The 55,662-nt window shown below is 62.0% G+C and carries 58 protein-coding genes and 1 tRNA gene (2 of these 59 running past the window's edge); 40 read left to right on the top strand and 19 right to left on the bottom strand.

From position 1 onward, the window contains the following. The 13 genes in view from fliN to EGJ68_RS18155 are tightly spaced (at most 46 nt apart) and all read left to right on the top strand, a layout consistent with a single transcriptional unit that may run on beyond the window. Positions 1-219 carry the 3' portion of a flagellar motor switch protein FliN gene (fliN, locus tag EGJ68_RS12915; RefSeq protein WP_123034989.1) on the top strand. 132 nt of this gene lie to the left of the window's left edge, so only the last 219 of its 351 coding nucleotides appear in the window; its start codon lies beyond the left edge, outside the window; its stop codon occupies positions 217-219. Beyond that, positions 216-569: a flagellar biosynthetic protein FliO gene (fliO, locus tag EGJ68_RS12910; RefSeq protein ID WP_123034988.1), complete on the top strand. Its 354-nt coding sequence runs from the start codon at positions 216-218 to the stop codon at positions 567-569. Before fliN ends, fliO begins: the two co-directional genes overlap by 4 nt. Continuing rightward, positions 566-1,327 (top strand): flagellar type III secretion system pore protein FliP, encoded by a 762-nt coding sequence (fliP, locus tag EGJ68_RS12905; RefSeq protein ID WP_123034987.1) that lies wholly within the window; start codon positions 566-568, stop codon positions 1,325-1,327. Before fliO ends, fliP begins: the two co-directional genes overlap by 4 nt. Positions 1,328-1,335: 8 nt before the next feature. Then, on the top strand, positions 1,336-1,605 hold the full coding sequence (gene fliQ, locus EGJ68_RS12900; RefSeq protein WP_027948782.1) for a flagellar biosynthesis protein FliQ: 270 nt from the start codon (positions 1,336-1,338) through the stop codon (positions 1,603-1,605). Further along, complete coding sequence (fliR, locus tag EGJ68_RS12895; RefSeq protein WP_123034986.1) at positions 1,602-2,378, top strand: flagellar biosynthetic protein FliR; 777 nt, start codon at positions 1,602-1,604, stop codon at positions 2,376-2,378. Before fliQ ends, fliR begins: the two co-directional genes overlap by 4 nt. Further along, a complete protein-coding gene (gene flhB / locus EGJ68_RS12890; protein WP_123034985.1) occupies positions 2,378-3,535 on the top strand; it encodes a flagellar biosynthesis protein FlhB in 1,158 nt (385 codons plus the stop codon). The genes fliR and flhB overlap by 1 nt, the downstream gene beginning before the upstream one ends. Next, entirely contained in the window at positions 3,525-5,639 is a 2,115-nt protein-coding gene (flhA, locus tag EGJ68_RS12885) for a flagellar biosynthesis protein FlhA (RefSeq protein ID WP_123034984.1), read from the top strand. The genes flhB and flhA overlap by 11 nt, the downstream gene beginning before the upstream one ends. Continuing rightward, complete coding sequence (gene flhF / locus EGJ68_RS12880) at positions 5,639-6,772, top strand: flagellar biosynthesis protein FlhF (RefSeq protein ID WP_123034983.1); 1,134 nt, start codon at positions 5,639-5,641, stop codon at positions 6,770-6,772. Before flhA ends, flhF begins: the two co-directional genes overlap by 1 nt. A 22-nt stretch (positions 6,773-6,794) precedes the next feature. Further along, on the top strand, positions 6,795-7,619 hold the full coding sequence (locus tag EGJ68_RS12875; protein WP_123034982.1) for a MinD/ParA family protein: 825 nt from the start codon (positions 6,795-6,797) through the stop codon (positions 7,617-7,619). 9 nt (positions 7,620-7,628) lie between these two features. Then, positions 7,629-8,336 (top strand): RNA polymerase sigma factor FliA, encoded by a 708-nt coding sequence (locus EGJ68_RS12870; RefSeq protein WP_123034981.1) that lies wholly within the window; start codon positions 7,629-7,631, stop codon positions 8,334-8,336. 46 nt (positions 8,337-8,382) lie between these two features. Next, positions 8,383-9,117, top strand: a complete 735-nt coding sequence (locus tag EGJ68_RS12865; RefSeq protein ID WP_035526387.1) for a flagellar motor protein — start codon at positions 8,383-8,385, stop codon at positions 9,115-9,117. Positions 9,118-9,120: 3 nt separating this feature from the next. Beyond that, entirely contained in the window at positions 9,121-9,924 is an 804-nt protein-coding gene (gene motD, locus EGJ68_RS12860; RefSeq protein ID WP_123034980.1) for a flagellar motor protein MotD, read from the top strand. A gap of 28 nt (positions 9,925-9,952) precedes the next feature. Next, entirely contained in the window at positions 9,953-10,132 is a 180-nt protein-coding gene (locus EGJ68_RS18155) for a hypothetical protein (protein ID WP_158283652.1), read from the top strand. Here EGJ68_RS18155 and EGJ68_RS12855 read toward each other — a convergent pair whose 3' ends face one another. The 3 genes from EGJ68_RS12855 to pomA are packed head-to-tail and all read right to left on the bottom strand — an operon-like array spanning position 10,133 to position 12,426. Next, positions 10,133-10,696, bottom strand: a complete 564-nt coding sequence (locus tag EGJ68_RS12855; protein ID WP_123034979.1) for a PilZ domain-containing protein — start codon at positions 10,694-10,696, stop codon at positions 10,133-10,135. Positions 10,697-10,729: 33 nt separating this feature from the next. Continuing rightward, the gene (locus tag EGJ68_RS12850; RefSeq protein WP_123034978.1) at positions 10,730-11,665 is read right to left on the bottom strand and encodes a flagellar motor protein MotB; all 936 of its coding nucleotides are present in this window, start codon (positions 11,663-11,665) and stop codon (positions 10,730-10,732) included. Beyond that, positions 11,662-12,426: a flagellar motor protein PomA gene (gene pomA, locus EGJ68_RS12845; RefSeq protein WP_123034977.1), complete on the bottom strand. Its 765-nt coding sequence runs from the start codon at positions 12,424-12,426 to the stop codon at positions 11,662-11,664. The genes EGJ68_RS12850 and pomA overlap by 4 nt, the downstream gene beginning before the upstream one ends. Before the next feature lie 175 nt (positions 12,427-12,601). On the opposite strand from pomA, the gene fliK reads away from it, so the two are divergent. Genes fliK through EGJ68_RS12830 form a run of 3 tightly spaced genes read left to right on the top strand, consistent with a single transcriptional unit; the run spans position 12,602 to position 15,542 of the window. Beyond that, positions 12,602-13,720 carry a flagellar hook-length control protein FliK gene (gene fliK, locus EGJ68_RS12840; RefSeq protein WP_123034976.1) on the top strand — a complete coding sequence of 373 codons (1,119 nt, stop codon included), beginning with the start codon at positions 12,602-12,604 and terminating at the stop codon, positions 13,718-13,720. Continuing rightward, positions 13,717-14,001, top strand: coding sequence for an EscU/YscU/HrcU family type III secretion system export apparatus switch protein (locus EGJ68_RS12835; protein WP_123034975.1), 285 nt, complete (start codon positions 13,717-13,719; stop codon positions 13,999-14,001). Before fliK ends, EGJ68_RS12835 begins: the two co-directional genes overlap by 4 nt. Positions 14,002-14,027: 26 nt before the next feature. Then, positions 14,028-15,542, top strand: a complete 1,515-nt coding sequence (locus EGJ68_RS12830) for a GGDEF domain-containing protein (RefSeq protein WP_123034974.1) — start codon at positions 14,028-14,030, stop codon at positions 15,540-15,542. An 89-nt stretch (positions 15,543-15,631) separates the two neighbouring features. Here the strand turns inward: EGJ68_RS12830 and EGJ68_RS12825 are convergent, their stop codons facing one another. Continuing rightward, positions 15,632-16,066, bottom strand: coding sequence for a nitroreductase family deazaflavin-dependent oxidoreductase (locus EGJ68_RS12825; RefSeq protein WP_123034973.1), 435 nt, complete (start codon positions 16,064-16,066; stop codon positions 15,632-15,634). Between the two features lie 101 nt (positions 16,067-16,167). Between EGJ68_RS12825 and EGJ68_RS12820 the strand changes: the two genes are divergently transcribed. Continuing rightward, on the top strand, positions 16,168-16,896 hold the full coding sequence (locus EGJ68_RS12820) for an NYN domain-containing protein (protein WP_123034972.1): 729 nt from the start codon (positions 16,168-16,170) through the stop codon (positions 16,894-16,896). Between the two features lie 56 nt (positions 16,897-16,952). Next, positions 16,953-17,222 (top strand): hypothetical protein, encoded by a 270-nt coding sequence (locus tag EGJ68_RS12815; RefSeq protein ID WP_123034971.1) that lies wholly within the window; start codon positions 16,953-16,955, stop codon positions 17,220-17,222. Positions 17,223-17,240: 18 nt separating this feature from the next. Here EGJ68_RS12815 and EGJ68_RS12810 read toward each other — a convergent pair whose 3' ends face one another. The 4 genes from EGJ68_RS12810 to EGJ68_RS12795 all read right to left on the bottom strand — a co-directional run bounded on the left by EGJ68_RS12810 (position 17,241) and on the right by EGJ68_RS12795 (position 21,585). Further along, complete coding sequence (locus EGJ68_RS12810; protein ID WP_123034970.1) at positions 17,241-18,479, bottom strand: aromatic ring-hydroxylating oxygenase subunit alpha; 1,239 nt, start codon at positions 18,477-18,479, stop codon at positions 17,241-17,243. 212 nt (positions 18,480-18,691) lie between these two features. Next, a complete protein-coding gene (locus EGJ68_RS12805) occupies positions 18,692-18,904 on the bottom strand; it encodes an RNA-binding S4 domain-containing protein (protein WP_123034969.1) in 213 nt (70 codons plus the stop codon). A 51-nt stretch (positions 18,905-18,955) separates the two neighbouring features. Further along, positions 18,956-20,563, bottom strand: coding sequence for an ABC-F family ATPase (locus tag EGJ68_RS12800; RefSeq protein WP_123034968.1), 1,608 nt, complete (start codon positions 20,561-20,563; stop codon positions 18,956-18,958). 134 nt (positions 20,564-20,697) lie between these two features. Beyond that, positions 20,698-21,585, bottom strand: a complete 888-nt coding sequence (locus EGJ68_RS12795) for an alpha/beta hydrolase (RefSeq protein WP_123034967.1) — start codon at positions 21,583-21,585, stop codon at positions 20,698-20,700. A 100-nt stretch (positions 21,586-21,685) separates the two neighbouring features. On the opposite strand from EGJ68_RS12795, the gene EGJ68_RS12790 reads away from it, so the two are divergent. The 3 genes from EGJ68_RS12790 to EGJ68_RS12780 are packed head-to-tail and all read left to right on the top strand — an operon-like array spanning position 21,686 to position 23,642. Beyond that, the gene (locus EGJ68_RS12790; protein WP_123034966.1) at positions 21,686-22,669 is read left to right on the top strand and encodes an LLM class flavin-dependent oxidoreductase; all 984 of its coding nucleotides are present in this window, start codon (positions 21,686-21,688) and stop codon (positions 22,667-22,669) included. Positions 22,670-22,695: 26 nt separating this feature from the next. After that, complete coding sequence (locus EGJ68_RS12785; RefSeq protein ID WP_123034965.1) at positions 22,696-23,052, top strand: YbaN family protein; 357 nt, start codon at positions 22,696-22,698, stop codon at positions 23,050-23,052. Beyond that, positions 23,049-23,642 carry a YqaA family protein gene (locus EGJ68_RS12780; RefSeq protein ID WP_123034964.1) on the top strand — a complete coding sequence of 198 codons (594 nt, stop codon included), beginning with the start codon at positions 23,049-23,051 and terminating at the stop codon, positions 23,640-23,642. The genes EGJ68_RS12785 and EGJ68_RS12780 overlap by 4 nt, the downstream gene beginning before the upstream one ends. Before the next feature lie 64 nt (positions 23,643-23,706). On the opposite strand, the gene gcvP is transcribed toward EGJ68_RS12780, so the two are convergent. Further along, positions 23,707-26,598: an aminomethyl-transferring glycine dehydrogenase gene (gene gcvP, locus EGJ68_RS12775; RefSeq protein ID WP_123034963.1), complete on the bottom strand. Its 2,892-nt coding sequence runs from the start codon at positions 26,596-26,598 to the stop codon at positions 23,707-23,709. 147 nt (positions 26,599-26,745) lie between these two features. On the opposite strand from gcvP, the gene EGJ68_RS12770 reads away from it, so the two are divergent. After that, positions 26,746-27,963: a serine hydrolase domain-containing protein gene (locus tag EGJ68_RS12770; protein ID WP_123034962.1), complete on the top strand. Its 1,218-nt coding sequence runs from the start codon at positions 26,746-26,748 to the stop codon at positions 27,961-27,963. 61 nt (positions 27,964-28,024) lie between these two features. Then, positions 28,025-30,196 (top strand): hypothetical protein, encoded by a 2,172-nt coding sequence (locus EGJ68_RS12765; protein WP_123034961.1) that lies wholly within the window; start codon positions 28,025-28,027, stop codon positions 30,194-30,196. Positions 30,197-30,228: 32 nt separating this feature from the next. Here EGJ68_RS12765 and greB read toward each other — a convergent pair whose 3' ends face one another. Then, complete coding sequence (gene greB, locus EGJ68_RS12760) at positions 30,229-30,747, bottom strand: transcription elongation factor GreB (protein ID WP_123034960.1); 519 nt, start codon at positions 30,745-30,747, stop codon at positions 30,229-30,231. Between the two features lie 71 nt (positions 30,748-30,818). Between greB and EGJ68_RS12755 the strand changes: the two genes are divergently transcribed. From EGJ68_RS12755 to EGJ68_RS12720, 8 genes are all read left to right on the top strand, one after another. Continuing rightward, positions 30,819-31,631, top strand: coding sequence for a M23 family metallopeptidase (locus tag EGJ68_RS12755; RefSeq protein WP_123034959.1), 813 nt, complete (start codon positions 30,819-30,821; stop codon positions 31,629-31,631). A 92-nt stretch (positions 31,632-31,723) separates the two neighbouring features. Further along, positions 31,724-31,909, top strand: a complete 186-nt coding sequence (locus EGJ68_RS12750) for a Trm112 family protein (protein WP_123034958.1) — start codon at positions 31,724-31,726, stop codon at positions 31,907-31,909. A gap of 3 nt (positions 31,910-31,912) precedes the next feature. Then, positions 31,913-32,266 carry a histidine triad nucleotide-binding protein gene (locus EGJ68_RS12745; protein WP_123034957.1) on the top strand — a complete coding sequence of 118 codons (354 nt, stop codon included), beginning with the start codon at positions 31,913-31,915 and terminating at the stop codon, positions 32,264-32,266. After that, a complete protein-coding gene (gene alaS / locus EGJ68_RS12740) occupies positions 32,263-34,872 on the top strand; it encodes an alanine--tRNA ligase (RefSeq protein ID WP_123034956.1) in 2,610 nt (869 codons plus the stop codon). Before EGJ68_RS12745 ends, alaS begins: the two co-directional genes overlap by 4 nt. A gap of 1 nt (position 34,873) precedes the next feature. Next, a complete protein-coding gene (locus EGJ68_RS12735) occupies positions 34,874-36,115 on the top strand; it encodes an aspartate kinase (protein WP_123034955.1) in 1,242 nt (413 codons plus the stop codon). 109 nt (positions 36,116-36,224) lie between these two features. After that, positions 36,225-36,425 carry a carbon storage regulator CsrA gene (gene csrA, locus EGJ68_RS12730; RefSeq protein WP_123034954.1) on the top strand — a complete coding sequence of 67 codons (201 nt, stop codon included), beginning with the start codon at positions 36,225-36,227 and terminating at the stop codon, positions 36,423-36,425. Between the two features lie 39 nt (positions 36,426-36,464). Next, entirely contained in the window at positions 36,465-38,840 is a 2,376-nt protein-coding gene (locus EGJ68_RS12725; protein WP_123034953.1) for an acylase, read from the top strand. A gap of 109 nt (positions 38,841-38,949) precedes the next feature. Beyond that, a tRNA-Ser gene (locus tag EGJ68_RS12720) sits at positions 38,950-39,039 on the top strand. A gap of 87 nt (positions 39,040-39,126) precedes the next feature. Here EGJ68_RS12720 and EGJ68_RS12715 read toward each other — a convergent pair. The 9 genes from EGJ68_RS12715 to EGJ68_RS12675 all read right to left on the bottom strand — a co-directional run bounded on the left by EGJ68_RS12715 (position 39,127) and on the right by EGJ68_RS12675 (position 47,662). After that, the gene (locus EGJ68_RS12715; protein ID WP_123034952.1) at positions 39,127-40,002 is read right to left on the bottom strand and encodes a BKACE family enzyme; all 876 of its coding nucleotides are present in this window, start codon (positions 40,000-40,002) and stop codon (positions 39,127-39,129) included. 321 nt (positions 40,003-40,323) lie between these two features. Next, entirely contained in the window at positions 40,324-41,343 is a 1,020-nt protein-coding gene (locus EGJ68_RS12710; RefSeq protein ID WP_123034951.1) for a sodium:calcium antiporter, read from the bottom strand. After that, positions 41,328-41,792 carry a YaiI/YqxD family protein gene (locus EGJ68_RS12705; RefSeq protein ID WP_123034950.1) on the bottom strand — a complete coding sequence of 155 codons (465 nt, stop codon included), beginning with the start codon at positions 41,790-41,792 and terminating at the stop codon, positions 41,328-41,330. The genes EGJ68_RS12710 and EGJ68_RS12705 overlap by 16 nt, the downstream gene beginning before the upstream one ends. Beyond that, positions 41,789-42,565: an exodeoxyribonuclease III gene (locus EGJ68_RS12700; RefSeq protein ID WP_123034949.1), complete on the bottom strand. Its 777-nt coding sequence runs from the start codon at positions 42,563-42,565 to the stop codon at positions 41,789-41,791. The genes EGJ68_RS12705 and EGJ68_RS12700 overlap by 4 nt, the downstream gene beginning before the upstream one ends. 29 nt (positions 42,566-42,594) lie before the next feature. Continuing rightward, the gene (locus EGJ68_RS12695) at positions 42,595-42,957 is read right to left on the bottom strand and encodes a hypothetical protein (protein WP_123034948.1); all 363 of its coding nucleotides are present in this window, start codon (positions 42,955-42,957) and stop codon (positions 42,595-42,597) included. A 350-nt stretch (positions 42,958-43,307) separates the two neighbouring features. Continuing rightward, complete coding sequence (locus EGJ68_RS12690) at positions 43,308-43,937, bottom strand: hypothetical protein (RefSeq protein WP_123034947.1); 630 nt, start codon at positions 43,935-43,937, stop codon at positions 43,308-43,310. A gap of 303 nt (positions 43,938-44,240) precedes the next feature. Next, positions 44,241-45,086: an SDR family NAD(P)-dependent oxidoreductase gene (locus tag EGJ68_RS12685; RefSeq protein WP_123034946.1), complete on the bottom strand. Its 846-nt coding sequence runs from the start codon at positions 45,084-45,086 to the stop codon at positions 44,241-44,243. Positions 45,087-45,112: 26 nt separating this feature from the next. After that, on the bottom strand, positions 45,113-45,910 hold the full coding sequence (locus EGJ68_RS12680) for an enoyl-CoA hydratase/isomerase family protein (RefSeq protein ID WP_123034945.1): 798 nt from the start codon (positions 45,908-45,910) through the stop codon (positions 45,113-45,115). A gap of 48 nt (positions 45,911-45,958) precedes the next feature. Continuing rightward, positions 45,959-47,662 carry a class I adenylate-forming enzyme family protein gene (locus EGJ68_RS12675; protein ID WP_158283651.1) on the bottom strand — a complete coding sequence of 568 codons (1,704 nt, stop codon included), beginning with the start codon at positions 47,660-47,662 and terminating at the stop codon, positions 45,959-45,961. A 251-nt stretch (positions 47,663-47,913) separates the two neighbouring features. Between EGJ68_RS12675 and EGJ68_RS12670 the strand changes: the two genes are divergently transcribed. From EGJ68_RS12670 to EGJ68_RS12630, 9 genes are all read left to right on the top strand, one after another. Beyond that, positions 47,914-48,429, top strand: a complete 516-nt coding sequence (locus tag EGJ68_RS12670; protein WP_123034943.1) for an alkaline phosphatase family protein — start codon at positions 47,914-47,916, stop codon at positions 48,427-48,429. Then, positions 48,426-48,929, top strand: coding sequence for a MaoC/PaaZ C-terminal domain-containing protein (locus EGJ68_RS18515; protein ID WP_123034942.1), 504 nt, complete (start codon positions 48,426-48,428; stop codon positions 48,927-48,929). Before EGJ68_RS12670 ends, EGJ68_RS18515 begins: the two co-directional genes overlap by 4 nt. A 190-nt stretch (positions 48,930-49,119) precedes the next feature. After that, a complete protein-coding gene (locus EGJ68_RS12660) occupies positions 49,120-50,280 on the top strand; it encodes an acyl-CoA dehydrogenase family protein (RefSeq protein ID WP_158283650.1) in 1,161 nt (386 codons plus the stop codon). Positions 50,281-50,339: 59 nt separating this feature from the next. Next, positions 50,340-51,137, top strand: coding sequence for an enoyl-CoA hydratase/isomerase family protein (locus EGJ68_RS12655; RefSeq protein ID WP_123034940.1), 798 nt, complete (start codon positions 50,340-50,342; stop codon positions 51,135-51,137). A gap of 16 nt (positions 51,138-51,153) precedes the next feature. Beyond that, positions 51,154-51,894: an enoyl-CoA hydratase-related protein gene (locus tag EGJ68_RS12650; RefSeq protein ID WP_158283649.1), complete on the top strand. Its 741-nt coding sequence runs from the start codon at positions 51,154-51,156 to the stop codon at positions 51,892-51,894. 43 nt (positions 51,895-51,937) lie between these two features. After that, a complete protein-coding gene (locus EGJ68_RS12645; RefSeq protein WP_123034938.1) occupies positions 51,938-52,405 on the top strand; it encodes a MaoC family dehydratase in 468 nt (155 codons plus the stop codon). A 63-nt stretch (positions 52,406-52,468) separates the two neighbouring features. After that, the gene (locus EGJ68_RS12640; RefSeq protein ID WP_123034937.1) at positions 52,469-52,906 is read left to right on the top strand and encodes a Zn-ribbon domain-containing OB-fold protein; all 438 of its coding nucleotides are present in this window, start codon (positions 52,469-52,471) and stop codon (positions 52,904-52,906) included. A gap of 105 nt (positions 52,907-53,011) precedes the next feature. Further along, a complete protein-coding gene (locus tag EGJ68_RS12635) occupies positions 53,012-53,977 on the top strand; it encodes a VOC family protein (RefSeq protein ID WP_123034936.1) in 966 nt (321 codons plus the stop codon). 26 nt (positions 53,978-54,003) lie between these two features. After that, a protein-coding gene (locus EGJ68_RS12630) for an indolepyruvate ferredoxin oxidoreductase family protein (protein ID WP_123034935.1) crosses the window boundary here: on the top strand, positions 54,004-55,662 show its 5' end (the start). It continues 1,887 nt past the right edge of the window; only the first 1,659 of its 3,546 coding nucleotides appear in the window; its start codon is at positions 54,004-54,006; the stop codon falls past the right edge of the window.

Genomic DNA, 55,662 nt, shown 5'->3' with positions numbered 1-55,662 from the left:
TCGGTGGAAATAGGGCGCACGCGGATGTCCATCAAGGACCTGCTGGCGTTGAACCAGGGGGCGCTGGTGGAACTGGACCGCGAGGTCAATGCACCACTGGACCTGATGGTAAACGGCACACTGATCGCGCGTGGCGAGGTGGTAGAACTCGAAGGACGCTTCGGCCTGCGCCTGATTGACGTGGTCAGCCCCTCTGAACGATTGAAGAAAGTCCGGTGAAAAGTCCGGAACTGTTCAGCGCAGGTTATCTGGTGCAGGTGCTCGGCTCACTGCTGTTGGTGTTTTGCTGCATCCTCGGCATGCTTTACCTGATGCGCCGCTTCAGCCGCGGCGGCAGCGGTAACAACGCGCGGCTGGCGGTGCTGGCCAGCGCCAGTGTGGGCAGCCGCGAGCGTGTGGTGCTGTTGCGCGCCGGCGAGGAACAGATTCTGCTCGGGGTCGCCCCCGGCAGTGTGAGAACACTGCATGTATTTGCAGAGCCGGTGATCGTCGAAGCCGCCAGCACCCCCCAGCGCCCCGACTTCGCCACCATCCTCAATAGCGTCAACCCGCTCGGGCCACGCAAATGAGCGCGCCGCTGCGTGCCGCTTGCGCGGCGCTGGCCGTGTTGCTGGGCGTGCTGTTGCTGCCAGGCCTGGCGCAGGCCCAGGCGAGCATTCCGCTGGTGTCGGTCAACCCCACGCCGGGGGGTGGCAGCAACTACTCCATGAACATCCAGATCCTGCTGCTGATGACGGTGCTCACGCTGTTGCCGGCGGCGCTGATCACCATGACGTCTTTCACCCGGATTCTCATCGTGCTGGCCATTCTGCGTCAGGCGCTGGGCACGGCACAAACACCGTCCAACCAGATCATTCTCGGCCTCGCCCTGTTTCTCAGCCTGTTCATCATGGCGCCGGTATTCGATGTGGCCTACCAGAATGCCCTGTTGCCCTACATGAACGAGACCATCGACTTCGATCAGGCGCTGGCGGCGGCGCGGGGCCCGTTTCGCGAGTTCATGTTCGGCCAGACGCGTGAAAACGATCTGATGCTGTTTGCCGAGTTGGGGGGCTATGGGCCCTTCCAGACGCCGGAGGAAGTGCCGATGGTGGTGTTGTTGCCCTCGTTTCTCACCAGCGAACTGAAAACCGCCTTCCAGATCGGGTTTCTGCTGTTTGTGCCGTTTTTGATCATCGACCTGGTGGTGGCCTCCGTGCTGATGTCGATGGGTATGATGATGCTGTCGCCGATGCTGGTATCGCTGCCTTTTAAACTCATGCTGTTTGTGCTGATCGACGGCTGGACGCTGGTGGCGTCCACCCTGGTCAACAGCTTCGTGGTGTAGGAGGCGCTGTGTCCCCGGAAACAGTCCTGGATGTCGGCATGGATGCGTTGTGGCTGGCGGTGTTGTTGGCGGCGCCGCTGCTGTTGTCTGCCCTCGCGGTGGGCCTGTTGATTGGTATTTTCCAGGCGGCGACGCAAATTCAGGAAATGACCCTGAGCTTCATTCCCAAACTGATCGCGCTGGTGGTGGCGCTGTTTGTCGCCGGCCCCTGGATGCTGCAGGTGGCGATCACCTTTACCCAGCGTCTCTACACCGAGATTCCGGGGATGCTGGGATGAGTGGCCTGCCGCTCGATATCGATCAGGTACTGGCCGCCATGCAGCTCTACTACTGGCCGTTCCTGCGCGTGTCAGCACTGATGCTGGTGGCCCCCATATTCAGCGCGGCCAATGTCACCGTGCGCGTGCGCGTACTGCTGGCGGTTTTGATCGCCGCGCTGGTGGCACCGCTGATGCCGGTGGCGCCCGTGGCCGACCCGCTCAGCGGCGAGGGTATTCTGCTCGCCGCGCGGGAGGTGGCGATCGGTGCCGCCATGGGTTTCGTGATGCAAATGGTATTTGCGTCGGTGGTGGTAGCGGGGGAGACCCTGGCCATGAGCATGGGCCTGGGCTTTGCCATGTCGGTGGATCCGCAGAACGGTGTGCAGGTGCCGGTGGTCAGCCAGTTCAATACCATCCTCTCCATTCTGCTGTTCCTGGCGATCGACGGTCACCTGCTGTTGCTCTCGGCCTTCGGTGACAGTCTGGTGCTGCTGCCGCCGGGGCAGCCCGGGTTTGACCCGGGCACCTTTGCCAACCTGGCGGGGCTGGGTGGCGGTATTTTCGCCAGTGCCCTGGTGCTCGCGCTGCCGGCGCTGACCGCCGTGCTGATGACCAACATCGCGCTGGGCGTGATCACGCGCGCTGCGCCGCAGCTGAATATTTTCGCGGTGGGCTTCCCGGTGACCATTCTGGTCGGTTTCGTGTTCCTGTTGCTCGGTATGCCCGCGTTCATTGCGGCCATGCGCCGTTTTCTGGAAGCCGGCATTGAACAGACACTGATGGTGTTCTGATGGCAGACGAGCAGCAGTCCGGGCAGGAACGTACAGAAGAACCCACCGAGCGCCGCAAACAGGAAGCGCGGCGCAAGGGCCAGGTGCCGCGTTCCAAGGAGCTCAACACTACTGTTACGCTGCTCGCGGCTGCTGCGAGCCTGCTGACCCTCGGCCCGGCCATGGTGGACGGCATGTTCCAGTTGGCGTCGGAGGCGTTCTCGGCGGACCGGGAGCTGGTGTTCAATGCGGTGCATCTGCCGGTGCACTTCATGCACATGATGTCCTCGGCGCTGGTGTTGCTGGCACCTTTCCTGCTGGTGTCGCTGGTGGCTGCCTTTGCCGGGCCCCTGCTGATGGGGGGCTGGGCATTCTCCGCTGAGTCGATGAGTTTCAGCTTCGACAAGATCAACCCGGTGAAAGGGCTGGCGCGGGTGTTCTCGCTCAAGGGCCTGCTGGAACTGGCCAAGGCGCTGCTCAAGTTCCTGCTCATCCTGGCGGTGACCTTCGCCCTGTTCGGCCTGCTGCAGCGGGACATCCTGCAGCTCAGCAGCCTGGCGCCCGGTGCTGCCAGCCAGTCGACGGCTGCCCTGCTGGCCTGGAGCCTGTTGTTGCTCAGCGCTTCCATGGCGCTGATTGCGCTGTTTGACGTGCCCTTCGAGCTTTGGGACTTCCACCGCAAATTGCGCATGACGCGGCAGGAAGTACGCGACGAAATGAAAGAGACCGATGGCCGCCCCGAGATCAAGCAGCGCATCCGCACGTTGCAGCGGGAGGTCGCCCAACGGCGCATGATGTCGGATGTGCCCACGGCCGATGTGGTCATCACCAACCCCACCCATTACGCCGTCGCCATTGCCTACAGTGCCGAGGGCAGCGGCGCGCCGCGGGTGGTGGCCAAGGGGCGCGACCTGATCGCGCTGCACATTCGCAGCGTGGCCGGTGCGCACCAGGTGCCCATGTACGAAGCACCCCTGCTGGCGCGGGCACTGTATGCCTCCACGGACATCGGGGCGGAAATCCCCCGCGGGCTTTATCTGGCGGTGGCGCGCGTGCTGGCCTACCTGTTCCAGTTGCGTCGCGCGGGCCCCACCGATTACGTACCACGCCCCACGGCACTGGAAATTCCGCCGGAATATGAAGACCTGATGAACGAGGATGCCACCGATGGCGAATGAGAACGCCGCCGCAGTAGCGCCGGGCGCTCCGGGATTGTCCTGGCAGACTGTGCTGACCGGTGCCGGCACGCCGATCGTGCTGATGCTGATGCTGGTGATGATTGTATTGCCGCTGGCACCGCTGGTACTCGACCTGTTGTTCACCTTCAATATCGCTCTGGCAATTATTGTGCTGATGGCCGCGGTGTATTCCTCGCGACCGCTGGATTTCGCCTCTTTCCCCACGGTGCTGTTGATTGCAACCCTGTTGCGGTTGGGCCTGAACGTGGCATCCACCCGGGTGGTCCTGCTCGAGGGACACACCGGTACCGCCGCTGCGGGACGGGTGATCGAAGCCTTTGGTGAATTCGTGGTGGGCGGCAGTTACGCGGTGGGTCTGGTGCTGTTTACCATTCTCGTGGTCATCAACTTCGTGGTGGTGACCAAGGGTGCAGGGCGCATTTCAGAAGTCACCGCGCGCTTTACCCTGGACGCCATGCCCGGCAAGCAGATGGCGATTGATGCTGACCTGAATGCCGGCCTGATCAGTCAGGACGAGGCCCTGCGCCGTCGCGAGGAAGTGTCGCAGGAGGCTGATTTCTACGGGGCCATGGACGGTGCCAGCAAGTTCGTGCGCGGCGATGCCATCGCCGGCATTCTCATTCTGCTGATCAACGTGCTTGGCGGCATCACCATCGGCATGCTGCAGCACAACCTGAGCGCCACGGATGCGGCGCAGAACTATACCCTGCTGACTATTGGCGATGGCTTGGTGGCACAAATTCCCTCCATGCTGCTCTCCACGGCGGCGGCGATCATCGTCACCCGCGTGTCCAGCGCCCAGGACATGGGGGCCGAGGTGACACTGCAGCTCACCTCCAACCCGCGCATTCTGTTTGTGGCCGCGGGTATTATCGGCCTCATCGGTTTCGTGCCGGGCATGCCCGGCGTGGTTTTCGTGCCGATCGCCGCGTTGCTGGGGGTCATGGGCTACCTGCGCTGGCAGTCACAGCAGGTGGGCGCGGTGGAGCCGGAGCCGGTGCGGCCCGAGCGCAGCCCGGAAAATACCGAACTGAGCTGGGATGACGTGGCCGAGGTGGATGAAATCGGCCTGGAGGTGGGCTACCGGCTGATTTCCCTGGTTGATCGCAACCAGGGTGGTGATTTGCTCAGTCGCATCAAGGGCGTGCGCAAGAAGCTGTCTCAGGAGCTGGGTTTCCTGGTGCATTCCGTCCACATACGCGACAACCTCGACCTCTCCCCCAATGCCTACCGCATCAGCCTGCACGATGTGGTGGTCGGCGAGGGCGAAGTGTTTCCCGGCCGTGAACTGGCGATCAACCCGGGGCAGACCTTTGGCGACCTCGAGGGTGTGGCGACGCGTGACCCGACATTCGGCCTGGATGCCGTGTGGATCGATCCGGGCCAGCGCGGCGACGCCCAGACCAAGGGCTATACCGTGGTGGACAGCAGCACCGTTATCGCCACCCACCTGAGCCAGCTGCTGAAGAACCACGCACGTGAACTGATCGGCCAGGACGGCGTGCAGCAGCTGCTGGACAAACTCGCGCGCTCCTCGCCCAAGCTGGTGGAAAACCTGGTACCCAGTGCCATGTCGCTGGGCGATGTGACGCGGGTATTGCAGAACCTGCTGGAGGAGGGGATTCCGGTGCGCGATATGCGCACAATCGCCGAAGCTTTGGCGGATCAGTCGGGCAAGGGTCAGGATTCTGACGCTTTGACCGCCAAAGTCCGCATTGCCCTGGGGGCCTCCATCTTCCAGAACATCAATGGCACCGCGGATGAGATGTCGGTGATGGCGTTGGACTCGAAACTGGAACAGATCTTGCTGGGTTCAATCCATCAAGGGGCGGGCGGGCTTGAACCGTCACTGCTGGACAGTGTGATTCGCCAGGTGCTGGAGGCCTCTGCGAAGCTGGAGGCCGAGGGCAAGAATCCCGTGCTGCTGGTGGCGGGCAATATCCGCCTGTTTCTGTCGCGACTGCTGCGCGGACGCATGGCGAATTTCTACATACTGGCCTACGACGAGATACCGTCGACCAAGACGATCAAGGTGGTTGCCACCATCGGCGGTAGTGCCGGTGCCCTACAGGGAGCGAAGTGATGAACATACGACGATTCAATGCCCGGGACAGCCGCAGCGCGTTGGCGCTGGTGCGCGAAGCGCTCGGCGCGGAGGCCGTTATCCTGAGCAACCGTCGCGTTGCCGATGGTGTTGAAGTGGTCGCGGCCTGCAACCTGGAAGCGGTGGAACAGGCCGCGGCCGTGAGCGAACAGCCCGCCGCGGTGGTGGCGCCACCGGTAGAGAACGAACTCGGCATGCTGCAGCTGCAGAACGAGCTGGCCAACCTGCGCTCCCTGCTGGAAACCGAGCTGCAGCAGCGCAACTGGCGCGACAGCGCCGCCAAGGCACCGATTCGCGCCACGCTCAATCAGCGGCTGGCGCGCATGGGTTTCTCCCGCGCGCTCAGCGAGGGCATTACCGATGCCCTGCCGGCCAGCGGTGGGCTGGAGGCGCTCTGGCAGCGCACTCTGGCCGCACTCGAGGCGCGCCTGCTCACCCTGCCGGATGGCTTGCCCGGCGGCACCCGGGTGGTAGCCTGCGTGGGCACCACCGGCGTGGGGAAAACCTCCACCATCGCCAAGCTGGCGGGCCGCGCTGCGCTCAGTCACGGCCGCGAGCAGGTGGGCCTGATTACCATGGACCAGTATCGGATAGGCGGCCAAGAGCAGCTGGCAACCTTCGCGACACTGCTGGATGTGCCGCTGCAGAGCGTTAGCGACGGCCCCGAGCTGTATGCCGCGCTGCGCGACTTCCGCAATCGTCGCCACATTTTTGTCGACACCGCCGGCATGGGCCAGCGCGACCCCCGCCTGCTGAAGCAGATTGAGCTGCTGCGTGACAGCCCCGTCCCGGTGACGGTGCTGGGCGTGCTGTCAGCCTCTGTCGGTGTGGCGCCCACACGCGAGCTGGTGCATTCACTTGGAAGGCAGGGCTTGAGCGGTGCTATCATCACCAAGCTGGACGAGGCAGCGGGTGTGGGTGGTACTCTGGATACCCTGATTCGCGCGCAGTTGCCGGTAGCGTATACCAGCAGCGGGCAACGCGTGCCGGATGACCTGCAGCCAGCCAGGGCTGGAGAGCTGATCGCGCTGGCAGCAGATTGGCTGCGACAGCGGCGGCGAGCGGATGCGGTGCCGTCCTCACGGGCTGGCATGACAGCCATGGCAAGTTGAATGAACAACAGGAAAACCTGACATGGGCGAACAGGCCCCCACGAACGTTATTGCAGTAACCAGTGGTAAAGGGGGGGTGGGCAAGACCAACGTCTCCGTGAACCTTGCTGCAGCGCTCGCCCGGCAGGGACAGTCAGTCCTGTTATTCGACGCCGACCTGAGCCTGGCCAATGTCGATGTTGCGCTGGGCCTGCGCCCCAAGTGGGACATCAGCCATGTGCTGTCCGGCGAGAAAACGCTGCAGGAAATTCTTCTCCCCGGGCCCGGCGGCATTACCGTGGTGCCCGCGAGCTCCGGCGTGGCGCGCATGGCCAACCTGGCCCCAGCCGAGCAGGCGGGGCTGGTGCAGGCCTTCAGTGAGCTGGAACAACCGGTGGATACACTGATCGTGGACACCGGCGCCGGCATCGACCCCACCGTGCTGACCTTCACCAGCGCCTGTCAGCGCGTGATTGTGGTGGTGTGCGACGAACCCACCTCGCTGACCGACGCCTACGCCCTGATCAAGGTGCTCAACCGCGATTGCGGCGTCAAGCGCTTCGACATCCTGGCCAACATGATGGACTCCGAATGGCAGGGCCGGCAGTTGCTGGCCAAGCTGTGCAATGCCACCGATACCTACCTTGACGTGAATGTGCGCTGGCTGGGCAGCGTGCCGCGCGATGATTTTCTGCGCAAGGCGGTACAGGCGCAGCGCGCGGTGGTGCTGGAGTACCCGCGCTCGTCTTCGGCGCGTGCCCTGCTGGAGATTGCCGCGCGCATCAGCGCGGAGCCGCCGCAGCCCATGGGTGGCGGGATGGCATTCTTCATTGAGCGTATGCTTGCCGCCAGGGGAAAAACAGGCTGACGCCGGCTCATGGATCGCACAGCCGCCTATCAACACGTAGCGCAGACCGGTGTCGATGCGCTTGTGCGCGAGTACCTGCCGCTGGTCAAGCAGATTGCCCTGCGCCTGGCGGCAAAACTCCCTGCCAGTATTGAGCTGGACGACCTGATGCAGGCGGGGTTGATCGGCCTGCTGCAGGCGCGTGAACAGCACGACCCGGAACAGGGGGCGAGTTTTGCCACTTACGCCGGCATACGCATCAAGGGTGCCATGCTCGATGAGTTACGCGGCAGCGACTGGCTGCCACGCAGTGTGCAGAGCAACCTGAGCCGGGTGGCGCAGGCCATCAACAGCGCGAGCCTGCGTGAAGGCAGGCCGGCCCGGGAGGCGGAAATCGCCGCGGAATTGTCCCTGTCGCTGGCCGAGTACCAGAGCCTGGCGGGGGAGCTGGCCTGTGCCCGCATGTGCCAGCTGGACGACGATGTCGCCCTGTGCGCCGGCGATGAACAGGTCGACCCCCTGCGCCAGGTGGGCGAGGCGGGTTTTCATGAGGCCTTGCAGCAGGCGGTGGCGCAACTTCCGGAAAAAGAACAACTGATGATGTCGCTGTATTATGGCGATGGCTTGAACCTGAAGGAAATCGGCCTCGTGCTCGGTGTTTCCGAGTCGCGGGTATCACAGTTGCACGGTCAGGCGGTAGCCCGCCTGCGTGTAACGCTGGAAGCGTGGAAAGAGTGAGGAGAAGCTAGTGGCTGGGAAGCCCGGTTCGCGCGTGTCCTTCGACATGCTTACCCTGCTGGGTGTTACCCTGGCGGTGGGCGTGATCGTGGTCGGCAACATGCTGGAGGGCGGCGAGGTTGGCGCCCTCATGCAGCTGACGGCGTTTATGATTGTCGCGGGGGGCACCTTGGGTGCGGTTATGGTGCAAACACCCCTGGCCGACTTCGCGCTGGCCTTGCAGCGCCTGCGCTGGATTGTATTTCCGCCGAAGTTCCCGCGCGAGGCGCTGATGGAGGAGGTGCTGGGCTGGAGCCGTACCGCGCGCCGCGACGGCCTGCTGGCGCTGGAAAAGCTCACTGCCGGTGGTACCGACGCTTTCGTCAACAAGGGCCTGGGTCTGTTGGTGGACGGCTTTGATCCGGACGTGATTCGCGGGGTGCTTGAGGTACAGGTGGACAACGCCCACGTGCGCGAGGCCCGTGCGGCGCGTGTATACGAAGCCATGGGCGGCTACTCGCCAACAATCGGTATTCTCGGCGCCGTGCTCGGTCTTATCCACGTCATGCAGAACCTGTCAGACCCGGAAGAGCTGGGTGCGGGCATTGCGGTCGCTTTTGTCGCCACTATCTACGGGGTGGGTTTTGCCAACCTGTTTTTCCTGCCGATTGCCAACAAACTGAAATCGATTGCAGCGGAGCAGCTGCAGTACCAGGAGATGGTGATCGACGGTATCGTCATGATTGCCGATGGCGACAACCCGCGCGCGATCAGCAGCAAGCTTGAAGGGTATTTGCAATAGCTTATGCGCCGCCGTCGTCCGCCCGAGATATCCGATAGCCAGGACCGCTGGCTGGTGTCGTATGCGGACTTCATCACCTTGCTGTTCGCGTTTTTCGTGGTGATGTACTCCCTGTCCACCGCCAATGAGGGCAGCTACCGGGTATTGTCCGACTCGATTGTCACGGCGTTTGGTGCCCCCCAGCGCTCATTGGACCCGATCCAGGTCGGCGAGCTGGTGCGCAGCTCGGTGCCGGCGGAACAGGTAGCGGCGAACCTGGCGCAGAACTCCATTTCCGTACCGCTGCGCGTGCCTTCCGGCACGGATGAGGCAGAGCAGGGCGGCGCCGACCTGAATGCCCTGGCGGGCACCCTGAGCGGCGAGGTGGAAAGCGAAGTTGCCTCCCAGCAAGTGCGTGTGGCCGTCGACGATGCCTGGGTGGAGCTGGAAATCGATTCAACGTTGCTGTTTCCCAGCGGTAGTGGCGTACTGTTGGCGCGTGCAGTGCCTGTGCTGAGCCGCATTGCCGGCGTACTGGCTCCCATTCCCAACCGCGTGCGCGTGGAGGGCTATACCGACAACGTGCCCATCCGCAATGACTTGTTTCCCTCGAACTGGGAGTTGTCTGCGGCGCGGGCGTCCTCGGTGGTGCGCCTGTTCGAAAGCAGCGGCATTGATCCCGCGCGCCTCTCTGCGGTAGCCTTTGGGGAGCAAAACCCGTCGGCCAGCAATGAAACAGAAGCCGGAAGAGCCGAAAACCGGCGCGTGGTATTGGTGGTGCTGGCGTTGAACACAGGCGTTAACGACGAGCGAACGCAGGCCCGCTAGCCCGGGACTGCCGCCCGAGCGAGGTCCCATGGTAGAGCCGGTGGACGACCGGGGGCTTACCCCCCTCACGCGGATACGCCCGGTCAAGCGTGACGACAAGCCACGCAAGCAACCCGCGCAACCCGCTGAAGAGGATGAGGCGCCAGCCGCACCAAAAACCGCCTCACGCGAGAAGCGTCTCGGCGGGAATATCGATGAGCGCGCCTAGTCAGTGATTATCGGCCAGTAACATGCCCTGCTTCTGCACCACGTGGCGGATGAGTTCTTCCTGCTGGTCGGTGTCCTCGCGAAATTCTACCCGCGTCCAATAGCCCTGGCCATTGGCAACTGGCTGCGGCGTCGCCACAACCTTTCCCAACAGATGCAGGGGGGCGTGTGATGGCAGCAGGCGGATATCGATCGTCACTGCCGTATTCTCCGGCAGCAGCTCGCGCGCTTCAAAGGCAATACCCGTGCCGCTCAAGTTGACACGCATATGCTGGTAGGACACCGGCCCCGTGCCGCTTTCTGCCTCCCCGGCCAGTGAGCCCAGAACAGACATCTTGCGATTGAGCAGGCCCAGCGCCCGGGCAACGTCCGGGTCGGTCGACCACACGCGATTGATAGTCTGGTTCAGCTCGCGGTCGATCTCGGCGAGTATGGCGCCTGCGGCGAGCTCCACTCCAACCCCCCGCGAATCTTCGTCCTCGCTGCCGGCGTCTACGCGGTAGTGCAGCAGGATTTCATCGTTTATCCGGTAGTACTTTCTGCGCTCAACGCTGGGTGTGGTCATGGTGTGTGGGTCCGCATGCAATAGTGATCCGGCTCAGCGCCCGGTGCCAGCGCCGAGAATATCGAGAATTTCCGGGTTGCCTTCGAGGATGCTGTCCAGGCCGGTCTCCGACGCGCTTTCAGCCCCCTGGCGGATAACCAGTTCCACGCGGCGGTTGAGTGCGCGCCCGGCGGGGTTGTCATTGAAGGTAAAGGGCCGCGTATCTGCGTAGCCGACCACCACAATACGCTCGTCCGAGAGCACGCCACCTTCCAGCAATTCATGGGTGACCGACAGCGCGCGGGTAGCTGACAGCTCCCAGTTGGAGCGGAACTGACCGCCGCTGATGGGCACGTCATCGGTGTGCCCCTCCACGGAAATCTTGCCGGGAATGGTCGCCAGCGCATCCCGCAGCCGCACCATGACCGGCAGGAAATCCTGGTTCAGTACGGCTGAGCCGGAGGGGAAGGAACCGTTTTCCCGAATGCGTACCACAATAGAGCGCTGGTTGGTTTCGATATCCACCTTGCCGGTATTGAGCTCTTCCTGCAGTATCTCGCGCAACTCGTCTGCGTCCTGTTGCGTCTCCAGCAGCAGGGATTCGATTTCCTGCTGCACGATCTCCCGCGCCTCCTCGTCGCTGAGTTCACGCGGCGGAGCGTCGGGGTTGCCCACTTCCAGGGAAGGCCTGGTGGTGTCTGCCGTGACCTGCTGGATGGTATCCACAGGGCTCGGGTCCGGTTTGCCGGGGCTGAACTCCTGGGCGATGATGCTGGTGCCTTTCGGGATGTCCTCCACCTTCACCTGTTGTTGCACACCGAAGGCGTTTTTCATCGAGCCGGCAATCTGTTTGTACTTCTGTACGTCCATCTCGGAGAACGACAGCAGCAGGACAAAGAAGCACATCAACAGGGACATGAGGTCGGCGAAGGTTGCCATCCACATGGGTGCGCCCGGCTTGGACTCTTCTTCTTCCTCGAAGTCGATCATGCCGCCTCGGCTTCCTTGTTGCGCTCCTTGGGCTCGAGGTAGGCTTTCAGCATGGATTCGATGATGCGCGGGTTCTGGCCTTCCTGAATGGCGAGCACGCCATCAATGCACATGGCCTTGATGCGTCCTTCCTGGGCCTTGCGCAGATCCAGTTTGTCGGCAATGGGAATGGCAACCATGTTGGCGAGCACCGCGCCGTAGAGGGTGGTGAGCAGGGCTACGGCCATGGCGGGGCCGATGGCCTTGGGGTCATCCATGGCGGAGAGCATTTGCACCAGGCCGATGAGTGTGCCGATCATACCCATCGCCGGGGCGACATCGCCGGTGGCGGAGAACACCTTGGAGCCCCATTTATGGCGATCGATGGTTTGCTGTAGATCTTTGCTCATCACAGCACTCACCACATCACGGTTATTGCCATCTATCAACATGCGCACGCCGTCGCGCAGGAATTCGTTGTTGATCTCTGCATTCTCCAGCGCCAGCATGCCCTCCTTGCGGGCGATCGTGGCCAGCTCAACCACTTGTGTGATGAGGTCTTCGGGTTCGTCCAGCTTGAACATGAAGGCGCGCGCTGCCACCTTGAAGGCGCCGAAGAACTGACCGAGAGTGAACTTCATCATCACCACGAGTGCGGTGCCACCGAGGACGATGAGGATGGAGGGAATGTTCATGAAGATGATCGGAGAGCCGCCGGTGATGATGGCCGCCATCACCACACCCATGGCGCCCACCAGTCCAAGCAGTGTTGCCAGATCCATAAAGCCGTATCTCCGAGGTCTTCAGGAGGCTAACCGCCTCAATGCTGTTTGTAACGTCAAGCTTGCAATGTGACAGGAGTATACAGACAACCTTCGTCGTACGTCAGCACCCTGCGATGCGGGCGGGTCGGCTTTCATGCTACATTCGGCGAATTCTTTACGGTAAGGCGATGTCGTGGAAGAAATCCAGCTGGCCCTGACCGCCGCGCGCACCGACCAGAAAAATTTTGGCCTGTGGCTGAAGAACTGGCAGGTGGGACAAACTCTCTCGGCGCTGGTTTCCGGGCAGCGTCCCACGGGAGAGTTGGTGCTGCGGGTCGGTGGACTGCAAATCACCGCAACAGCGGATATTCCAGTGCAACAGGGTGCGCGCCTGCTGCTTGAGGTGCGCCAGCTGCAGCCGCAGGCCGTGTTGCGTATTATCGGCAACCCCGGCAGCGCTGCGGCGGCGGAGCCCGGTGGCAATGTGCGCCTGCTGGGTGCGGCAGCGCCGGGGGTAGAGACGGTGAACGCTCTGGCGCGGGTGATCAGCCTGCTACAGCCTGCCGAAGGCGCCGTGCGTACCCTGCCTGCGGAGAGCCTGGCACTGGTGCGACAGGTGTTGCGAGGGGTGAGCAGTGCAAGCCAGTTGGTGAGCCCTGCCGGTGTGCGCGCTGCCGTTGCCACCTCTGGCACCTTCAGCGAGGTGCAGCTGATGCACACCGCGAGCAAACCTCCCGGCGCCGCACCGCCCCCCGCCGATATGAAAACCAGCCTTGCCCGCGTGCTGGCGCAGGTGGATGCACGTCTCGAACAGGTCAACGCCATTCCCACGCGCGCCGCGGATGCCGCCGCGCTGCTCGGGCTGCGCCAGGAGCTTGAAACCGCACTCACCGCCATCACCACGAATCAACTGGCGTCGTTGCCAGCCGACACAGGCAGCGCACGCAGCTGGGTGTTTAGCCTGCCTTTCCTGTGGCAGGATGAACCCAGGCAGCTGCAATTGCGGCTGGAGCGGGAGCCGCAGCAGGGCGAAGAGGCAGAGGGGCAGGAGCGCTGGCGGCTGCAGTTGAGTCTCGATTTACCGCGGCTTGGTGCGCTGGCGGTGGAGGCGCGGCTGGCACAGGGGCAGTTGGCGGTGGAGGTAATCAGTGAGCAGCCAGCGGTGCGTAGCCTGGTGCAGGCGAGCGGTGGACTGCTCGAGAAAGCGTTGGCGAACCGGGGGCTGACGCTCGCCGGGTTGGTCAGCCGCGCACCGAGCACAGTATCCGATGTATCCGATGCGCCGTCCTCTGCTCTGGACGTCCGCGCATGAGCAATACACGCGACAAGCTGCCACCGGAGCGCGCCGCCGCCTTGCGCTACACCGGCATCGGCGCGCCGACCGTTGTCGCGAGCGGCGAGGGCGTGGTCGCGGAGCGCATTCGCGCCCTGGCCACGGAGCACGATATTCCGTTTTACGAAAATCAGAAGCTGGTTGAGTTGCTCTGTCAGATACCACTAGGTGACGAAATACCAGAAAGCCTTTATATTGCAGTCGCTGAAATTCTCGCTTTTGTTTATTATCTGGACGTATCGCTCGACGAAAGCGCATAACGAGAAACGCCCGAACGGATACAAATATGCAGCGCACAGAAGCTCTCACACGTCTTACACTTCGCCTGGCTCGCATGGCCGAGGGCAACAGCGACACGATTGACGAAGCTCTGGCGCGGATCAGACGCCTGATTCACGACAATGCCGACGGGCGCGAGCTGGCTGCTGCGTCTGACCAGCTGGCCAAGGTGGTAATGGCGGTTACCGGCGACTCGCCTGATAACGGTGGCACCTTGCCGGCCTCACACGATCTCTCCGGTCTGTCCTCTATTATCAAGGCCATGCCGCTGCGCACAGAGGATCATCAACGGATGACCGATCTGGTGCGCAGGATCTCCGGCGAGACATCGCAGGGCGCGCGTCAGCATGCACTGGGCGAACTGCTGGCCTCCGCCACCGAAGCATTGAAAGAAGTGGCGGCACGGCAATCACGTTCCCAGGGCGGTGTGCGCGGCCTGTTCAAACGCCGCGCCAGTGACAGTGCCGATTACGATCATTTCCTCGAGTTGTTCACCAATCTTGTGCACCGGCTGGTGGATCACATCGACGTCATCAACGGCTCCCAGGTGCGCAGCAAGGCCCTGCGCGATGCGCTGCCGGATATCACGGTGGTGGATCAGGCACAGGCGCTGATGCGCGAAGTCACTCGCGAAATGGACAGTATCGACAGCCGCATTCGCCAGGAGCGCCTGCAAACCAGCGACTTTCTTGACACGTTGCGCGAGCGTCTCGGTGGCTTCGAAGAGCTGGTGGTTGACGTCACCCGCGGTGGTGAGCGCTCCGTGGAGCGGTCCGAATCGCTGCAAACGCAAGTTGCGGCCGACGTCGATGTGCTGGGCACAGCCAGCCGCAGTGGCGACCTGGAAACCATGCGCAAGGCCTTCGAGGAGACGCTGCAGAATATTTCGCAGCACATGGCGGAGCACGTGGAAGCGGAGCGCCAGCAGCACAGGGATGCGCAGGAAAAAGTCGATGCGCTGTCCGAGCAGCTGACACGGCTGGAAACCGAGGCCGAAGTGCTGCGCACGGAGATCCGCAACAAAACCGATCTGGCGATAAAGGATCAACTCACGGGTGTATACAATCGCAACGGCTTTGACGAGCGCGCGGCCGAATTGTTCGCGCGCTGGGAGCGCAATGCGGCGAAGCTCTCCATCGTGTTCGTCGACTGCAACAAGTTCAAACACATCAACGATACTTACGGCCACGCCGCGGGTGACCTCGTGTTGGTCAAGGTCGCGGACATATTGCAGTCCCGTGCTCGTGTGACCGATGTGGTGTGCCGATTTGGCGGTGACGAGTTCGTGATTCTTCTGCCGGATACGGGTATTGATGGCGCCGAGACCTACGCTGTCAGCGCATTCAATGAGGTGCTCGATGCCGGCTTCAATGACAACGGCAAACCACTGGATGTGTCGATTTCACTGGGTATCACCGCGATCAAGGAAGGTGACACGCTGGAAATCGCCTTGGCGCGCGCCGATGAAGCCATGTATGAAGCCAAGGGCAAAGAGGGCGTGCGCGTTGCCAGGAAGCCGTGAGCGCCTGATGGCCCAAACCACGCCGCCATGCGCTCCCGCTAGCGCTGCGGGGTGACGTAGTTCACCGCTCCCGCGGACCAGTGCTGCAATTATCGGGGTTCGGCAATGAACACAGGAATCCTGCGATCGGTCTTGGCCTGATAGTCGTCATAGGGCGGATAGGCGGCAACGCTGGCCGCCCACAACCGGGCGCGCTCATCCTCGTCGGTTACCTCCCGCACACGCATGTCGAACACCTCGGTTTTATCGCGTATCTGCACGTTGGGGTTGGCTCTCAAATTGGCCACCCAGGCCGGGTTCTGCGGTTGACCGCCCATAGAACCGATGAGCACATAGTTGCCATTCACGGCTACGCGCATCAGCGGAATCTTGCGAATACCGCCGCTCTTTTGCCCGGTGTGGGTGACGATGATGCAGGGCATCCCGGTGTCGAGCAGTGTGGTGCCCTCTGTGCCACCACTGCCTTCGTACAGCTCCACGTGTTCGCGCACCCAGTCGAGTTTTGGCGGGATATATTCTTGCATGTGCAACACTCCTGAAAGAGACTGTCCAACGTGGCTTCACAATACAGGTAAACCCCCAGGCGGTAAAAGCCACGCCTGGGCAGCGCATACAGGGAGCAGTCATGCAGGAAACCAAGAGAATCGCTCTGTTGATCGACTGCGACAATGTCAGTCATACCGCGATTGAGGGTGTACTGCAGGAGCTGGCAAAACACGGTACGGTGAATGTGCGCCATGCGCACGGCAACTGGAACAGTCCGTCGTTGTCGGGTTGGGCAGAGAAACTGCACCCACACGCCATTCGCCCCATGCAGCAATTTGCCTATACCAAAGGCAAAAACGCGACCGACTCTGCGATGATTATCGATGCCATGGACCTGCTCTACAGTGGCAATGTGAATGCCTTCGCCCTGATGACCAGCGACAGTGACTTTACGCCCCTCGTCCTGAGAATTCTCGAAAATGGTTTCCCCGTGTATGGTTTCGGTGAGAGGAAGACACCGATGCCTTTTGTGGACTCCTGTTCGCCTTTTATCTATATCGAGAACCTGCTCGCCGCTGGCGACGACAAGACCGAAAGCGACAAGGTTCCCGCGCGCAAGGGCAGGGCGCAACTGCGGCAGGACACCGCATTGGTGAAGCTACTCAGAACCGCGGTGGAGCAAGCCTCTGACGATGATGGATGGGCCAATATGGGCATGGTGGCCAGCTATATCTCGAACAACAACAGCTCGTTTTCCTCCATCAACTACGGCTATAAGAAGATCAGCGACCTGATCCGCACCACGGAGTTGTTTCAGATAGAAATGCGGAACGGGACGGCGATGTATATTCGCGATCCGAAGGGGTGAGCCGGCCGGTGCGCCAATGCAATACACCAGCTGCCCAGTTTTATACGGGGTAAGCCATGGACGCAAAGTTCATAGTAGCGCTGGTCGTGGTTATTGCCGTCGCTGCGCATGTGGTGTTGTACCGCTGGGTGAAGTTCAAGATTCAGGAGGGGGTTATTCTGCAGTTTCTGCGCGATGCACGTGACGAGGGTGCGCCCGCGCATCATCACGCGGCCGCGATTGCCGCCCACACGCAGTTATCTGCGGAGCGGGTGGCCGCAGTCTGCGCGCGGAGCAAGGAAGTTATGGCTGACCCGCAGGCGGAGCACAGCTGGCGCGCTCGCTAGGTTACGTTGGGAGCGGCCTTACGCCAGGCGAGGTTCATTGGGGTGCCACCAGGCTTCATTCAGAACAGCTTCGACTTGCAGCTCTGGCGGAATGTGCTCGCGTCCGATGACCGCATCGGCCGACTGGTGTGCGTGGTAGATTCGCGCCTCCTGATAGCTCAGCGGAATACCGGTCGGCCGGGTGGGGTCCAGGGCCTCCTGTATTGCCTCCGACATCTCGATGTCCTCACGCAGCACGAGGCTGGGTTGCGCACCCGATTCTTCTGTCCACATGTCAGGCCCGCTCTCAGAGCTTGAGCCCCAATCCGGTGCCATGGTCCAGGTTTCGACAATGCACCGGTCAGGTCCGTCCGGCCAAAACTGGATGGGTGGAATCACAAACTGATTCAGTGGCATCACGAGGTTGGGAAACACGCTATAGGATTGTGTACACGTCCTGGCGATCTCTCCTGCACTGTTAATCTCCGGCCATCTGGATTGCCATGCGGGGTTTGCGTGTCCCGCCGGAATCGGCGCGACCATCCTGCTGTGCCCTCCCGGGTAGAAAGTATTCACGTTGCGCCTGGAATCGAGCACTGGTGCAACCGTCCGGCCGTGAATGCTGGGTACATGGTAGACCTCCAGATTGGCCTCCATGGCAATTTTCCAGTTGCAGCGCACGGTGAAGCGGTCTCTTCGGGACAAGCGGCAGTTTTCCAGGTCAAACTCAGCCCATTCGTCCACGAGTGCACCGAGGCACTCCCGCAGGCTTGGGGCGTGCAGGTCGAAGTTCACGAAAATGAGTTTGCCCAGGCGCTCACAGCGCAAACGCTGCAAACCGCGGGCCTTCATATCGAGATCGCGAAAATCGCGGGCATCGCGCACTGCCAGCAGCTGCCCGTCATGGGCATAACTCCAGCCGTGATAGGGGCAGGTAAAACGCTTCTTCCTGCCCTTGTTCGCCATGGCAACCGGTGCACCCCGATGGCTACAGCGGTTGAGCAGGGCATTCACGCTGCCATCTTCTGTATGCACCAGCACGACCGGCAGTCCCGCCATGTCCCAGCGCTGGAAGTCGCCGGGTTCAGGAATCTCGTCCAGGTGACCGGCCAGCAGCCAGGTCTTGCGGAACACGATCTGTCGCTCGAGGTTGTAGAAGTCCAGGTCGGTATATCGTGCAGAGGGTATTGGCGGCAGGGTTGGAAAGTTCGCCGGGGGCTCCTCCCGCGATGCCTCGTAATCCATCAACTGGTGTAGATGCTGAGTATCAATGGGCATTTGCCGCCTCCTGCTGCGCACAATGCCTACAGGATGTCTGTCTCGAGCACTAAACCTCTGCTCCGTTGACGCTCAAGGCACTACCGCGGTGATCACTTAACTTGCTTGTTGCGAGCAAGAATGTAGTTCACCTGATTCTTCGTGGCAAGCGAAAAGAGATAATACGATGGTGGTTCGGGCGGGATTTCACGGTGTAGAGCGGTTGGCGACCGTTACAGCAAACGCAACTTGATGTGCTCCCCCCGGAACTCAATGGTATCGCCGTCGCGCATCTGCCGGCGTTTGCGTGTTTCCACCTCGCCGTTGACGCGAACCTGGCCGTCACCGATGAGTAACTTGGCCTCGCCACCCGTCGTCACCAGCCCCTCGAATTTGAGGATTTTGTACAGCTCTACCGGTTCACGCGTGATATCGATGGTTCTCATTGGCTCTGCCTGCGTTTGCTAGCGGTGGTGGACCGAGGTTTGCTGCTGCTGTCAGGCTGCCTTCGCTTGCGCTCGCGCACGGTCGACGAGGTATTCGTCGTAGGTGCCCTGGAAGTCGATCAGGCGGTTGTCCTGGATTTCGACAATACGGGTTGCCAGGGATGATACGAACTGTCGGTCGTGGCTGACGAAAATCAGCGTGCCATCGTAATTGGCCAAGGCCTTGTTGAGCGCTTCAATGGACTCCATGTCCATGTGGTTGGTGGGCTCGTCCATGATGAGCACATTGGTATCCATCATCATCAGCTTGCCGAACATCAGGCGGTTTTTCTCGCCGCCCGAGCATACGCTGGCTTTCTTGTTGGCGTCGTCTGCCGTGAACAGCAGGCGGCCGAGCATACCGCGCACGGCGAGATCGTCGTGCCGGGGCATGCGCCACTGAGTCATCCACTCGAAGATGCTGAGGTCGCCTTCGAAGTCTGCGCTGGTGTCCTGCGGGCAGTAGCCGACGGCCGCATTCTCCGACCATTTCACCACACCGCAGTTGGCGCTGATGTCTTCAATCAGGCAGCGCAACAATGTGGTTTTGCCCGCGCCATTTTCGCCGATGACCGCGAGCCGGGCGCCGGCCTCCAGAATCATCTGGCCACCGCTGAACAGTGGAACATCGTCGAACCCGTGGGCGAGATTTTCGAGCACCAGCGCCTGGCGGTGCAGTTTTTTGTGTTGCTTGAAGGTGATGTAGGGGGAGACCCTGCTGGACGGTTTGATCTCGTCCAGCTTGATCTTCTCCATTTTCTTGGCGCGGGAGCTGGCCTGTTTCGCCTTGGAGGCGTTGGCGGAAAAGCGATTCACAAAGCTCTGCAATTCTTCCAGCTCTGCGGTCTTTTTCGCATTGCCGGCCTGCAACTGGTCCTGTATCAGCGTGGAGGCGGCCACGAAGGCTTCGTAGTTGCCGGGGTAGATACGCAACTCACCGTAATCGATATCCGCCATGTGGGTGCACACCGCGTTCAGGAAGTGGCGATCGTGGGAAATGATGATCATGGTGCTCTTGCGCTGGTTCAACACGCCGGCCAGCCAGTTGATGCTGTGGATGTCCAGGTTGTTGGTCGGCTCGTCCAGCAACAGGATGTCCGGGTCGGCAAAGAGTGCCTGGGCGAGCAATACCCGCAGCTTCCAGCCCGGCGCCACCTGCTTCATCAAACCGAAGTGCAGGGATTCCTCGATGCCCGCCTCCAGCAGCAGTTCGCCGGCGCGGCTTTCCGCGGTATAACCGTCCATCTCGGCGAACTGGACTTCCAATTCGGCCACTCGCATGCCGTCCTCTTCGCTCATTTCCGGCAGGGCGTAAATGCGTTCGCGCTCCTGTTTCACCTTCCACAGTGCCGCATCGCCCATGATGACGGCGTCGACCACGCTGTAGTTCTCGAAGGCGAACTGGTCCTGGTTCAGGATACCCACAGAGCAGCCAGGCTCGATCGATACGTTGCCCGCGGTGGGGACAAGCGCGCCGCTGAGGATTTTCATGAACGTGGATTTGCCGCAGCCGTTGGCGCCGATCAGGCCATAGCGGTTGCCGTTGCCGAACTTGGCGGAGATGTTTTCAAACAGCGGCTTGGCACCGAACTGCATGGTGATGTTCGCGGTGGTAATCAAGAGCGTATTCCTGCGAGCGAGCGAATGGGGCGTGGATGTGCCGGTGTGGTCGTCGTGGTGGTGTGGCCACAGTGGTGGCGTGAGCGGGGCGGCACTATACGGGCTTGGACCTTGAGTGTCGAGGGCGCTGGCTGTTATCCGGCATTGTGCACAATGTAGGCACGTATGCGGGACCAGGCGGCAACGGCCTCGGGGACCTGCTCATTTACCAGTCCGTGCCAGCCCTGAATCATGCCCGGCCAGCTTTCCATCGTGGCCTCCACGCCACAGCGCAGCGCGTTGACCGCGAGTCGCGCTGCACCATTGCTCACGGTATCGAACTGGCCGATTTGCAGGTACAGCGGCGGCAGGCCGGTAAGGTCGGCAAAGGCCGGTGACACGCGCGGGTCATCCAGAGCGATTTTTCCCGCCACGTAGTCCCGGCCCCGGTTGCGGACCCATTCGGGTGTCAGGAACGGGTCTCCCCGCTCGCCGGTTTCTTCCGACACCGACAAATCGAACCAGCCGGTCAGTGACACAAAGCACGCTGGCATGGGCAGCCCGGCGTCGCGCAGGCGCAGCAGCAGGCCCACGGCGAGGCTGCCGCCACAGGACTCACCGATCAGAACAATGTTCTGCGGCTCGACGCCGGATTCCACCAACCCGCAATAGGCGTGAAAGCAATCGTCGTGCGCCGCGGGGTAGGGGTGTTCCGGCGCCAGACGGTAGTCGGGCATGACAACCCGGCAATCGGTGTGGCGGGCGATTATTTCCGCGTAGAAATGGTATTCGTCCAGCGGGGTGGAAACGAAGGCGCCGCCGTGGCAGTGAAAGGCCACCCGGTGACTGCTGTTGCCTTGCAGCACGTAGTCCCCGCAGCGCAACCCGCCGTATTCCAGCAGCCGGACGTGCAGCTGCTCGCTGACGGGCCGGCTGTGGAAGGGAGCGAACATCGCGCGCACGGCCTGGTAGTCGGCGGCAGGGTCGGCAAAGTCGGGGGGAATGGCGTCGATAATAGCGCGTAATTCCTTGCTGGCAGGCATGGCGTCTTCTCTCTGTTACCGGCGTTGCAGTGCGTAATGAATCGACGCACGGCGCCCCGCAAGAATGACGCGAGATCGCGGATACCGGTATACTCGCGCGATGATTCCATTGTCCATACTTGATGTTACCGCTGTTCCCGAGGGCAGCACCACCGCGCAGGCGTTAGAGAACGCCCGGGACCTGGCGCAGCATGCGGAGCGCCTGGGGTACCACCGCCTGTGGGTAGCCGAGCATCACAACATGCAGAGCATCGCCAGCGCAGCCACCTCAATTGTCATTGCACACCTGGCCAACGCCACCACCTCGATCCGCCTGGGGTCGGGCGGCATCATGTTGCCCAACCATGCCCCGCTGGTTATTGCGGAGCAGTTCGGCACGCTGGCAACCCTGTTTCCCGGTCGTATCGATCTGGGGTTGGGGCGTGCACCCGGCACCGACCAGGTAACGGCCCGTGCTTTGCGGCGCAATTTAAGTGGCAGTGTGGACGACTTCCCCAATGATGTGCTGGAGCTGCAACACTATTTAAAGCCGGCGCAGCCGGGCCAGGCTGTGGTCGCCACGCCCGGTGCTGGTACCGAGGTGCCGCTGTGGATTCTCGGCTCCAGTCTGTATGGTGCAGGGCTGGCGGCGATGCTGGGCCTGCCGTTTGCGTTTGCTTCCCACTTTGCGCCTGCGCACATGGAGCAGGCGATAGACATCTACCGGGAACAATTCAAGCCCTCCGCGCAGTTGGATAACCCTTACGTCATGCTCGGCTACAACGTGTTTGCCGCGGATACCGACGAGGAAGCACAGCTACTGCAAACGTCGATGATGCAAACCTTTGTGCGTCTGTGGCGGGGTACACCGGGCAAGATGCCGCCGCCGCAAGCGGGCTATTGGGACACCCTGGGCCCGCAGGAGCAGCAGATGTTGGGCGCCATGCTGCGCTGCTCGGCGGTAGGTGACCGGGATACCGTGGCGACCGCCATGCGCGCGTTTGTCGCCTCTACCGGGGCCGACGAGCTGATGTTGATGTCCTCCATCCACGATCATCAAAAGCGGCTGCGCTCGTTTGAGCTGGCGGCAGCGGCGGTCGGCTAGTCTTCCCTGCCGGCAGGGATGCCTTAATGCACAGCCTTCTCTGGCGCTTTATTGCAATCACGGCCCTGTTACTGGCGGCGGTGGGGATACTACTGCCCATCATGCCCACCGTGCCCTTCCTGCTGGTCGCCACCTGGGCCGCCTCCCGCGGCTGGCCGGAACTCAATGACTGGCTGCTCAATCACCCTGAATACGGGCCGCATATCAGTGCCTGGCAGGAGAATGGCGCGGTGTCCCGCCGTGCCAAATGGTTGGCCACGGTCATGCTCGGCGGCAGCACCAGCATATTGTGGCTCTCCAGTGCGCCGACCCTTCTGGCCGCGGGTATCAGCACGGTGTTCGTCATCGTGTTGACGTGGTTGTGGTGGCGGCCGGAGCCATGAGCGAAATATCTGGCCCAACTGAAGGCTCGTGGTTGCAGCGTTTTGGTTACCGCCTGGTGCATTCGCGCCATGCCCTGTGGGGGCTCACGCTGGCGTCATTTCTGGAATCCACCGTAGTGCCCATCCCCCTCGAAGCGCTGCTGATCCCGCTTATGCAGGCCAGGCGCCGGCAGCTTTTCCTGTTGGCCGCGCTGGCCTTGCTCGGTTGTTTGCTGGGCGCCAGCGTGGGGTATGGTGCCGGTTTGTGGCTCTTCGATGCTTTCGGTAACCAGCTGCTTGAATGGCTTGCAAGCCCGGAACAGTTTGAACGCGCACGCGCGGCCATGGCGGACCACGGTTTCTGGTTTGTATTGAGCGTGGGCATAACGCCGGTACCTTTCCAGACCGCAATGCTGGTCGCGGGCGTGACCGGCTACTCCTTCGCGCTGTTTATGCTGGCCTCGGCGCTGGCGCGGGGACTGCGCTATTTCGGGCTCGCCCTGCTGGTTTACTGGGCGGGTGATCAGGCGGAGGCCTTATTTCGCCGGCACACTCGCTGGGCTTCTGTGGCCGTTTTGGCGCTGGTGTTTGGGGTTTTCCTGCTGGTTTGAGTACGGTGCCCAAGTCAAGCTGAGCACTATGCGTTGCGAGCCCCCCCTTTTCCGCCGCGCTTGTCTACACGCCCACCGGCTCCCGATACGCATCAATGCTCGGGCAGGAACATACCAGGTTGCGGTCACCGTACACGTTGTCCACACGGTTCACCGGCGGCCAGTACTTGCGCTGCCGCAGGGAGGGCAGCGGGTAGGCGGCCTGTTCCCGCGTGTAGGCGTGCTCCCAATGCTCGGCCGTCACGTCCTGCAGGGTATGTGGGGCGTTGCGCAGGGGGTTGTCGGTGGCATCCAGGCGGCCTTCTTCCACCGCGCGGATTTCTTCGCGGATGGCGATCATGGCGTCGCAGAAGCGGTCCAGCTCGGCGAGTGATTCCGATTCAGTCGGCTCGATCATCAGTGTGCCCGCCACCGGGAAGGACATGGTGGGGGCGTGGAAGCCGAAGTCGACCAGGCGCTTGGCGATATCCTCTTCGGAGATACCGCTGGCTTCTTTCAGCGGGCGGATGTCGACAATGCACTCGTGCGCCACCGTGCCGTTGCGCCCGGTGTAGAGCACCGGATAGTGGTCTTGCAGACGGTGGGCGATGTAGTTGGCGCTGAGAATCGCCACGCGCGTGGCCTGGGTGAGGCCTTCAGCGCCCATGAGCGCAATGTAGGCCCAGCTGATAGGCAGAATGGAGGCGCTGCCCCAGGGGGCGGCGGACACCACGTCGTTGCTCTCTGGCAGGCCTGGCACCGGCACCACCGGGTGCGAGGGCAGGAAGGGCTGCAGGTGTGCGCCTACGCCGATGGGGCCCATACCGGGGCCGCCACCACCGTGCGGAATACAGAAGGTTTTGTGCAGGTTCAGGTGCGACACGTCCGCGCCGAACTTGCCGGGGGAAGCGAGCCCCACCAGCGCGTTCAGGTTGGCGCCGTCCACGTACACCTGGCCGCCATGACGGTGCACGATATCGCACACATCGACCACGGTCTCTTCAAACACGCCGTGGGTGGAGGGGTAGGTGATCATGATCGCCGCGAGTTCGTTGCTGTACTGTTCGGCGCGGGCTGTGAGATCGGTGAGGTCGACGTTGCCGTCGGCATCACAATCGACAATGACCACACGCATGCCGGCCAGCGCCGCGCTGGCGGGGTTGGTGCCGTGTGCGGAGGAGGGGATCAGGCACACGTCGCGCTGGTCGTCACCGCGGCTCTCGTGATAGCGGCGAATGGCCAGCAGGCCGGCATACTCGCCCTGGGAGCCCGCGTTGGGTTGCAGCGAAATGGCGTCGTAGCCGGTGCATTCCTTGAGCATATGCTCCAGCTCCGCCAGCATCTCGCGGTAGCCCTCGGTCTGGTTGGCCGGGGCGAACGGGTGGATGCCGGCGAATTCGGCCCAGGTGACGGGCAGCATTTCGGTGGTGGCGTTGAGCTTCATGGTGCAGCTGCCCAGCGGAATCATGGCCTGGTTGAGGGCGATGTCGCGGGTTTCCAGCCGGCGCATGTAGCGCAGCATCTCCGTTTCCGAGTGGTAGTCGTTGAACAACGGGTGCTGCAGGTAGTCCACGCTGCGCTGTAGCGATGCGGGTATCGCCGTGGCCGGCGCGGCCTGATCCCGACAGGGTGTTCCCGCCGCTTTGCCCGTGATGGCTGCCAGCAGCTGGTCGACATCTTCCGCCGTGGTGGTCTCGTCCAGGGCAATGCCCAGTTTGTGGGTGCCGATAATGCGCAGGTTCATGCCCGCCGCCAGGGCGCGCTCGACAATGGCCTGCTGCTGGTCGCCCACGTTCAGTGTGAGTGTGTCGAAGTAGGCCGTGTTTTCCGCCGTCATGCCGGCCGCCTGCAGGCCCGTCGCCAGCAGCCCGGTGAGGTAGTGCACACGCTCGGCGATGCGCCGCAGCCCCACCGGCCCGTGATACATGGCATAGAAGGCCGCCATGATGGAGAGCAGCGCCTGAGCCGTGCAGATATTGCTGGTGGCCTTCTCCCGGCGAATATGCTGTTCGCGGGTCTGCATGGCCATGCGCAGGGCTTCGTTGCCGTGGCGGTCGATGGACACACCGATAATGCGCCCGGGGGTCGAGCGCTTGTAGGCATCGCGTGTCGCAAAGAAGGCTGCATGCGGGCCGCCAAAACCCATGGGTACGCCAAAGCGCTGTGAATTGCCCACAACCACATCGGCGCCCTGGGCACCGGGGGACTTCAGCACCAACAGCGACATCAGGTCGGCGGCCACGGTGACCAGAGTGCCGGCCTTCTGCGCTTTCGCAATCAGCGGTTCCAGGTCATGCACATGGCCGTAGGTGCCGGGGTACTGCAGCAGCAGGCCGAAAGCCTCGGTGCTGCCCGCAAGCTGGGCGGGATCACCCACCACCACCTCGATATCCAGTGCCTCGGCGCGGGTGCGGACGACGGCGATGGTTTGTGGATGGCAGTCCTCTGCGACGATAAACGTGCTGCTGCGATTCTTCTTGTTCACCCGTTGCAGAAGGGTCATGGCCTCTGCCGCAGCGGTGCCCTCGTCCAGCATGGAGGCATTGGCCAGTTCCATGCCGGTCAGGTCCATGATGGCCTGCTGGAAGGTGAGCAGGGCTTCAAGGCGGCCCTGGGATATCTCCGGCTGGTAGGGGGTATAAGCGGTGTACCAACCCGGGTTTTCCAGCACATTGCGCTGAATAACGGCGGGCGTATAGGTGTCGTGGTAGCCAGTGCCGATGTAGGATTTCAGCACGCGGTTCTTGCCGGCAATGGCACGCAGCCGCGCCAGCACGGCCTGTTCGGTTTGCGGCGCGGCCAGGTCCATGGGCGCCTGATTGCGGATGCGCGCGGGCACGGTGGCGTCAATGAGGGCGTCGAGGCTGTCGAAGCCGAGCAGGCGCGCCATCTCTGCCTGCTGCGCCGGCGTGGGCCCGATATGGCGCCCAACGAATTCCTGAGAGTGTTCCAGTTCGGACAGCGAAAGGCGAGTCATGGCAGCTCCGGGGCGGGCGTGGCAGCGGGTGTCGGGAAAGGCGCGAATGGTAGCAGCAGGGCCCCCGAGCGGCAATATTCTGTACCCCTTGTGACCAGTCTGGCACACTGCCCGGCAACTTCGTACGCCTCGCGATCAGGAGACCGCATGGAACAGGTAAACCCCGAGACTCTGGGCCTCAATGCGGCACAGCTCGCGCGCATTGGCGAGCATTTACGTGGCCGCTACCTGGAACCCGGCAAACTCCCGGGCAGCGTCACCCTGGTGGCGCGTTACGGCCGCGTGGGCCTGCTCGACGTCGCGGGGCTGAGCGACCTCGAACGCGATACGCCGATGAGCGTGGATACCATTTTCCGCATCTACTCCATGAGCAAGCCGATTACCTCGGTGGCGTTGATGATGCTGTACGAGCGCGGTCTGTTTTCGCTGGATGATCCGGTACACCGCTTTATCCCCGAGTGGCGCAACCTTGAGGTGCGAACTGCAGGCGCCTTTCCGCAGTTTGCGACGGCGCCTTGCGCTCGCCCCATGACCATCCGCGACCTGTTGCGACATACCTCGGGCCTCACCTACGACTTCCTGCGTGAGAGCAATCTGGATTACGCCTACCGCAAGCTTCAGATCGGCAACCCGGCGCCGGGTTATACGCTCAAGCACATGATCGAGCAGCTGGCGCAGCTGCCGCTGGAATTCTCCCCCGGTACCCGCTGGAACTACTCCCTGGCGACCGACGTGCTGGGTTACCTGATCGAGGTGATCAGCGGCCAGTCATTGCCGGACTATTTGCAGGAACACCTGTTCGGCCCGCTGGGTATGGTCGATACCGCCTTTAATATAGCGCCGGACAAGGTGCACCGGCTCGCCTCCTGTTACGAGCGTGATGCCGCGAAAAACCTGGTTTGCAACGACGACGGCCAGGATAGCCGGTTCCGCGACCGGGTTTTCTACTCCGGCGGTGGGGGCCTGCTGTCCACCGTTGGCGACTACTTCCGCTTTTGCCAGATGTTGCTGCAGGGCGGCACATTGGATGGCGTGCGCATTCTCGGCTCGCGCACGCTGGAGTACATGACGGCCAATCACTTGCCCGGGGACGTGGACCTGGAGCAATACGCCATGGGTAGCTTCAGTGAAACCGAGTACGAGGGCGTGGGCTTCGGGTTGGGTTTCGCCAACAAGATTGACCCGGTGAAAAACGGCAACCTGGCCTCGCTGGGCAGCTTCTTCTGGGGCGGCTTGGCCAGCACCCTGTTCTGGGTCGACCCGGAAGAGGAACTGGTGGTGATCTTCATGACTCAGCTCATGCCGTCGAGTACCTTCAACCTGCGCGGACAGCTGGAATCCATGGTCTACGCTGCGCTGGACTGAGCGGCGCGGGCTGCGCTAGTCTCCGGGTCGGCATAACAATAATTCGACCCTGGAGGTTTGCATGACACTGCAGCGCCCCATGATTTACCTGTCATTATTGGTGGGCCTGGCCGCCTGTTCCGATGGCACGGACACCGTTCCGGTTACCCCGCCCCCCGAGCCGCCCCCGCCGATCAGTATCGACACCCCCAATGCTGACCGCTGCGAGATGCTGGATGCGGAGAACTGCATGTTCCCCTGGCCCAGCGATGTGTTCACGGTGGCTGATGAGAGCCTGGAGACCGGGCGCCGGGTAAACCTCAATCAGGAATCGCTGCCGGCCAATCGGCGCGGTGACCGCGTGGACCCTGCGGAATGGAACCGCAACGACGGTTTCTCCCCCTCGCAGATGATCCTCGCCCAGGTGCCGGGCGTGGATCTGGCGCAGACCGGCGCGCCGCCGATCACCGATCTTTCGCTGTCGCTGGAGGCTGACTCCCCGGTCGTGGTGATTCGCGCCAGCACGGGTGAGCAGCATCTCGTGTTTGCGGAACTGGACGCCAATACCGATGACGCTGCCGAGCAGGCCTTGATTATCCGGCCCATGGTGCAGTTCGAGCGGGGGGAACGCTACATTGTGGCGCTGCGTAACCTGCGCGACAGCGCCGGTGAGTTGCTGGAGGCGCCGGAGGTGTTCCGCGCGTTTCGCGATAACACCCTGACCGACAACGCCGACATCGAGGCGCGTCGTCCGGCAATGGAAGCACTGTTCAGTACGCTCGAAGACGCCGGAGTAGAGCGCAGCGAGTTGTATCTGGCCTGGGACTTCACCGTGGCCAGTGCCCGCAATATCACCGAGCGCCTGCTGCACATTCGCGACGAAGCCTTTGCGGACCTTGGCGCCGCCGCACCGGATTACGTCATCAGCACCCTCACGGATTTCGCACCCTGCGACCCGGACGGCTGCAGCGATGGCCAGGATGAACAGATCGCGCGTGAAATCGCCGGCACATTCTTCGTTCCCAACTTCCTCGACTCCGACGAAGGCGCGCCGGGCTCGGCGTTCTACTACGCCACGCCCGATGACGGACTGCCGGACCGCCTGAATGGCGACAACCTGTTTGCAGCCAACTTCGTTTGCCGTATCCCACGCTCGGTGGCCGAAGACTTTGAGGCACCACCCAAGGCACAGGCGCGCCCATCGCTGTACGGGCACGGCTTGCTGGGGAGCGCCAATGAGGCGCGCGGTGGCACGCGGCAGAACGTTGACATCATGGCGCTGGACCACCAGATGATGTTCTGCGCCACCGATTGGGCGGGCTTTGCCAGCGCCGATGTGCCGTTTGCGATTCAGGTGCTGCAGGACTTCAGCCTGATGCAGGCTTTCTTCGACCGGCAACAGCAGGGCTTGCTGAACTTCATGTTCCTCGCCCGGCTACTGAAGAGCGACGCCGGCTTCGCGGCCGACCCGGCCTTCCAGGCAGCGGGCCAGCCGGTATTTGACAACAGCACGGTGTATTACGATGGCAACAGCCAGGGCGGGATTCTCGGCGGCGCGCTGATGGCGGTTATTCAGGACGTGACGCGCGGCGTGCTGGGTGTGCCGGGCATGTCCTACAGTTTCCTGCTGCGGCGCAGCGTGGACTTCAACGCGTTCACGCCGTTCTTCAGCGGTAGCGGTACCGGCGAAGAGGGCGGTGGCTATCCGAGCGTCAAGGATCAGAGCTTCCTGCTGTCCATGGCGCAGCTGCTGTGGGATCGCGCCGAGACCAGCGGCTATGTTGTGCACATCGAACGCGACCCGTTGCCCAATACGCCGGTGCATGCGGTGTTGCTGCAGGTGGCCTACGGCGACCACCAGGTGAGCATGTGGTCGGCGGAGTTCATGGCGCGCAGTATCGGTGCGCACCTGCGCATTCCCGCGCTGGAAACCGGGCGCCACCCGGACAGCAATCCCTATGTGGGGCTGGAGCCCGTGCCTGCCGGTGATTTTACCGGCTCGGTGTTGACCCTGTGGGACGACGGCCCGGTAGGCGCTGGCGCGCTTGAGGGCGGCACCGCACCGCCACCCATCACCAACACCCCGCCGGTGGAGCCTGATTTTGGCAATGACCCCCACAGCTTGCCGCGGCGCGAGCCCGCGGCGCAGGCACAGAAATCCGCCTTCCTGAGGCCGGACGGCGAGGGCCGGTTCGTCGACACCTGTGCGCCGGAACACGCCTGTTTCACCAACGGCTACAACCCCGGGGGTTGAGGTGAGCACGCGGCGCGCGCGACCAGTGAGGGTCAGGTCGCGCGGGCTGCAGGGTCGCTGTAGTCGACCGCGGCAATCACGTAGTGTTGCTCGCCGCCGGGGCTGTGCAGGCTGACCTCGTCATCCAGGCGTTTCCCCAGCAGGCTGCGGGCCAGCGGAGAATCCATGCTCAGTTTGCCCGCGGCCAGGTCGAATTCATCGGGCCCCACGATGCGGTAGCAACGTTCCGTGCCGGCCTCGTCTTCGAGAGTGACCCAGGCGCCGAAGAACACCTTTTCGGTGTCTGCCGGTATGCGGTCGACCACGTTGAGCTCCTCCAGCCGCTTGCTGAGAAAGCGCACCCGTGAGTCGATTTCGCGCAGCCGGCGTTTGCCGTAGATGTAATCCCCGTTTTCCGAGCGGTCGCCGTTTTTCGCCGCCTCGTGTACCACGTCAGTGACCTGCGGTCGTTCCACCTTCCACAGCTGATGTAGCTCGGCGCGCAGTACTGCCTCCCCTTGCGGGGTGATATAAGGCGATCCCCGTCGGCGGGGTGGGCGATAGCGGCTCATCGTGCGTATTCTAACGGCGCGAGTTTCACTACACTAGCAGGCAGTCCCTGTCTGCGAAGGAGAATCGAACGATGAAAGCCTGTTTGCTTGCCGCCCTCCTGGCCGTCGGTGCCCACTCCGCGTATGCCGCGTGCCTGGACGTGCAGGGAAACCTGCAGCAGGGTGGCCTTGTTTGGGGTCAGGCGGCGCCGGGTACGCCAGTGCTGCTCGACGGCGCCGCGCTGGATGTGCTGGATGATGGCACGTTCATCGCCGGCTTCAGCCGTGACGCCGCGCCCAGCGCGATGCTGCAGGTGGGTGATTGCCGGCAGGAACTGGCCATCGCCACGCGGGAATACAACATCCAGCGGGTAGAGGGTGTGCCCCAGCGCACGGTAACGCCGCCGCCGGAGCAGCTGGCGCGCATCGCCCGGGAACGCGAATTGGTGAATGCCGCCAAGGCCCGGCAGCTGCGCCGCCCGGACCTGCTGGCCGGTGTGCTGACGGGCTTTCGCTGGCCGGTGGAGGGGCGTATTTCGGGTGTCTACGGCAGCCAGCGGGTGTATAACGGCAAGCCCGGCAGCCCGCACTACGGTGTGGACGTGGCCGTGCCCACCGGCACCATTGTGCGCGCCCCGGCGGCCGGGGTGGTGACGTTGGCCGAGCCAGACCTGTTTTACTCCGGCGGCACCATCATTCTCGACCACGGCTACCGGCTCTCCTCATCCTTCCTGCACCTGAGCAAAGTGCGGGTTGCGGTGGGTGACGCCATAGCCCCCGGTGACATCATCGGCGAGGTCGGTGCCACCGGCCGTGCCACCGGGCCACACCTGGACTGGCGCATGTCCTGGCGCAGCGCGCGTATCGACCCGCAGCTGCTGGTGCCGCCTATGCGCCTGCCTTAGCCGGGCGCCCCTGGCCGGGCGCCGGCCAACAGCGTGTTATGGCTGGGAAAAATCCGTATAATGCAGGCCCTTTGCATTCCTCAGGACCTGTCATGATTGACGAGAAACTGCTGAGTATTCTGGTGTGTCCGGTCACCAAGGCCCCACTGGCGTACGACAAGGAAAAAGACGAGCTGATCTGCAAGGCCAGTGGCCTGGCGTACCCCGTACGCGATGGCATTCCGGTCATGCTGGAAAGCGAGGCACGCCAGCTCAGCGCTGACGAGAAACTGGGGTAAGGCATGTCTGAGACGATATTCGGCAAGATTGTCAGTGGCGAGATTCCCGCGGAGTTGCTCTATGAAGACGAACACTGCATCGCCATCAACGACATCAACCCGCAGGCGCCGGTACATGTGCTGGTGATTCCGAAAAAGGGTATTCCCCGTCTGGTTGATGCCGCGGCTGACGACCAGGCGCTGCTCGGACACCTTATGCTCGCCGCCGGTAAAGTGGCGGAACAGCTGGGTGTGGCTGAGGCTTTCCGCCTCATCGTCAATAACGGCGCCGGCGCGGGCCAGACCGTATTCCACCTGCACCTGCATATTCTGGCGGGCCGCGGGTTTGCTGAAGGACAGATGGCAGGGTTCCAATGAAAACAGGCGACATACGCGAAGCATTCCTGGCCTATTTCGAGGCGCAGGGCCACACGAGGGTGCCCAGCAGTTCACTGGTGCCGGGCAACGACCCCACGCTGCTGTTCACCAATGCGGGCATGAACCAGTTCAAGGACACGTTCCTGGGCACGGAGCCGCGCTCCTACGTGCGCGCCACCAGCAGCCAGCGCTGCGTGCGGGCCGGCGGCAAGCACAACGACCTCGAGAACGTGGGCTACACCGCGCGCCACCACACCTTTTTCGAGATGCTCGGCAACTTCAGTTTTGGTGACTACTTCAAGCGCGAGGCCATTCAGTTCGCCTGGCACTTTCTTACCGAGACTCTGGGCCTGCCCGCCGAGCGGTTGTGGGTGACGGTGCACGTCTCTGACGACGAAGCCGCCGATATCTGGCTGAAGGAGATGGGCGTCAGCGCCGAGCGCTTCTCGCGCCTGGATGAAGACAACTTCTGGCAGATGGGCGATACCGGCCCCTGCGGCCCCTGTTCGGAAATCTTCTACGACCACGGCCCGCACGTGCCCGGCGGCCCCCCCGGCAGCGAAGGCGACGATCTGGATCGCTATATCGAGATCTGGAACCTGGTGTTCATGCAGTTCAACCGCGATGCCAGCGGTGAACTGCACCCGTTGCCCAAGCCCTCGGTGGATACCGGTATGGGCCTGGAGCGCATCGCGGCGGTCAAGCAGGGCGTACACAGCAACTATGAAATCGACCTGTTCCAGGCGCTGATCCGCGCGGCGGCGACGCTGCTGGACGTGTCGGATCTTGAGCACAATTCGCTGCGCGTTATTGCCGACCACATTCGCTCCTGCGCATTCCTTATTGTCGATGGCGTGCTGCCGGGCAACGAGGGTCGCGGCTACGTGTTGCGCCGCATCATTCGCCGCGCCATCCGCCACGGCAACAAGCTGGGCGCCACCGCGCCGTTTTTCCATCAGCTTGTGGCCACACTGGCCACGGAGATGGGCGATGCCTATCCAGAGCTGGTCAAACTGCAGCCGCAGGTGGAAAAGGCGCTGCTGGCCGAAGAGGAGCAGTTCGCCAAGACGCTGGACAACGGCTTGCAGATTCTGCAGGACGCGTTGGCGGGCATCAGCAGTGGCGCGATCCCCGGCGACGTCGTGTTCAAGCTGTATGACACATACGGCTTTCCGGTTGACCTGACCAACGACATCGCCCGCGAGCGCGGCCTGGAGTTGGATATGGCCGGCTATGAGCAAGCGATGGCGGCGCAGCGCAGCCGGTCCCAGGAAGGTGGCAGTTTCAAAGTGGATTACAACGCGGTGCTCACGCTGGAAGGCAGCACCGAGTTCACCGGCTATGACAGCGTGGAAGGCGAGGGCAGGGTGACCGCGCTACTGTGTGACGGTGCCGCCGTCGACGCCCTGCACGCCGATCAGCAGGGCGTCGTGGTGCTCGATTGCACGCCGTTCTACGGCGAGTCTGGCGGTCAGGCCGGCGACACCGGCTATTTGCAGGCCGAGGGTGTGCGGCTTGAAGTCACCGATACCACCAAGGCACAAAGCCAGCACCTGCATCATGTGACGGTGCTGCAAGGCAGTGTCAAGGTGGGTGACCGCCTGCAAGCCAGCGTCGACGCCAGTGTGCGCCAGCGCACACGCCTCAACCATTCTGCAACGCACCTCATGCACGCGGCGCTGCGCCGCGTGCTGGGCGAGCACGTCACACAGAAAGGCTCGCTGGTGGATTCCGAGCGCCTGCGCTTCGACTTCTCCCACTTCGAGGCGCTCACGCCTGCTGAGCTGGCCGAAATCGCCACGCAGGTGAACGCGCAGATCCGCGCCAACACCCCGGTCTCCACGCGACTCATGTCTATGGATGCGGCCATCGAGGCCGGCGCTATGGCGCTATTCGGCGAGAAATACGGCGATGAAGTGCGCGTGTTGAGCATGGGTGAGGCGGATTACTCGGTGGAACTCTGCGGCGGCACCCACGTTGACCGTACTGGCGATATCGGTGTGTTTCGCATTCTGTCGGAATCCGGTATTGCCTCCGGTGTGCGCCGTATCGAGGCCGTTACCGGCGCCGGTGCGCTGGAGGCCATCGCCCACACTGAGGCACAGCTGGATGCCGTGTGCGAAGTGGTCAAAGCCGGGCGCGATGCCGTGGCAGCCCGCGTGGGAGCCCTGCGCAACGAGAACCGCGAGCTGGAAAAGGAACTGGCACGGCTGAAACAGAAGCTCGCCACCTCCGCCGGCGGTGACCTGACGGCGCAGGCGGTCGATGTGGGCGGTATCAAGGTGCTGGCGGCGAACGTGGAAGGCGCCGATGCCAAGTCACTGCGCGACACGCTGGACCAGGTCAAGAACAAGCTGGGCAGCGCCGTGGTGCTGCTCGCCGCGGTGGATGGCGACAAAGTGGCCCTGGCCGCCGGTGTGAGCAAGGACCTGACCGACCGTGTCAGCGCCGGCAACCTGATGCGCGAATTTGCCGGGCGTTTGGGTGGCAAGGGCGGCGGTCGCCCGGATATGGCCCAGGGTGGCGGCAGCGATGTGGCCGGCCTGCCGGCGGCACTGGGTGCGGTGGCAGACTGGGTGGCAGACGCGCTGGCCCAGAACGCCTGATATGGGTGTGATTGTCCAGAAGTTCGGCGGTACGTCCGTCGGCAGCATCGAGCGTATTGCGCAGGTAGCGGATAAAGTCGCGCGCTTTCGCCACGACGGCCATCAGGTGGTGGTTGTGGTATCGGCCATGAGCGGCGAAACCAACCGGCTGCTGGGCCTGGCGCACGAGCTGCAGGAGCAGCCCCTGGCGCGGGAGCTCGATGTACTGCTGGCCACTGGCGAACAGGTGACCACCGCGCTGTTGAGCATGGCGCTGAACCAGCGTGGCGTGGCGGCCAAATCCTATACCGGCAGCCAGGTGCGCATTCTCACCGACGACGCGCATACCAAGGCGCGTATCCGTGATATCGATGACAGCCGTCTGCAGGCCGACCTCGCGGCGGGCTTCGTGCTCGTGGTGGCCGGCTTTCAGGGGGTAGACGAGCAGGGCAATATCACCACCCTGGGCCGCGGCGGTTCGGACACCACGGCCGTTGCCCTGGCGGCGGCCCTGAAGGCCGACGAATGCCAGATCTATACCGATGTGGATGGCGTGTACACCACCGATCCCCGCGTGGTTGATGATGCGCGCCGGCTCGACCGCATCACCTTTGAGGAAATGCTGGAAATGGCCAGCATGGGCTCCAAGGTGCTGCAAATCCGGGCGGTGGAATTCGCCGGCAAATACAAAGTGCCACTGCGGGTGCTGCACAGCATGAAAGAAGGCCCCGGCACCCTCATAACCCTGGAGGACGCGTCCGTGATGGAAACGCCGACAATTGCCGGCATCGCCTTCAACCGCGATGAGGCCAAGCTCACCATTCTCGGCGTGCCGGATATGCCCGGTGTGGCTTACCGTATATTGGGGCCGATTGGCGATGCCAATATCGAAGTGGATGTCATTCTGCAGAACGTGGCGGAGGATAACAGCACCGACCTCACGTTCACCGTAGGCCGGGCGGACCTGCCACGGGCGCAGGCTGTTCTGGAGCAGGTGGCCTCAGAACTCAATGCTCGTGAGGTGCGCGTGGACAGCCGCATCGCCAAGGTATCGGTTGTCGGTGTGGGTATGCGCTCGCACGCCGGGGTTGCCAGCACCATGTTCCGTGCACTTTCGGAAATGGGCATCAACATCCAGATGATCACGACATCCGAAATCAAGATATCGGTCATCATCGAGGAAAAATTCATGGAATTGGCGGTACGCGCGCTGCATTCCGCGTTTGAGCTCGAACAGGCACCCGCCGCGAATATTGCAAACTGATACAAACCGGCAGTTGCGTTTTCTGCATTCTCGGCTAACACTGAAGAATCAGCAGCGCATGGTTGGCGCCGCCTGCCGTGTCTCGGTGGGCGCAAGGAGGCAAGGAGTTATGCTCATACTGACCCGCAGGGTGGGTGAATCACTGATGGTTGGCGACGACATCACGATCACGGTGCTGGGCGTCAAGGGCAATCAGGTGCGCATCGGGGTCAGCGCCCCGAAAGATGTCGCAGTTCATCGCGAAGAAATCTACAATCGCATTCAGGAGGGTGATGAGGAGGCCGCCTCGGAGGACGATTCCCGGGACTAACCCGCACCCCGTGTTCTCGTGCACAGGAGTGCTGCCCCCATGACGCCTTATTCCCTTCCGTTTGCCGCGCTGGCTTTGTGTATTGTTGCCGGCTGCCAGAGTCCGACCCCTCATCCTGCAGGGGATGACAGTTCCCCGCCACGCTCAGCGTCACACTACGATGTGGAAATCATCCGCAGCAGTTTCGGTGTGCCGCATATCACCGCCGGCGATTTCGCCAGCCTGGGTTACGGTGAAGGTTACGCCGCCGCCGAAGACCACATCTGTAATATCGGCCACTCGTTGCTTACCGCGCGCGGTGAACTGGCCCGCTACCTGGGCGCCGGGGCCGACAATGCCAACGTGGCCAGCGACGCCGTCGTCGCGGCGCTGGGTATACAGTCCCAGGCCGTGACCGCGCTCTCCCGCCAGGACAGTGACAATCGTGCCTGGTTGCGCGGCTATGCCGATGGCTACAATCGCTATCTGGCCGAACACCCGGAACAGCGCGTAGGGTCCTGGTGTGACGGTGCTGTCTGGTTGCAGCCCATTGCCGATACCGACCTCATGGCGCGTATGGTGCTGGTGGCGCAAACGGTGCCAAGAATGGCGGATGCGCTGATGGCCGCGCAGCCACCGGGGAATGCCCCCAAGGCGGCGCATCCGGTCAGCGATCGGCGCCTGGCTCGGGCCGCGGATGCCGCGAGCTTGCAGGGCATGGGGTCCAATGCCTGGGCGTTCGGCAAGGAGCGTACGGCAAATGGTCGAGGCCTGCTGCTGGGAAACCCGCACTATCCCTGGTATGGCGATAACCGCTTCTGGGAAAAACACCTGACCATTCCTGGCAAGTTGGACGTTTATGGCGGGCATTTACTGGGTACCCCCGGGGTTGCCATTGGCTTCAACCGCGCGGTGGCCTGGAGCCATACGGTCTCCGCCAGCCAGCGGCTGGTGTTCTACAAACTGGAGCTGGTGCCCGGCAAGCCCACCGTCTATCGCTATGACGGCGAGGAGCGCGCCATGCGCGAGGTGGCGGTGTCGGTTCCGGTAGTGCAGGCGGACGGCAGCCTGCAGGCGCAAGACCATACCCTGTATTTGAGCCACTACGGCCCGGTGCTGACCCTGCCCGGTATGCCCTGGACTACCAGCACGGCCTTCACCGTACGCGACGCCAACGCCGACAACAGCCACCTGCTCGCGCAGTGGCGCGACATGAATCTGGCGACCAGTATGGACAGCTTCATTGACGCGCACCGGCGCTGGAACGCCATGCCGTGGGTGAACACCATCGCCGCCAGTGCAGACGGCCGCGCTGTGTATCTGGATAACTCCACCGTGGGACGACTGAGCGATGAGGCGATTGCTCTGTGGCGTCAGCAATTGCTTGAGGACCCCCGCACGGCAAACGTTTACCAGAGCAAGGGGTTTGTCTTGCTCAACGGCAGTGACAGCCGTTTTGAATGGGTACAGGATGGTGCCGCACCGCTCGCCGGCACCGAGCCTTTCGAACGCCGGCCGCTGCTGGATCGCGCAGATTACGTGTTCAACGCCAACGACAGCTACTGGCTGAGCAATGCCAGTGCGCCCCTCACCGGTTATTCGCCGTTGTACGGGCCTGAGGCCACCGCGCGCAGCCTGCGCACCCGCATGAACGTGCAATTGATCGAAGAGGGCGACTTCACGATCGAGCGCATGCAAAGCCTGCTCTTCGAGAACGAGAGCCTGGCGGCGCTGTTACTGGTGCCGCCGCTGTTGCAGGCCTGCGAGAACGCTGTCGACCTCGCCGATGCCTGCGCCGCCCTGCGCGGCTTCAGCGGTAAGTTCGACCTGGATAGCAAGGGTGCGGTGCTGTTCCGGGAATGGCTGGCGGCCTACGCCTACGAGGATGGCATGCGCCAGGGAGATCTGTTCGCGGTGCCCTTCGATGCCGCTGCTCCGCTCACCACACCGCATACATTGGCTGACAGCCAACTGGCATTGCAAAAACTTGCACATGCCGCGGCGGTGCTGACCTCTGCGGGTTACGCCCTGGACGCACCGCTGCGTGAGGCCCAGTTTGCCTACCGCGGCGAGCGCGGCATTCCCATCCACGGCGGCAACCGCTACGAAGGGGTGGCAAACCTGATGGTGTCGGATATACCCGATCATCCCATTGCCATGCTGAGCCCCACGCGGATTGACGGCAGCGAATTGCTCACCGACGCCGGCTACCCCGTTGTTCACGGCAGCAGTTTCGTACTGACCGTTGGCTATGAAGATGACGGCCCCGTCGCCGAGGCCCTGCTGACCTATAGCCAGTCGGGTGACCCCGCTTCACCGCACTTCACGGACCAGACCGAGCTCTACCGTGACAAGCAGTTTCGAGCGGTGCGCTTTCAACGCGAAGATGTAGAGGCCGACGTGCAGTCGCGAATCACGCTGACGGCACCCAGATAGTGGCCGCGATAGGTCAGCAGGCCTTTGAATTTACAATCAGTGTGGTATGATGCGCGCCGTTCCTGAGGGGCTGCCAACGCGCAGCAATCACCGCGGGAGCGGTCTGTACGGAGAGGTGGCCGAGTGGCTGAAGGCGCGCCCCTGCTAAGGGCGTATAGGGTAAAACCTATCGAGGGTTCGAATCCCTCTCTCTCCGCCACTTCCCCAAAAACCAACGTGAATTAGCCGTCCCTGCCCAATGGCGCTAGCCATCTAACGACGGGGGGACAGCCTCTCCCTCTCGAGATCAGGCGGGCAGGCCGAGGATGCTGGCTGCCTGCGCCGGCGTGGCCACCGGGCGGCCGTGCTTTTCGCACAGGGCCACTGCCTCGAGCACCAGCTCGACATTGGAAGGCTGGCGCTCACCGTGGAAGAACTCCAAGCCCACATGCAGGTGCCCACCCCGCTCCAGGGCCGCTGCAGCCACCTCGGAACGCCCGGCGTCGCCACCCACCACCGAGACCGCCCAGGGCATGGGGCAGTCGCCCAGGATATCCAGGTACATGTCGAGTGCCTGCAGGGTAGGCGGCAGACCGAAGGGCGCGCCGAACAGGCCGTGCTCGGTGGAGAAGTAGAACTTGAGCATCGCCCCCGGCGGCACCCGCCCCTTGCGCTGAAAGGCCAGTACCGTCCGCAGGAAGCCTGGCTCGTAGATGGCAAAACTGGGGCCCAGGCCGTGCTCCGCCTGGATATCCAGGCAGCGGCCGATCACCTCGTAGCTGTTGGCGTAGACAATACCTTCGGGGCCGCGCTCCCCCATGCCACCGAGATTGATCGAGCCCGGATCGCAGATGCCGATGCGCAGGCATCCGCGCTTCGCCAGCACCGCCAGGTGCTCGTAGCTGACACCCTTGTCATCGTAGTCCACGGTGGGATAGAGCAGTGCATCAGGACGCGCCGCCAGCACGGATTCCCAGCCGGCCTGGTAGGCGTCCGCCGAGGCCTCCGGCCCCTGGCCGAAGACCGTGGTGTGATTGTGGATTACCGCCGCCCCCGCCTCGATACAGGCCAGGGCCTCGGTCCCGACCTCCTCGGGGGTGATGGGCACCCGCGGATTCTGCTCCCGGTTGGTGACCCCGTTGATGGCTGCCTCGATGATCACCGGCCCCGCTGTATTCGACATGCTGCTGCTCCCTTGTTGTCAGTCTCGCTGCACTTCAAAACCCGCTGCGGGCTCGCCCGGTTACGCGAAAATATCGGCTCTCCACCATGTCACCTCCGTCCTTGCGTTGTGTATCCCCTGGTCTCCGCGCTCGGTCGCGTCGATGGTCGCCGGCGATCGGTTCCTGGTTGCTTATAAACGCCGGCCACCACGAACAGCGCAATATGAGCGCCGGTCCAAAGGGTGGCTCCGAGTATGTGCATCAGCAATCCGCACATGTACCTCAGCCCTCGTGCTCAGCAGCCCAGGTCACGCGAGTCTTGCCCACCCGGTAGCAAGTCATTACGCGGCCGCCACCACCACGGCGACAGCCACCGCGTAGACCGCCAGCATCAGCGCACTCTCGAAACCGATGCGACCGATGCCGAACACCTCTCGCTTGAGCATACCCATCAAGAGGATAGCGGTCATCAGGATGCAGACCAGGGCCCAGGTCGTCTGCAGGGGAGCCATGCCGTGATAGATGGAGCCGCCGGGATAGCCGATGTCGGCGCTCGCCACCACCAGCATGTTGAAGCAGTTGGTGCCGAAGATGTTGCTGACCCCCAGAGTCAGGGAACCGTGGCGGATGGCGGCGATGGTGGTCACCAGCTCAGGAGACGAGGTGGCCAGGGCCGTCAGCAGGCCGCCCACCAGGGTATCCGAGAGGCCGGCCTGGTCGCTGATGCCTTTGGCCGCCTCCATCAGTATCCAGCCGGCCAGGGCGGTGAGTGCCGCCAGGGCGACAAAGCGGCCCCAGGCCGCTGCCAGCCCCTCCCGCGCGTAGGGCGCCGGGCGGTCGCGCACGGTCTGGCGCGTGGGGCGGGGGAACCACATCGGCTTTTCCTGCGTGCCGCGCACCAGGTGCAGGCCGTAAAGGTACGCCAGGGCGATCAGCGGCGTCACCGGGTGTATGCCAAAGACGCTGACCGGGGGCATGACCATCGCCAGCAGGGGCAGGCTCAGCAGCACGATCAGCAGGGCGGCGAGCATGAGAATGGCCGGGGAGGCCGCGGCGTGTTCGAGATTGGCCTGGCGGTAGAGCATGTCGGCGATGCCCAGGAACACCAGGTTGACCGCCATGCTGCCCATGATATTGCTCATGGCGAGGTCCGCGCGCGCGTCCCGCGCCGCGCTCAGTGTGGCGGCAAAGTCCGGCAGGGAAGTGGCGCCAGCCAGCAGCAGAATACCGAACATCGCCTCCCCCAGGCCAGTGCGGTCCGCCAGCTCATCGGCAACCCGGGCCAGGCGACTGCCGGCCAGCGTAATGACCAGGGCCGCGGTACAGAAGGCGACGACGCTGACAGTCAGGGCGTCGAACATTGCCGGGCCCGTTGGCTCAACCAGCGGTCCAGACGATTGGCGAAGGCCTGCTTCTCGCTGGCGGACAGGGCCGAGGGCCCGCCGCTCTGGATGCCGCTGCTGCGCAGCGTGTCGAGAAAATCACGCATGTTCAGGCGCGCCTTGATGTTTTCCCGGGTAAAGAGCTCTCCCCGCGGACTCAGGGCCAGCGCGTCCTTGCTCACCACTTCATCCGCCAGCGGAATATCGCTGGTTATCACCAGATCCCCCGCTTCACAGCGCCGGACAATCTCGTTGTCGGCGACATCGAAGCCCTGGGGGACCTGCACGCAGGAGATATGCCGCGAGGGCGGCGTCTGCAGGAACTGGTTGGCCACCAGCACCAGCGGAGTCGCCGTGCGATCGGCCGCACGGTAGAGGATCTCCTTGATCGCCACCGGACAGGCGTCCGCGTCCACCCAGATTCTCATGCCGCAGGCTCGGCCAGGTCGACACTGACCGGGCAGTGGTCGGAGCCGTGGATCTCGTTCCAGATCTCCGCCGCCTGTACCCGCTCCTCGACCAGCGCCGCGCTGCCGAGGAAGTAGTCGATCCGCCAGCCGACATTTTTGGCCCGAGCACCGGCGCGGTAGCTCCACCAGCTGTACTTGACGGTGTCCGGGTGGAGGTGACGGTAGGTATCCACGAAACCGGCGGCGACGATGCTGTCCATGCCGTCGATTTCCTTCTGGGTGTAGCCGGCACTTTTGTTGTAGTTGGGTTTGGGACGTGCGATATCGATATCGCGGTGGGCCACGTTGAAATCCCCGCACATCAGTACCGGCTTTTCCTGCTGCAGCGCCTGCACGAAATCGAGGAAGGCCCGGTCCCAGGTTTCCCGGTAGGGCAGGCGCAGCAACTCGCTGCCGGAATTGGGGGTGTAGACAGTGACCAGGTAGAAGCTCTCGAACTCAGCGGTGAGCACCCGCCCCTCCGCATCGTGCTCGGGCAGGCCAATATCGGCAAACACCCGCTTTGGCGCCCGGCGCGTGAGGATCGCCACCCCGGAGTAGCCCTTGCGCTCCGCGGCGTTGCTGTGCACGTGGTAGCCCTCCACGCCTTCCAGCGCAGCCACCACCTGATCGTCCTGGGCCTTGGTTTCCTGCAGGCAGAGGATGTCCGCGTCCAGGGTATGCAGTGACTGGGCAAAATCCTTTTTTATCGCGGCGCGGATGCCGTTGACGTTCCAGGAGGCAATTCGCATGGGTTCGATCCAGTTCCGGAAAAGGCGCTCTATATAGCACGCCCGCGGGCGGGACTCAAAAATTCGCAGAAACGTTCTCGCCACTTGCCATCGTTCTCGTCGTTACAATTTTCTTCGGTATCGAAGCGAACCTGCCGACGGATGTCCTTGATGGGTATCCCCACGGATGCAAGCTCAGCCTGTATCAAGGTGCACATCGCCTCCCTGTCGGATGTCGCCAGCTGCGCATTGGTCTCGTAAACACAGACTATCGTCAGCGATGCAGGAAACCGCTGATAGTTCACGAGGTGGGTCAGCCAGCTGAAGCCCTCAAATCGCGCCAGGGCTATTTCACAGGCATCGGTCAAGGCCTTTATGACCAGATTCTCGGTCTTCCTGTCGGTCTTGCGCATCGCGCGGTCTCCATGACGTATCAGAGATGGTTGTAAGCCCTGTCCAAGGCAGGGCGAGAGGTGGTATGAATCACGTGTCTACGGCCGTCGGGAATCAAGGAGCGTGTTTATACGTGTCTGCGCTGGAGGCTCACTCTCACGATCGGTGAACGTGAGGATGACCCCGGGCAAACCTCGTCACTTAAACTCGCGCTCCTCCAGCGCCCTTCGCAAGCGAAGTCCACGCACATATCCTTGATGAAATGGTCCGAAGAAAGCAAGCAGCTCAATGGCGAGGGGTAAAATAGCATGCTTCAGGGTTCGAATTTCTCGCTCTCGCCGCTTTCCCCCTTCAGGGCTGGATGGTCCAGCTAGTTGACATACGCATCGCTGCCAAAGTCAGGGCAGGCGTCAACGATTTCCCGCGTCTGCAGTTCCATGCGGGTATCTGCCAGCCAGCATTCGTCGAATATCGAGCAGTAGCAATAGCTTAGTGCGCCTCTCGGCTTGCTGATGGCGTCAACCAGCTTCCGCGCAAGGTCTGCATCCGTTGTGCCGAAAATGATGACCGTTTCGTCGGGTCGAAGGACACGATTGCTGATAAAGTTCCGGCTGATCGCGGCTTCAGGGTCCCCTTCCACGCTGGCAACCAACTCTGACCAGTTGCGTGCTACATTGCCATCAACGCTCACGCGAACATCGCGCATCTTCGCGGGACCAACGCCGGAGTTGGTAAAGGCTAAAGAGAATCCCGCCGTGTCGCCCCTATCGTAGTCCTCAACCATCAGCTGCACAAAAGGCCAGACGGCCGCTGCGGTGTGCTGGCGAACCGCGGCAGATTCTGTAAGCGCCGCATAAAGGGCGATGACAGCGACTACGATACCCACCACCGAGAGGATAGTCTGCCAGAAGGTCAGGCGTATTATGTGTTGCTCGGCGCGTAACAGGGAGGCGGTGTCGGCTGAGTCAACTTCGCTTGAAGGTGTTTCTTCATCAGTCATGCGTGGAATCCCCCATGCCTTTTCGCAGTCACCCGAGCGGACGTGACCCGGCATCCGGTTCAACTGCCATGGGTGGTATGCCTGCTATCTAGCCTACTAAATACATCGCAAGGAACCATACGTCACGGCGTGGGGGCCGACAAGTGATTTGCCGTGGTCTAGTCCTGAATGCTGATTCTCCAACCGGATGACAAGGACAGAGTCTGTCAGGAAAGCTTCGCCGGGTATCAGGCCCGGACGATGCTGCGGGACGTTTCGCTCACATCAATAGCGATCGGTTGGCGGCGGGCGCCACGCTGCTGTTCAATGCGCAATGGAGCCGCCAAAAACGCTCTCGATGGTGTCCGAGCGCTGTTTGAACAACGCTAGCCACTCTGGGTGCGTGGCGACATAAAGGTGCTCTTTCTCTACTGCTGCAAGGGTGATCTCAGCCACTTTCTGCGGTGACAACATTCTGGAGTAGGTGTCGTCAAAATCCGTCTCCATCGAGCCGCTGTGGTGTGCATCGGTGTCTGCTTGCGTGTGTGCCAGGCCTTCACTGCGGTCGAAGCGGTTGCGTTCGCTCGCGAAAATTCGGGTATCCACTACGCCGGGGCACAGTATGGATACGCCGATGGACGAGCCGGCCAGTTCCTGGTGCAAGACTTCGGATAGCCCCACGACCGCATACTTGCTTGCCACATAGGCGCCAAATCCTGGCAGGGGGACAAGGCCTGCCATAGAGGCTGTGTTGATGATATGCGAGGCAGCATTCTGCCGCTTGAGCATCGGCATAAAAGCCTCAATTGCGTGTGTTATTCCGGTGACATTGACAGACCACACCCACTCCCAGTCGGCCGCACTGCACTCCGCCACCGGGCGATTGATGGAGACACCGGCGTTGTTGCACAGCAGATGGCATTCGCCGAACGCCTGTCGCGTGCGCTCAGCGAGGTGCTGTACTTCATCGCGGTGAGCGACGTTAACCGCCACTGCAAGCGTCTTGCCGCCGTGGACGCGGAGTGCAGTCGCCGTGCGCTCGGCGGCGTTGCGCTCAATGTCGGCGGCGACCACATGCATGCCGCGGCTGGCGCAGGCGTGCGCCAGTGCTTCGCCGATTCCGCTGCCAGCACCGGTTATCACGGCAACTTGTCCTGCTTTCAGTTTCACCGTTCAGGCTCCGGTAGAAAAAGTGTTCAACGGCCTTTGAACACGGGCTTTTCCCGGTTCTTGAAGGCTAGTAGTGCGGTTTTATGATCCTCTGTCAGCATCGTCAGGTTCTCATAGGCGCCCGATCGGTCGATGATCGCATTCGCCAGTAATTTCAGACCGGCATTGATGGAGCTCTTGGTCCAGCGAATAGCGTACGGCGCACCATCGGCCATGCGTTTTGCCATTGCGTCAACGGTGGCATCCAGCTCCTCTTTGGGCACCGCCTCGGTGATCAGGCCGTACTCTGCAGCGGTCGCGCCGTCGATGAAGTCGCCGGTCAACAGGTAGCGTTTGGCGCGGGCGTAGCCTATCAGCTGCGGCCAGATGACGGCGCCGCCATCACCGGCGACCAGACCTACCGACACATGTGGGTCGGCGAATTTTGCATCCGGGGTGGCGTAGATAAAGTCGCAGAACAGCGCCAGCGTGCAGCCAACCCCGACAGCGGGTCCGGTCACCTTGGCGATGATGGGTTTCTCCAGGTCCAGCAGGGAGTTCTGTATTTTCCGGTCATTGAGGATGCTGTTGGCGGTGGCTACTGGGTCACCGTTGATATCCATCAGCCACTCAAGATCACCGCCGGCGCAGAATGCATTGTTGGCACCGGTGAGAATAACCACATCGGTGTCGGTATCGCGATCAATGTCGGAGAAAATCCGCGACAGCTCCTCGTGCACGGCGGGATTAACTGCGTTTTTCGCCTCCGGCCTGTCCAGTGTCACGGTCAGTATCCGGTTTTTCTGGGTGATTTTCAGAGCCTTGTAGTTGTCCTGGTAGTTCATTGTTGCGTCTCCATCTGTTTCGGTCAGGGTGTGAGTTGGCGTGAGGCGTCAAGGTCCGAGTGGCTTGCTCATGTGAATGTCAGTTGACACCGCGTCGTCGCTGGTAGCCGACTCTTCCCCCATCTGCAGATCGTCATGCGGGGGTAGACTCAGCGCCGCGATCGTGGCCTCGCGCAACAGGAACTTCTGTATTTTTCCTGACAGGGTCTTCGGGTAGGCGTCGACGAACCGGATATATTTGGGTACCTTCCAGCGCGAAAGCCCCTTTGCACACCAGCTGCGTAGCACCTCTGAATCGACGTGGTCCGGGTGGCTCGGGATGATCACGGCACAGACTTCTTCGCCGTACTTCGGATCAGGCAGTCCGATTACGGCGGCCTCGGCGACGTCCTTGTGCTGTAGAAGGAACGTCTCAATCTCTGAGGGTGACAGGTTTTCTCCGCCCCGGATGATCATTTCACTGGCGCGGCCGACAATGCTGATATAGCCGTTGGCGTCCATTGTTGCCAGGTCGCCGGACCGTAACCAGCCGGCGTCGGCGAGTTTGTCCTGTGGGCCCGTGTGGTTGAGGTATCCCAGCATCTGGCCGGGACCCCGATAGCAGAGCTCACCGGCCTGGCCACAGGGCAGGGTGTCGCCCTGGCCGTCGACAATATTGAAGCTGACGCCGGGCAGTGGCCTGCCGCTGGTTCTGGATTTGATAGCGGCGTTATCGGAAGCCACAGTGCTGCAGCTGACGCCGCTGGTTTCGGTCTGTCCGTACCCGTTGATGATGTCGACACCGAAGGCCTCTTCGCACTGCCTGATCAGGCGTGCCGGTACAGACATGCCGCCGGCGACAATGTATCTAAGTGAGGACAGGTCCCTGTCGTGAAAGCTGGGGTCCTCCATCATCGCGGTGAGCATTGATGGTACGCCGATGAATCCGGTACAGCGTTCGCTTTCCAGTATGTCCAGCGTGCGACTTGCCTTGAAAATATACAGTGGCAGTGTGGTGGCACCTACCAGCGCCGCGCCTGGTGTCGAGTTCCCCGAGCCGCCTACGTGGTACAGCGGGAATCCGTGACACACTTTGTCTCCGCTGCCGAAACCCCAGGCCTTATAGGAATTACGCGCGGTTGTGGCAATTCCCCGGTGGGTCAGCACCGCGGCCTTTGGCTGTCCAGTTGTGCCGGAGGTATACTGGATCATGAACGGTGAATCTGGGTGTACTGACGGCAGCGCCTGCAGATCCAGGTCCGGTTGTGCCATCAGCCGGGGAATGCCTCGGCTCAGGGAGTAGATGCCCGTGAGTTTTGGCAGGTTTATAGCTACCTTGTCGACAATGCTGCGCAGTTCGACGTCTGCGACCCGGTCCGCGTGAAAGATCGCGCGCACTCCAGCCGTGTGTAGCGCGAAGGCGAGTTCCGACTCTTTGTACAACGGATTCAGCGCCACGATAACCATGCCGGCCTTGGCAATTCCGTATTCCAGAAAGATCCACTCCGGATTGTTCGGTGCCCATATCGCAATGTGGTCGCCCGGTGCATAGCCTGAGGCGAGTAAAGCCTTGGCGAGTGCCGTGGCCCGCTCTTCGAGCTGGATATAGCTGACACGGATATTTTCGACCTCACTGTGGCAGGCATAAACCACCGCCTCGCGGTGGGGGTGCTCGATAGCGAGTACGCGTAACAAGCCTCCGATGGAGAGGTCCACTGGGCGCGCCTCATCCGGGTTCGCCAACCACAGTGATTCTGATGTACTTCCGGGCATAACGCTGTTTCCAAGTACGCCTGCTGAACGGCATTCTGATGGTGTGTGCGCCGATACTAAAATGAGTAAGAACTCACAGTGAACTCGCTTTAGGGAGTGTGCCGAGCTGATGGTGAGGCGCCGGGTGAGTGCGTAAAGCGAGTAAAAGCTGAACCGTAGTTCGATTACGTTAGGACTCACCGCCATCGATCCGAGACGGCGTTCAGGCGGTGTCGCATGACCGCGCCACGCTCCCTGAAGAGTTGACAGCCATGACCTCTATTCCCGAAAAGATACAGCACTGGATTGGCAAGCCGGTGATATCACTCGCGTCCGTCATGACGGTGGAGCAGGGGCTTTGGCTCAACTACTGCGTTGCCGTGGAGGATGGCAACCCGCTGTACTGGAAGCCTGCAGGAGAGGTCGATGGTATGGCGCCGATCGCACCGCCCGCGATGCTGCCGTCATGGATGATTGATCACGAGTGGTCACCTGATCCGGAACACCAACCGCTGCGCACGTTGGAACTGCACTTCAAGCTCAAGGATGAACTCGGCCTGCCTTTTGGCGTGGTGACGGCGGTGGAGCTGGAGTTTCACGAGCCCGTGCGGGCAGGGGATCGACTGCGTGCCGAGCAGGTGCTGCTCGATGTCAGCGACGAATATCAGACACGCATGGGTCCGGGACGACGCTGGTCGATTGCGGTTCACTACTATCATCAGAACGAAGCGCTGGCGGGTGTGCAGACCCTGCACTTTGTCAGCTATCGAAAGGACGGTGCGCCATGAGTAATGAGCAGCTGGAACCGCGGGCCGGTGCCAGGTCGGTCGATAGTCCCTGCCCCGCCGCAGGCGACAAGCTACCTGAGCGACCGATACACATCACTCGGAAGATGATCATTATGGGTGCCACAAGTTCCAGGGACTGGCAGCCGATTCATCACGATGGCGAGTGGGCGCGGGAACGGGCCGGCCTACCCGACATAATTATGAACAACTACACACAGGCCGGCTGGCTCAGCCAGTATCTGACGAGCTGGAGCGGACCGCGGGCGCGCATCGCTCGCATCAAGTTTTCCATGCGCAGCCCTCTGTGCCCCGGTGATTATGCAGTGCTCCGTGGCGAGGTTGCTAGCGTCATTGATGCAGAAGCTGTCCTCTGGGTGGAACTCAGTCTTGCTATACAGGTCGGCGAGCGCGTTGCTACTACGGCCTCCGCCAAAATCGCGCTTCCCTGCGGGCAGCAAAGCTCGCCCTGGCAACTCAGTGGAGCCGCTTGGCGACCCTGATTCAGCGGTCGGCTGTAAAGCGAGTGTCAACTGAGTGAGCGCTCATATTAGTATTTTTTCATGCCGGCGCAGTAACCGCGCTCTGATCACCAAGATCGCGTGCGGACGCTTCGATCACTAACCGTTGCCGGGGCAGCGTATGTCCAATGGACGCTATGCGCCCTGGCCACTAGAACAAAGAGCGTGTGGAATGGACCTTGGTTTCAGCGAAGAACAAGTGATGTTGCGCGATATGACTCGCAAAATCTGTGAAGAGATGATGCCGCTGACGGTGCTGCGCGAACACGAGGGAGCCGAGCCTGGATACTCAACAGCGTTCTGGCGACAACTCGGAGAGCTAGGCCTTACCGGCATCGCGATTGATGAGAGATACGACGGGATGGGGTTGGGGGCGGTTGAATCCGCGATAGTTGCTGAAGAGTTTGGTCGCGCACTGGCAGTCTCACCTTATTTGGGTAGCTCTTTGCTGGCGGCCAGCCTGATCGAGCACGCGGGAAGTGAGCCACAAAAGGCCGCGTGGCTGGCAGCAATTGCGCGCGGTGTCCGCGTGTTCTCGATTGCCGTATCAGAGCCAGGGAATAGGGCTGACAAGGAGGGCATAACCGCCTCGATACAGCGTATTGAGGGCTCTGTCGTTCTGACTGGCGCAAAGCAACTCGTACCGTTCGCCGCCACCGCGGACACACTGCTTGTGCTTGCCAGACTCGAAGGTGCAGCCGGCCAGGTTGTTGCAGTTGTGGTGGAGCGCGCATCGCTGGACAACGGCATGGCGGATGGGACAGTAGAAATGGCCTATCAGGCAAATCACGCGAAGGACCCGCTATACGGCATAACGTTTCACAACTTCCATTTGCCGGGCGGGCAGCTGCTGGGGGAGGGTCGCTGCGTTTGGTCGAGCTGGGAGGCGGCCATGGCGCAGCACATGCTAGCCCTGGGCTCCTACGCGATCGGCGCGGCGGAGCGCGTGCAAGGGATCAGTGTGGAGTACGCCAAATATCGGCACGCGTTCGGTCGGGCTATCGGCGGTTTTCAGTCCATCGCACATTATCTCGCAGACATGGAAGTCGCCATCGAAGGTGCTCGTACCCTTGTATACCAGGGTGCCTGGTACAGGGACGAGAACAGGCCTTATCGGCACCTTGCGGCGATGGCAAAGTTACAGGCCTGTGATGTGCTCTGTCGTGTAGCTGCCGTGGCCATTCAGGTTCACGGTGGCCTGGGCTATACCACCGAGGCCGATCCGCAACTTTTCTACCGGCGTGCCAAGCAATTGGAGCTGACGCACTGTGGACCGGACTGGCTGGAGAAGCAGATCGCGGATCACCTTTTCGCCGAGCGTGAGTGCGCCTGAATGGGCACCCATTCCTACCTGGTTCCACGTCCTCAGCCATCACACAAGGGCAGCATGCAGTGATATTTGAATCCCTTCGGTATGAAGTGTCTGGTGGTGTCGCCCTGATCACTCTGGACAGGGAGCACCGGCACAATGCGATAGATGCCGCGATGGACCGTGAGCTGCCGCAGGCCTGGACGGCGTTCAATACCGATCCGAATGCCGTTGTGGCGATTGTGACCGGGGCGGGAAATCGCTCTTTCTGTAGCGGCGCTGATATCGGGGACATACCGGCGCTGGACCTGTCCAGTAGTGCTGCCGCCAGCGACAGTATGAAGTGGACCTCGCGACACAACGATGTGTGGAAGCCTGTGATCTGTGCAGTCAATGGACTGGTAAACGGGGCCGGACTGCACTTCCTGGCAGACAGCGATATCGTCGTCGCCGCTGATACAGCGACGTTTTTTGATAGCCACGTCAACGTCGGTCTGGTGTCTGCCCTTGAATCGGTGGCACTGGCACGTCGTATGCCACTCGAGGCAGTACTGCGCATGGCGCTGCTAGGCTCCAGGGAGCGCATGTCTGCGTCGCGGGCGCAGCAGTGCGGATTGGTGGGAGAGGTGGTTCCCGCTGACCAGCTGTTGGACAGGGCCTTCGCGATAGCGCGGCTGATGCTGGAAAACTCGCCTGCTGCAATGGCGAGAACCAAGCGCGCAATCTGGGCTGCCAAGCAAGGCAGCCTGGATGAGGCGCTGCAATACGCATGGGAACTTGTCATCGAGAACAATTCTGGCGCGGACTATGAAGAGGGGCTACGAGCGTTCACTGAGAAGCGACCGCCTTGCTGGCAGCCCTACCCGCCGGACGTTCGTTAGAGCAGCAGAGGATGCTATGTCGTATCAGGAGATAAGCTATGACGTGGATCGCGGTGCCGCCCTGGTCACACTACAGCGCCTGGAGAAACTGAATGCCTACACACCCGACATGGGTGAGGAACTCGTGCATGCCCTGCGTCGGGCGATCGGCGATGAGGCGGTGACCGCGATTGTGCTGACGGGTGCCGGGCGCGCATTTTGCGCCGGTGCCGACCGGGGTTTCTACAGCGGTGAGCAAGGACGATGTGGATTGCGGCTAGGAGAGGAGCACTTTCTCAATGGCTTTGTGACTGAACTGGCCGCCTGTGAGAAGCCGTTGATTGTCGCAGTGAACGGCGTCGCCTCAGGTATCGGTGCCACCATGCTGCTGCCGTTCGATATCCGACTGGCGTCGGACAACGCGGCGCTCGATTTTCCGTTCGCCAGGCTTGGTGTCTCCCCCGGGTTTGGTTCCAGCTATTTTCTGCCGCGTCTGGTCGGGGTGGGCTCGGCCAATGACATCCTGTTGAACAGTCGCAAGTTGAGTGCGCAGACCGCGAAGGCTCTCGGGCTGTTGCAACAGATCATCGCCCCCGATCAGTTGCTCAGTGCGGCATTGGCAATGGCCAGATACATTGGTGCCTCGCCACCCGGTATTGTGGCGTGCTGTAAGCAGCTACTTAGCAGCGGCTGTGATGGTTCGCTGACAAATGCCATTCAGCGTGAACAGTTCGCTGCCCGCGAAATGATCAGCAACTTCCAAAGCCAGAAGCACTAGCGCCGTGAGCGGTGTGCGGCCGCGGATAACAGGAGAAATGACTATGCAGGAAATCCGGTTTGACGATCTGTCGACCCTTTCGGCGATGGTCTCACAGGAGTGGGGTCATTGGAGCAGACCAGTAGCGGTGAGCCAGGACATGATCAATGTGTTTGCCGAGATGACCGGCGATCGGCAGTGGATTCATGTCGACGTCGATCGGGCACGCCGTGAGGGACCTTTCGGCGAAGCGATAGCGCACGGGTTTCTGGTGCTGGGCATGTCAACCCTGATCAAAAATACGGGTGACTACATCATCGTTGGACACGGCTCGGCTCTGAATTACGGGCTGGAGAAAGTACGATTTGTAAGCCCGGTGCCTGCCGGCGCTCAACTACACGGCCATACCCGCATTGTTGCGGTGGTCGAGGAGAAGGGAGGCGTGATGCTGACTGTAGGCGTGGCGATTCATGTCGTCGGCAAGGAAAGGCCCGCTGTCTGTTTCGACTGGAAACTGTTGTACCGGCAGTGAGCTGAGCTTCGATCCAGCAGGCACTGTGACGATCACCTGGCAGAGCACACCGCGGAGTCACCAATGATAGAGAATATTCCACTACCGGAGACGGACGACCCGGTCGATGCACCTTTCTGGGAGGGCACGCGACGAGGTGAGCTGTGTATCCAGACCTGCCTGCAGTGCGGTCGGATGCGCTTTCCACCGCGCCCGATGTGCCCTTCTTGCCAGTCGGGGGCCAGTCACTGGCAGCGCGTATCCGGCCGCGGCAGGGTCTGGTCATTTGCCGCGCCCAGCTCGCCGCTGTTGCCGGCCTTCGAAAAAATGACGCCCTATGTGGTGGCTCTAGTCGAGCTGGAGGAATTGCCGTCGCTGCGCATGATCGGAGCCGTTCTGCTCACCGCCGGCGGAGAGGTCAGCGGTGTCTCTGCAGCGGATGTACACATCGGTGCTGCGGTGAATGTTGATTTCAGGCAGTACACCGACGATGTCGTCATGCCGTGCTGGGTACTGGCATGAAGGTACGCATGTGGTCGTACGCGCGTGAATAGCGACGAAATGCTGCCGATACCGCCATCTCCCGGTGCTGTCGGCGAAGAGTAGATAACTGAGAGGTCTGGTTCTGTGAATATCAAATCGGTTGGCTATATGGGGATAGGCGCCTCTGATCCAGTGAAGTGGCTGGCATACGGTGTCGACGTAATCGGTATGATGCCGGCGCGCGCGATACCCGGGCAGGGCTGGGGCGTGCCACAACACTCCGATCTTAAAGCCACGGACGGTGTTGGGCCGGATGGTTCGGTGTACCTGAAGATGGATGAGCGTCAGTGGCGCCTGGCAATCCACCCCACGCTGGGACGGGAGGGCCTGCTGTATCTGGGTCTTGAGGTGGAGGACAAGTACGCGCTTGAGCGATCAGTACAGGAGCTCGCCGGCGCCGGTATCGAGGTTAGCGTTGGCACAGAGGCACAGGCGTTTGCGCGCTCGGTCTCTGGTATCGCGTACCTACGTGACCCGGCTGGAAACGCGCTGGAGCTCTACTACGGCCCAGTGCAGGACTATAAATTCCACTCGCCAGTCGGCGGCCAGGAGTTCGTCGCCGGGCATCTCGGTATCGGTCATATGAATATCTTCGTCGAAGACCTTGAGGCGAACTACAACTTCTATACCCGAGTGCTCGGCTTCCAGCTGTCGGATTATATTCGCATGGGACCAGACAGCGCGTTGAAATTCATGCGCTGTAACGAGCGGCATCACAGTATCGCCATTATCGGCATGGGCGATGTCAACGGCCTGCAACACGCCATGTTCGAGATGCAGACAATCGACGATGTGGGGAAGGCACTGGATCGCGCACTGGCCGCCGGTATCACCATCACCAGCAGCCTGGGTCGTCATCGGAATGACGGAATGTTGTCGTTCTATATGCGCAGTCCATCTGGCTTCGATGTGGAGATCGGCTGCGGGTGCCTGCTGATCGATGACAGCTGGACGGTTAACGAGTTCTGTGAGGGCGACGTGTGGGGGCATCACGGCCTGGTGGATGCGGTGATGGCATCGTGTGAGTCCCTGCGCACAGTCGACGAGTAGTTCAGGTTTTGCAAGGGAGCCACAGCATGAGTACAGACACCTCGAACCAGCCAGGCGTAAACACCGTCCTGCAGGACTATGAGCTGAACGACCGATACCTGCGACAGCGGGGGCGCGTCTACCTGAGCGGATCACAGGCGCTGGTGCGCCTGCCGATGATGCAACACCAGCTGGACGCCGCGAGTGGTCTTGATACCGCGGGCTTTATTTCAGGCTATACCGGGTCGCCGCTGGGTGGCTACGATACGGCGCTGAAACAGGCGCATCTCCAGCTGGAACAGCACCAGATCCATTTTCAACCCGGCGTCAACGAGGATCTCGGTGCCGCAGCCGTATGGGGTTCGCAGCAGGTGGCGACTGTCGGGCAACAGAAGCACGACGGTGTCTTTGCGCTCTGGTATGGCAAGGGTCCGGGTGTCGATAGATCCGGGGATGCGCTCAAGCACGGCAGCTACTCAGGCAGTGCTAGAAACGGTGGTGTGTTGGTACTCGCGGGTGATGATCACGGTGCCAAATCATCGACACTTGCGCACCAGAGTGATCACGCATTCATTCACTTCGGCATGCCCTACCTGAACCCATCGAGTGTGCAGGACTACCTCGATTTCGGGCTGTATGGCTTTGCACTGTCGCGTTACTCGGGCTGCTGGGTGGGCATGAAATGTGTAACCGACACGATAGAGAGCTCGGCGTCGGTCAGCGTCGACATCAGCGACTTCAGCACTGTGACACCGCAGGACTATACGCTGCCCGAGGGCGGTCTTAATGCCGCTGGGGCCATACCCGCGAAGGCGGCTGAAGTGCGGCACTACGAGCAGCGCTTGCCGGCGGTACGTGCGTTTGTACGAGCCAATGGGCTCGACAAGGCGATAGTGACGCCCCGCGAACCGCTGCTGGGTATTGTCACCACCGGTAAAGCCTATCTGGATGTCATGCAGGCACTCGCACAACTGGGTCTTGACCCAGCCATCTGCAGCGAAACCGGTATCGGTATATACAAGGTCGCCATGCCGTGGCCACTGGAGCCGCAGAATATTATGCGGTTCGCGCGTACTTACCGTGAACTGCTGGTGATCGAGGAGAAACGCCCGGTTATCGAAGAGCAGTTGGCGAGTCTATTTGTCAACCTGGACAAGCGGCCCGTGTTGATTGGCAAACGTGATGAACAGGGCAACCCGCTGGTCAGCGAGGTCGGCGAACTGGAGCCGCGCGGTTTGGCGAGTATTCTACGGCGGCGGCTTGCGGGCCTGCTACCCGATGCAGATACAGTACTGCGGCAACTCCCTGCGATAGAGTCCGCGCAGGGTCATGCGGCCAGCGGCGCGGGCCTCAGTCGTAAACCGAGTTTCTGTGCCGGCTGCCCCCACAATACCTCCACTAACCTGCCCGACGGCAGCATGGCCTTCGGCGGCATCGGCTGTCACGGCATGGCCACTTTTCTGCCGGAGCGACGCACACCGACACTGTTTCACATGGGTGCGGAGGGTGCGCCGTGGATCGGCATCGCGCCCTTCACCACGCAGGAGCATCTTTTCCAGAATCTGGGCGATGGCACCTACTACCACTCGGGGCTGCTGGCCATTCGCGCAGCGGTTGCCGCCGGTGTCAATATCACCTATAAAATACTGGTCAATGACGCTATTGCGATGACCGGTGGCCAGGAGATTGAGGGCAAGATGCGTGTT

The organism is Haliea alexandrii (genome assembly GCF_003719295.1).
GTDB classification, from domain to species: domain Bacteria; phylum Pseudomonadota; class Gammaproteobacteria; order Pseudomonadales; family Halieaceae; genus Haliea; species Haliea alexandrii.
This window is presented reverse-complemented; position numbering and strand designations above follow the sequence as displayed.

Coding starts and splice junctions, on each gene's coding strand:
- EGJ68_RS12850 (WP_123034978.1), bottom strand. CDS start 11,665: ATGATCGACTTCGAGGAAGAAGAAGAGTCCAAGCCGGGCGCACCCATG.
- EGJ68_RS12735 (WP_123034955.1), top strand. CDS start 34,874: ATGGGTGTGATTGTCCAGAAGTTCGGCGGTACGTCCGTCGGCAGCATC.
- EGJ68_RS12755 (WP_123034959.1), top strand. CDS start 30,819: ATGAAAGCCTGTTTGCTTGCCGCCCTCCTGGCCGTCGGTGCCCACTCC.
- EGJ68_RS18155 (WP_158283652.1), top strand. CDS start 9,953: ATGGTAGAGCCGGTGGACGACCGGGGGCTTACCCCCCTCACGCGGATA.
- EGJ68_RS12780 (WP_123034964.1), top strand. CDS start 23,049: ATGAGCGAAATATCTGGCCCAACTGAAGGCTCGTGGTTGCAGCGTTTT.
- EGJ68_RS12640 (WP_123034937.1), top strand. CDS start 52,469: ATGATAGAGAATATTCCACTACCGGAGACGGACGACCCGGTCGATGCA.
- EGJ68_RS12645 (WP_123034938.1), top strand. CDS start 51,938: ATGCAGGAAATCCGGTTTGACGATCTGTCGACCCTTTCGGCGATGGTC.
- EGJ68_RS12785 (WP_123034965.1), top strand. CDS start 22,696: ATGCACAGCCTTCTCTGGCGCTTTATTGCAATCACGGCCCTGTTACTG.
- gcvP (WP_123034963.1), bottom strand. CDS start 26,598: ATGACTCGCCTTTCGCTGTCCGAACTGGAACACTCTCAGGAATTCGTT.
- pomA (WP_123034977.1), bottom strand. CDS start 12,426: ATGGATCTGGCAACACTGCTTGGACTGGTGGGCGCCATGGGTGTGGTG.
- EGJ68_RS12790 (WP_123034966.1), top strand. CDS start 21,686: ATGATTCCATTGTCCATACTTGATGTTACCGCTGTTCCCGAGGGCAGC.
- EGJ68_RS12830 (WP_123034974.1), top strand. CDS start 14,028: ATGCAGCGCACAGAAGCTCTCACACGTCTTACACTTCGCCTGGCTCGC.
- EGJ68_RS12745 (WP_123034957.1), top strand. CDS start 31,913: ATGTCTGAGACGATATTCGGCAAGATTGTCAGTGGCGAGATTCCCGCG.
- EGJ68_RS12805 (WP_123034969.1), bottom strand. CDS start 18,904: ATGAGAACCATCGATATCACGCGTGAACCGGTAGAGCTGTACAAAATC.
- EGJ68_RS12680 (WP_123034945.1), bottom strand. CDS start 45,910: ATGAACTACCAGGACAACTACAAGGCTCTGAAAATCACCCAGAAAAAC.
- EGJ68_RS12705 (WP_123034950.1), bottom strand. CDS start 41,792: ATGAGAATCTGGGTGGACGCGGACGCCTGTCCGGTGGCGATCAAGGAG.
- EGJ68_RS12750 (WP_123034958.1), top strand. CDS start 31,724: ATGATTGACGAGAAACTGCTGAGTATTCTGGTGTGTCCGGTCACCAAG.
- flhA (WP_123034984.1), top strand. CDS start 3,525: ATGGCGAATGAGAACGCCGCCGCAGTAGCGCCGGGCGCTCCGGGATTG.
- EGJ68_RS12820 (WP_123034972.1), top strand. CDS start 16,168: ATGCAGGAAACCAAGAGAATCGCTCTGTTGATCGACTGCGACAATGTC.
- EGJ68_RS12675 (WP_158283651.1), bottom strand. CDS start 47,662: ATGCCCGGAAGTACATCAGAATCACTGTGGTTGGCGAACCCGGATGAG.
- csrA (WP_123034954.1), top strand. CDS start 36,225: ATGCTCATACTGACCCGCAGGGTGGGTGAATCACTGATGGTTGGCGAC.
- EGJ68_RS12765 (WP_123034961.1), top strand. CDS start 28,025: ATGACACTGCAGCGCCCCATGATTTACCTGTCATTATTGGTGGGCCTG.
- EGJ68_RS12725 (WP_123034953.1), top strand. CDS start 36,465: ATGACGCCTTATTCCCTTCCGTTTGCCGCGCTGGCTTTGTGTATTGTT.
- EGJ68_RS12835 (WP_123034975.1), top strand. CDS start 13,717: ATGAGCAATACACGCGACAAGCTGCCACCGGAGCGCGCCGCCGCCTTG.
- EGJ68_RS12825 (WP_123034973.1), bottom strand. CDS start 16,066: ATGCAAGAATATATCCCGCCAAAACTCGACTGGGTGCGCGAACACGTG.
- EGJ68_RS12690 (WP_123034947.1), bottom strand. CDS start 43,937: ATGACTGATGAAGAAACACCTTCAAGCGAAGTTGACTCAGCCGACACC.
- EGJ68_RS12670 (WP_123034943.1), top strand. CDS start 47,914: ATGACCTCTATTCCCGAAAAGATACAGCACTGGATTGGCAAGCCGGTG.
- EGJ68_RS12770 (WP_123034962.1), top strand. CDS start 26,746: ATGGAACAGGTAAACCCCGAGACTCTGGGCCTCAATGCGGCACAGCTC.
- motD (WP_123034980.1), top strand. CDS start 9,121: ATGCGCCGCCGTCGTCCGCCCGAGATATCCGATAGCCAGGACCGCTGG.
- EGJ68_RS12855 (WP_123034979.1), bottom strand. CDS start 10,696: ATGACCACACCCAGCGTTGAGCGCAGAAAGTACTACCGGATAAACGAT.
- fliP (WP_123034987.1), top strand. CDS start 566: ATGAGCGCGCCGCTGCGTGCCGCTTGCGCGGCGCTGGCCGTGTTGCTG.
- EGJ68_RS12865 (WP_035526387.1), top strand. CDS start 8,383: ATGCTTACCCTGCTGGGTGTTACCCTGGCGGTGGGCGTGATCGTGGTC.
- EGJ68_RS12870 (WP_123034981.1), top strand. CDS start 7,629: ATGGATCGCACAGCCGCCTATCAACACGTAGCGCAGACCGGTGTCGAT.
- alaS (WP_123034956.1), top strand. CDS start 32,263: ATGAAAACAGGCGACATACGCGAAGCATTCCTGGCCTATTTCGAGGCG.
- EGJ68_RS12710 (WP_123034951.1), bottom strand. CDS start 41,343: ATGTTCGACGCCCTGACTGTCAGCGTCGTCGCCTTCTGTACCGCGGCC.
- fliR (WP_123034986.1), top strand. CDS start 1,602: ATGAGTGGCCTGCCGCTCGATATCGATCAGGTACTGGCCGCCATGCAG.
- EGJ68_RS18515 (WP_123034942.1), top strand. CDS start 48,426: ATGAGTAATGAGCAGCTGGAACCGCGGGCCGGTGCCAGGTCGGTCGAT.
- flhF (WP_123034983.1), top strand. CDS start 5,639: ATGAACATACGACGATTCAATGCCCGGGACAGCCGCAGCGCGTTGGCG.
- EGJ68_RS12815 (WP_123034971.1), top strand. CDS start 16,953: ATGGACGCAAAGTTCATAGTAGCGCTGGTCGTGGTTATTGCCGTCGCT.
- EGJ68_RS12715 (WP_123034952.1), bottom strand. CDS start 40,002: ATGTCGAATACAGCGGGGCCGGTGATCATCGAGGCAGCCATCAACGGG.
- EGJ68_RS12795 (WP_123034967.1), bottom strand. CDS start 21,585: ATGCCTGCCAGCAAGGAATTACGCGCTATTATCGACGCCATTCCCCCC.
- greB (WP_123034960.1), bottom strand. CDS start 30,747: ATGAGCCGCTATCGCCCACCCCGCCGACGGGGATCGCCTTATATCACC.
- EGJ68_RS12650 (WP_158283649.1), top strand. CDS start 51,154: ATGTCGTATCAGGAGATAAGCTATGACGTGGATCGCGGTGCCGCCCTG.
- EGJ68_RS12700 (WP_123034949.1), bottom strand. CDS start 42,565: ATGCGAATTGCCTCCTGGAACGTCAACGGCATCCGCGCCGCGATAAAA.
- EGJ68_RS12660 (WP_158283650.1), top strand. CDS start 49,120: ATGGACCTTGGTTTCAGCGAAGAACAAGTGATGTTGCGCGATATGACT.
- flhB (WP_123034985.1), top strand. CDS start 2,378: ATGGCAGACGAGCAGCAGTCCGGGCAGGAACGTACAGAAGAACCCACC.
- EGJ68_RS12810 (WP_123034970.1), bottom strand. CDS start 18,479: ATGCCCATTGATACTCAGCATCTACACCAGTTGATGGATTACGAGGCA.
- EGJ68_RS12695 (WP_123034948.1), bottom strand. CDS start 42,957: ATGCGCAAGACCGACAGGAAGACCGAGAATCTGGTCATAAAGGCCTTG.
- EGJ68_RS12875 (WP_123034982.1), top strand. CDS start 6,795: ATGGGCGAACAGGCCCCCACGAACGTTATTGCAGTAACCAGTGGTAAA.